Here is a 57392-nt window from a genome sequence, read left to right as displayed (position 1 = left end):
CCTCGAGCCCGTTCGATCTTCGCGGCAGCCGTCGAGAACTGGACCGGTTGGGACGACGTCGCGTTGACGTGGCTGCACGCGGACGGCCACAAGGTGGTCATGATCGGCAACGCCGTCCCCGTCCTGGGGACGCACGGCGGTGTTGCGGGCTTTCGGGGAGCACGCACGGTTGTGTCTTCCGAGCGGCTGACACCCGCGCTCGTAGATGCCGCCCGCCACATCCAGCGGATCATCGAAGGCGAAGCGGTCACGGTGGCACTCCAACCCGTCATCGACCTGACGACGCACGAGTGGATCGCGGCGGAGGCGCTCGCGCGATTCACCGACGGCAGCTCCCCCTCAACGGTGTTCCCAATGGCCGAAGAAGTAGGACGAGCGGCCGACCTGGAGCTCCTCACGCTGAGCCGGGCGCTGGACGCGCTGTCCGTTCTCCCAGAAGGGGTGGCGCTGTCGGTCAACGCCTCACCCGTGTGCGTCCTCGACCAGCGCTTCGCCGATGCGCTCGCCGAGCACCGGGACATCCTGTCGCGTGTGATCCTCGAGATCACCGAGCACAGCGCCGTGGCTTCCTACCCGGAGATCCAAGCGGTGCTCGATCCGCTCCGACGTCTGGGGCTGCGGCTCGCCGTCGACGACACCGGGGCGGGTTACGCGTCGTTCCACCACATACTGAATCTGCGGCCAGACATCATCAAGATCGACAGGTCCCTCATCATCGACATAGACCGCGACCTGGCCCGCCGGTCGTTTATCACCGCGATCATGCTCTTGGCCTTGGACCTCGGCGCGTCCGTCACGGCCGAGGGCATCGAGCGACCAGAGGAGCTGGACGCTCTCACGACCCTCGGCGTGGACCACGCGCAGGGGTACCTGATCTGCAGGCCATCCACCGACGCGGACGAGTGGGAGCGCTGGCGGCACACCCACTGGATCGAGCGTCCGTACGCCGCCTTGACCTAGTCCAGCGGCCCAATCGCCGCTCAGATGATGGAGCCGTCCTTGAGCCGTACGCGGGTCTCGGCGATGCGGCCGATCTCGTCGTCGTGGGTGGCGAGGATGAGGGTGACGCCGGCGGTCTGGCGCAGGCCGGCGAGGACGGAGATCACCTCGGCGGCGGTTTCGGAGTCGAGGTTGCCGGTGGGCTCGTCGGCGATGACGACGCGAGGCGAGTTGGCGAGTGCTCGCGCGATCGCGACCCGCTGCTGCTCGCCACCCGACAGGCGCGACGGGAGGTGATCGACCCGATGGCCGAGACCGACCTGCTCCAGAAGCTCGGTGGCCCGCTCCGCGCGCTTGGCGTGCGGGATTCCGGCGGGAACCATCGCGACGGAGACGTTCTCCTGCGCGGTGAGCGTGGGGATCAGGTTGAAGTGTTGGAACACGAAGCCGATCTCTTTGCTCCTCAGCCCGGTGAGGCTTTTGTCGGACTCGCGCGCCAGCTCGCGGCCGTCGAAGCGCAAGGAGCCGCGCGTCGGCGTGTCCAGCGCGCCGAGCAACTGCAGCAGCGTCGACTTGCCCGAACCGCTCGGACCTTCGATCGACACCATCTCTCCTTGGGCGATGTCGAGGTCGATGGACCGCACTGCGTCGACCGTGACGCCGCCCTTCGAGAACGAACGCCCGACACCCTCGAGCGAGTACAGCGGCTCGGTCATCCCAGGTCCCTCAGAGCGGTAGCAGGTGAGAGCCGCGCCGCTCGCCAACCTCCGATGATCCCGGCGAGCAGACCACCGAGGAGAGCGCCGGCGAACCCGAGCAGGAGCGAGCTCATGGAGATCGGCGCCGTGAGATGGACGATCGTCGAAATCGATCCGGTGGTGGATTGGTGGATGAGGGAGCTGACCGAGGAGGCACCGACGGTGAGGCCGCTGCTCGTGACGGTCAGGCCCGGCCCGACCGCACCGATGATTGCCGAGATCACCAGGCCGACACCGATCCCGAGGACGCCGCCGAGCACGCCGATGCCGAGCGTCTCTGCAATGAGCTGCCGCACGACGAGACCGCGCGACCAGCCGATCGCACGCAGCGAGCCGATCTCACGGACGCGCTTGGCGACGTTCGACAGGGTGAGCAGGGCGGCGATGGCGAATGCCGCGAGTAGGACCACGATCGCCAGCGCGCCTCCGAGGTCACTGGCCAGGCGGTGGGCGTTGGCGAGGCTGCCCGTTACCTGGTCGGCGAGGTCTTTCGAGGTGAGCACCTGCGCGCCGGGGAGGGCTTTCTTGATCGCCGCCCCCACCGCGCTCACCTGGCTGGAGTCGTGGACGGAGACGAGCACCTCGTTGACGCGCTGGGAGCTGGAGGACAGGTTCTGCATGGTCGGCAGCTCGAAGTAGATGTCCGACACGTTGCCGGTGAGCGTCGGGGAGACCAGACCGACGATGTTGTAGTTGGTCCCGTTGATAGTGAGGGTCCCGCCGACGGTCAGCTTCTTGGTGCTGGCGTAGGCATTGTTCACGAGCACCTCGTTCGCCGCCTTGGCAGCGTTGGCGTCGAACCAGTGACCCGACACGAGCTGCGCCTTGGTGATGACGCCGGTGTTGGGGTGGGTGGGATCGACCCCGGCGACGGTGTAGGTGGACGTGGAGGTATCGGTCGAGGGCGGGTTGAGCACCTGGCGGATGGTCTGCGCAGGGACGACGACCTTGGTGATGTAGGACTGCTGCGCGGCGGGCAGGCAGGCGATGAACGCCGGATTGTCGGAGTTGAAGCCGACCCGCCTGAATCCGGTGCCGCCGGTGCCGCCGCTGCCCCCCGTGGCGCCGGTGCCGCCCGAGCCCGAGGTGCCACCGCCGGTCGAGGTCGAGTCACTCCCGATCAGGCCGGCCTTCTGCAGGCAGTCGAAGGTGGCCTGGCGTTGGGCTGCGGTCAGCGGTGGGGGCGTCGTCGTGGCGTTGATCGTCTGTCCACCGGTCTGGAACGTGGCCACCACCGACGGGACAGTCCCGCTCTCGTGAACCGCCTGCAGGGTCAGCGCCCCGACGGCCGACGTGACATGCGGTATCGCCGACACCACGGAGACCGCCTGGCTGGGGAACGTTATGAGGGTGCCCGGGACGAAGAAGTCGTGCACGAACTTGGTGCCTGCGGGCCCGAGCTTGGACAGGTCCGTGAGGACTGAGGAGTTGGCGTTGAGGAGCGCGTTTGTGTCAGCCGAGTTGAGCTGGCTCAAACGTCCGTTTGGACCGCCGGGACCGGTGGCGAAGAACCCGCCGCTGCCTCGGTCGGGGCCCGCTCCCCCGCCCTGCGAGCCACTCCCTTGCGAACCCTGGTTTCCGTTGGAGGTCGAGCTGCTCGCGGTTGACGTGGTCGGCGCCACCGTCCTGGTGACGATGATGTCGGTGCCCACGGAACCGAGCGGGGACAGGACCCGGTTCTGCGCCTGGGACAAACCGTCGGACACGCCGCTGATCGCCATCACGAGACCCACGCCGGCGGCGAGGCCGAGCGCCGTCACGATGGTGCGCCCGGATCTGCGATGTAGCTCGTTCCAGACGTAGCCCAGGCTCAGCATGGATTGGCGCCCGCGGATGTCATTGTTGGCCCCACGGCGGCCAACAATGACCGGCCATCCTGAATGCAGGCTTAACGAACAGGCTCGTAAAGCCTGAGAAAACCAGGGGCCATACACTCCGACCTACGCTGCGAAGCCGTGGCAATGATCTCCTACTCGAGAAGGCTGACCGATCTCGCGACAGCCGCCCCGGACCGACCCGCCATCACCTGCGGCACCGAGAGCGTGACCCGGGCCGAGTTCGAGTCGCTCTCCAACCGCATGGCCCGCAGCCTCCAGGCCAAGGGTGTGGAGACGGGCGACATGGTCACCATCGCGTTGGCGAACTCGGTCGGGTGGTTCGTCGCTACCGCCGCCTGCTGGAAGCTCGGCGCCATCCCCCAACCGGTGTCGTCGCGGCTGCCGGCGCGGGAGTTCGAGGCGATCATCGAGCTCGCCCGCCCGAAGGCGGTGCTCGGCCCGGAACCTCTCGACGTGCCGCCGTATCTCGACGACTGGCCGCTGCCAGACGCGGTGTCGCCGGCGTGGAAGGCCCCCACGTCGGGAGGGTCGACCGGACGGCCGAAGCTGATCGTGTCGGGGGACCCGTCGGTGATCGACCCCGAGCAGCCTTCGCCGCTGCTGTTCAGCGACGACGGGTCGTTTGTGATGCCGGGACCGATGTACCACAACGGACCGATCGTGTGGTCGTGCGGCGCCTTGTTGAAAGGCAACCACGTCGCGGTGCTGCCGCGCTTCGATGCGGAAGCGACGCTCGCTGCGGTGGACGAGCACAGGGCCGATGTGATCTATCTCGTGCCGACGATGATGAAGCGGATCCTCAGGCTCAGCGACGACGTGCGCACCAAGTACGACCTGTCGTCGCTACGCTGGGTCTGGCACCTGGCCGAGCCGTGCCCCGCGTGGCTGAAGCAGGCATGGATCGACTGGCTCGGCCCCGATCGCATCATCGAGCTCTACGGCGGCACGGAGGGTCAGGCGGCTACGGTCATCACCGGCGGGGAGTGGCTGGAACACCGCGGTTCGGTCGGCCGGCCGAGCCACGGGCAGATCGTCATCCTCGACGCCGACGGCCACGAGCTGCCCCCCGGCTCGGAAGGCGAGATCTGGATGCGCTCGGGCCGCGAGAAACCCACCTATCGCTACATCGGCGCCGAAGCGAGGTCGCGTGAAGGCGGCTGGGAGTCGCTCGGCGACGTGGGTTGGGTCGATGAGGACGGCTACCTGTATCTGGGCGACCGCATGCAGGACATGGTCCTCTGCGGCGGCGCAAACATCTACCCGGCGGAGGTCGAGTCGGCCTTGCAGGAGCACCCGGCCGTTCGCTCCGTTGCGGTGATCGGACTGCCCGACGACGACCTGGGCAACCGGCTCCACGCCATCGTAGAAACCGAAGGAGAGGCGCTCGACGAGCAAGAACTCCGGTCTTTTCTCCAGGACAGGCTGGTGAATTACAAGATCCCCAGATCGTTCGAGTTCGTCGACGAGGCCCTGCGTGACGACGCCGGGAAGGTCCGCCGCGCGCAGCTGCGGGCGGAGCGGGTAAGCGGGGGCGGCGAATTGTCTGGATGCTGATTGGGTAGGAAGTGAGTGTGGAAAGAATCCTGCCGACCGAGCGCGGGGTGGCAGGACCACTCGAGAAGCTGCAGGTCCTGACCGACAACACGCTTTCGGTCCTCGGGATGGAAGAGTTCCTCGAGCAGCTCCTCTCCCGGGTCTGCGACATCCTGCGGGCCGATACTTCGGCTGTGCTGCTCCTCGACGAGGGCACCGGCCAGCTCGTCGCGACGGCCGCCCACGGTATAGAGGAAGAGGTCCGGCAGGGTGTTCGCATTCCTGTCGGAAGAGGATTCGCCGGCAGCATCGCCGCTCAGCGCGAGCCGGTCCTGCTGGACAGGGTTGACTCCACGACGGTCGCCAACCCGATCCTCTGGGAGAAGGGCATCCGGGTGATGCTCGGCGTTCCGCTCCTCGCCGGGCCGCGCCTGCTCGGTGTGTTGCACGTCGGCCGGCTGCAAGACCTGCCGTTCACTCCCTCCGAGGCCCAGCTGCTCCAGGTCGTCGCCGACCGGGTGTCCGGCGCGACTCAGGCCCTCCAGTTGGCCGCCGAGAAGTCCGCCGCGTCCTTGCTCGAGAAGAGCTTGTTGCCGGGGCGGATGCCGCCGTTGCCAGGGTTGGAGTTCGCCACCCGCTACATGACGCCCGAGGACCGAACGGTGGGCGGTGACTGGTTCGACGGCTTCGTGTCCCCGTCCGGCCAGCTGTGGATCGTGGTGGGCGACATCGCCGGCCGGGGCCTGCCGGCCGCTGTCATCATGGGCCGGACGCGCAGTGCTCTGCGAGCGTACGCGCTCCTGGATCTCGAGCCGGGAGAGGTCCTCGCGCTGACTTCCAGGAAGATCTCCTATTTCGAGCCGGAGATCCTGGCCACCGCGGTGTGCGCGGTCAGCGACCCGCCGTATCGCGAGTTCCGCATCGCGAGCTCCGGGCATCCGCCTCCCGTTCTGGCGTCGCCGTCGACCGGAACGCAGCTCCTCGACCTACCGGTCGGTGTGCCGCTCGGCAGCCCCAGCGAAGCCGAAGCGCAGTGCGCGACCTTCACTTTGGAAGACGGCGCGCTGCTCCTCTTCTACACCGACGGCCTCATCGAGAGACGCGGGGAGCATCTCTCGGAGGGCCTGCGGCGACTGCAGGAACTGGTCGAGCCGGTTCACCCCGAGGTGCTCTGCCTGCGCGTCATCCACGGCATGTTCGGCCTCGACAGCCCTCCCGACGATGTGGCCATGGTGGCTCTCCGCCGCGTCACGGCGTGACGACCGCCTTGCCGGGCAACCGCCGACCGTCGAAGTAGCCACCCGCTGCCTATCATGCCGGCAGTGGACGATGCCATCGCTGAGCCGAGCGATCAGGAGTCCCTGGTTGCCGAGGTGCTGTCCCACAGCAGCGATCTGGTGGTGGTGGCGGATGCCTCGCTGGCAGTCCGCTTCGCCAGCCGCGGTGTTACGGAGATCCTCGGGTACGAGGCCGAGGAGGTCGTCGGCCGCTACGGGCTCGAATTCCTGCACCCCGACGACGCCGGCCTGTTCGCCGCGGTCGCTGCGCAATCGGCGGTCGGCTACGTGCCGCGCGGTTCGATCTTCTACCGCCTGCGCCACAAGAACGGCTCGTACGTGACACTCGAGCTTTCGGGTGGCCCTGCTCCTGATGGTACGGGCGGGCTGGCCAAGGGTTTCTGGCTGCTGGGCCGGCGTCCGGTTCGAGCAGAGATATACGCCGAAGTCCTCCACCGCTTGCTGGACGAGAAGCCGCTCGCCATGGCCTTGGAAGGCGTTGGAGAAGCCATGCTGCCGGATGTCGGGACCCGGTTCTGCATCACGCTGTGGCTTCCCGACGAGTCCCTCGCTGCGATCGGCGACCGCCTGCCGGCGCAACTGTCCGGCAGGTCTACTCCCGTGGGCTCACCGTGGAAGGCTGCGATCGAGAACGGTGTCGCGGTCACGGCGCAGTCGTTGTCGGAACTCGACGAGGACACCGCCGAAGCAGCCCGGAGAGAGGGGCTGTCGAGTGTCAGCGTGATTCCAGTCGCGGGTCTCGACGGGCGGATCGTGGCTACCCTCACCCTCTGGACACCACCGGGAGTCCCGCACGCCACCGGCTCGGCGCAGGTGCTGGACCGGATCAAGGACCTCGTCGCTACGGCCATCCGCCTGCACCAGCAGATCGAGGGCCTGAAGCGAAGCTCCGAATCGGACCCTCTCACCGGGCTGGCCAACCGCCGCGTGCTGAACGAGACGTTCTCGGCTCAGGTGAGTGATGTGGAGTCGTCAGTTCTGTGCCTGGACCTGGACGGGTTCAAGGAGGTCAACGACACCTACGGACACGCAACCGGCGACGAGCTGCTGAAGATAGTCGCCAAGCGGATCCAATCAGTCATCCGGGGGAACGATCTGGCTGTGCGCTTGGGCGGCGACGAGTTCGCCGTCATCAGCCGCGGATGTGGTCCAGACGAGGCGCGCCGGCTTTCCGAGCGGATACTCGAAACATTGCGCAACCCGATCGTCGTGCAAGGGTCCAGCATCTCGATCCGGGCCAGCATCGGGGTGGCGAGCGCGCGACGCATAGACGAGGAAATACTTCAAAGGGCGGACAACGCCCTCTACCAAGCGAAGCGGGAAGGGAGCAACACCGTCCGGGTGGTGTGACGCTCCCCGACGGCTAATGGGGTCGACGTCAGCTTGCCACCCCCTGCCTCCCGGATGGATAGTGCACCCAGCCAATTCGAGTACCAAGGGGGACTTAGCGTGGCGTGGGACTTTTCAACCGAGCCGGAGTTCCAGGCGAAGCTCGACTGGGTCGAAGACTTCTGCAAGCTCGAGATCGAACCACTCGACCTCGTCTTCCCCTATGCCGTGCGGTCACGCGACCCCAAGATCCGCGCGCTCGTCGATCCGCTGCAGCAGCAGGTCAAGGATCAGGGTCTCTGGGCGGTGTTCCTCGACAAGGAACTCGGCGGCCCCGGTTTCGGGCAGCTGAAGCTCGCCCTTCTCAACGAGATCCTCGGCCGCTACGGATCGGCGCCGGCGATCTTCGGCTGCCAGGCGCCCGACACCGGCAACATGGAGATCCTCGCTGCGTACGGCACCGAGGAGCAGAAGGAGCGGTGGCTCAAACCGCTGATGAACCAGGAGATCTGGTCCGCCTACTCCATGACCGAGCCGCAGGGGGGGTCCGATCCCAACCTGTTCAAGACCACCGCGGTGCGCGACGGCGAGGAGTGGGTCATCAACGGCGAGAAGTGGTTCACCTCGGCCGGGCGTGCTGCGGACATCCTCTTCGTGATGTGCACCAACGGCATGTTCATCGTGCCGCGCGACACCCCGGGCGTGGAAATCCAGCCGTACCCCTCGACGCACAACTGGGTGAAGTACAAGGACGTGCGCGTCCCGCGCGACCATCTCCTCGGCCCCGAGGACGGCGCGAAGGTCCTCGCGCAGCGCAGGCTCGGGGGCGGTCGCATCCACCACGCCATGCGCACGATCGCGCAGTGCAGGCTGGCACTCGACATGATGTGCGAACGTGCACTGTCGCGCGAATCGCACGGCAAGATCATCGGTGAGCACCAAATGGTCCAGGAGGCGATCGCGGAGTCGTACACCGAGATCAACATGCTCCGCCTGATGGTGCTGTGGACCGCATGGAAGATCGACAACACGTCGACACAGGAGACGCGCACCGACATCGCCGCGGTGAAGTTCACGATGGCGAAGGTGTTGAGGGATGTGTCGTTCCGGTCGCTGCACATCCTCGGGTCGCTGGGGATGACGAACCTCACGCCGATCCGCGACATGTACGCCAACGCCCCGTCGATGGGCATCGCCGACGGTGTCGACGAGGTCCACAAGGTCACCGTCGCACGCAACGTCCTCAAGAGCTACCGGCCCCACGAGGGTCTGTTCCCGAGCGAGTTCATCCCGGCCAAGCGCGAGCAGGCCCGCAAGAAGTATGCCGACCTCTTCGCCCAGGACCCTGAACTGGAGCAGTACGCGGACCGGATGCAGCGCTACATGGAGTCCCGCCGCTGACTCTCCCGACGAGATTGCTCTAGATCGGATTTTCTAGATCAATGGGGTATTTAGTATAAATCACCCTATGAAGCGCTGGGGGAGACAGCTCGCGGTGCCGGTCGGTGCAGCCCTGGTGGCGGCCCTGCTCGTGCCGGCTATCACCTACTCGGCGAGGGCGACCTCGAGCGGAGCTTTGGACGCACACGGCAGCGTGGAGCAGGTGTACGCCACCGGGCTGGCCGCAGCGTCCCAGGTATCTCTGCTCGACTCACAGGGCACCGCTGTCTACACGCAACCGGCCGACTCGCTCGGCGGTGTGCTGTTCCGCAACGTCGCGCCCGGCACCGGCTACGTCGTGCGGGACGACTCGACCGGCGCCACGTCCAACCCCCTCGTGGTCCACGACGCCACGCCGGCGCCGTGGGACCCGTCGATCTACGACCAGTCGATCCCCGACAACGGCTACACCTACCTGACGACGCGTGACGGCACCCAGCTCGCGATCTACGTCCACCCGCCGACGAGCCCCGCGGGCGAACCCGGGCTGCCTAGCAGCGTCAAGGTTCCCAACGGTCCCGACTACACGCCGCCCTACCCCACCCTCATCGAGTACTCCGGTTACGGCTATGCCAACCCGGCGGGACCCGACAGCGGGATCGCGGTGCTGGCCAACTTGATGGGCTTCGCCGTGGTCGACGTCAACATGCGCGGCACGGGATGCTCCGGCGGCGCGTACGACTTCTTCGAGCCTCTGCAGAACCTCGACGGCTACGACGTGATCGAGACGATCGCCAACCAGCCGTGGGTCCTCGGCCACAAGGTCGGCATGTTCGGCATCTCCTACGGGGGCATCAGCCAGCTGTTCACCGCGCAGCTGCAGCCACCGCACCTGGAGGCCATCGCCCCGCTGTCGGTGATCGACGCCACCGCGACCACCCTGTACCCGGGTGGCATCCTCAACACCGGCTTCGCCGTCGCGTGGGCGCAGCAACGCCAGCAGGAGGCCGAGCCGGCCGGCCCCAACAGCGGGCAATCATGGGCGTTCAAGCAGATCCAGAGCGGCGATCACACCTGCGCCGCTAACCAGGCGCTCCACGGTGAAGCCGCGGACCTGATGTCGAAGATCGAGGCCAACTCCACTTACAACCCGCCGGTCGCCGACCCGCTCGACCCGGTCACCTTCGTCGACAAGATCAACGTCCCGACCTTCATGGTGTGCCAGTGGGAGGACGAACAAACCGGCGGTCACTGCGCCGACCTGGTGCAGCACTTCGCCGGCACCGACCAGAAGTGGTTCACCTTCACCAACGGAGCGCACATCGACTCGCTCGACCCGACCACGTACGACCGGTTGTACGACTTCCTCGAGCTCTTCGTCGCGCACAAGCCGCCGATACTCAATCAGGCGGCGGTGCGGGCCGCAGCGCCGGTCGTGTACAACGCGGCCATGGGGATCAACCAGCAGGACCCCATCACCTTGCCATCCGACCCGATCCAGCTTCTGCCGACCTACCAGCTCGCGTTGAACGCGTTCGAGGCGACACGAGGGATCCGGGTGCTGTTCGACAACGGCGCCGGCACTTCGCCGACGGGCACCCAGCAGCCGGGCGACCCCTACCCCGCCTTCGAGCAGACGTTCCCGACGTTCCCTGTGCCCGGCACGGCCGCCGAGTCCTGGTACTTCAACTCCGACGGGACGCTCAGCGACCAGCTGCCAGCCCATCGCGGCGTCAACTGGTACACCTCGGACGCGTCCGGTCTCCCGCTCACCGACTGGTCCGGCAACAACACCGGCGGCGGGGGGCTCTGGGGCAACGCGTCGCAGTGGACGTGGAACTGGAAGCAGAACCCCGCCAGCACCGCGGTCTCCTACGTCTCGGCGCCGCTCACCACCGACACGACCGTGATCGGCGGCGGGGCCGTCTACCTGTGGGTGGAGTCGTCGACCCCCGACGTGGACCTGCAGGCAACGATCAGCGAGGTGCGCCCCGACGGCAAGGAAACGTTCGTCCAGGACGGCTGGATCCGCGCCAGCGAACGCACGCTCGCCTGCGACACTTGCACCGACGACCCGATCGATCAGCCCAGCACCCTCCTCGAGCCCGAGCCGACCATGCTGGCCTCCGACGTCGCGCCGATGCCCTCCGACCAGTTCGTCCAGGTCGCCATACCGCTCTACTTCGAGGGCCACGCCTACAGGGCCGGGTCCCGCATCCGGGTGACGATCGCAGCACCGAACGGGACGCAACCGGTCTGGTCCTTTGGCCAGACCGAGCCGGCCGCCGGTACTTCGACGGTGTCGATCCTCTCGTCTCCGTCCGTGCCCTCGAGCCTTGTGCTGCCGGTGGTGCCGGACGTGAACGTGCCGACGGCTCTCCCGCCCTGCCCGAGCCTGCGCAACGAGCCGTGCCGGACCTACCAGCCGTTGGCGGACCAGACCGGCACTTCCGGCTAGCCGGTCTCACCGCTGGCTATCCCGAGACCTCCTCTGGCTCACGCCCTCTCGTCTCCGGCAGCAACCAGAACAACACCGCGGCGACCGCGGCCGGCAGGAACGTGACGGCTGCCGCGAGGGTGAACTGGTTACGGATGTCGGCAACCGTACCGAACACGATCAGGCCGGTGGCCGCACCTGCGACTCCCGCCGCGACCCACCACCCGGCCACCGACGCCCGAACCGAGGTGGGGAACAGCTCGTTGATCATGGCGCCGGCAGCCGGTGCGAGCAGCGAGCCGAACAGAACGCCGATGATGTAGCCCAACGCCAGCGCGCTCCCCGACCCGGTGTAGGCGAGCACGCCGAACACAGAGATACCGACCATGCCGATGGTCGCCGTCACCCGCCTGCCGATCCGGTCAGCGAGCCATTGGCCGAGGACGAGCCCCAACAGCCCCGACGCGCCGGCGCCCACGACCATCGCGGCGGTCACGTAGCCGCTCTGGTGCACGATGTCCTGCGCGTACAGGAACACGAAACTGTTCGCCGGACCGGTGATGACGGACAGCGCAAACGACAGCCCCGCCACCACGGCAAGCCGGCGCCGGAAGCGGGGCGCCACCGCGCCCAGCACAGGCAATGGCCGATCGGTCGCGGCAGCGACATTGAAACGATCCGGCTCGCTCAACCAGTGGCGGAGCGGCGCCAGCACGATCACCGGCAGCAGCGCGAGCGCGAACAGACCACGGAACCCGATGGCGCCCAAGCCGATGCTGTGCAGAACGGCCGCGATCCCGGCGCCCACGCCGTACCCGGCGGCGACCAGCGCCACGGCCTTGGTGCGGTCGGCTTGCCCCGTCTGCTCCGCCGCGGTCACCTGTGCCACCGCGTCGGCACCGCTCAGGAGCGGCCGCCCCACAGCGAAGATCGCGACGAACCACCAGTAGCTGGGGCTGGCGGCGGCGAGAGCGGTAACGACGAGCCCGGCGACCAAGGTCGCGATGAGGGTCCGCCGGCGCCCGAAGTGGTCGGCGAGCCCGGCGACAGGGAGCCCGCCCAGGGAGGCGAGACGGATGATCGCCAGCCCCACGCCGAGCACCGTGCCCGATAGGCCGGCCTGGTCGGCGATGGTCGCGCCGTTGCTGACCTGGCCGAAGCCCTTCGCCACATCGCCCAGGGCGGCCACCACCCCGAACTGCCCGAAGCCGATGGCGAGGGCGGCGAGCGCCACCGCCACGATCTCCCGGTCGCTCCAACGGTGTAGGCGTAGCTGGCTCAGGTCTTGCCCTTCCATTGGGCTGCCGCCCGGCAACGAAACTCGGCTGGGTCGGTCGACTAAGGCGTGACGACTACCTTGCCCAGGACGCGGCGCCCGTCAACGTCGCGCAACGCTTCCGCTGCGCGCTCGAGGGGGTAGGTCGCCGACACGTACGGCGTGAAGCGACCCTCGCGCCACCAGTCCATGAGCTCGGTGACGTTGCGGCGGTGGTCCTCGGGCTGGCGTCCCACGAACGAACCCCAGAAGACGCCGACGATGCTGCACCCTCGCAGCAGCGTCAGGTTCAGAGGGATGCGCGGGATGTCGCCGGCGGCGAACCCGATAACGAGGTACCTGCCCTCCCATGCAGTCGACCGCAGGGCAGGCTCGGCGTACTTGCCCCCGACCGGGTCGTAGACGACATCGGCACCGAGCCCTTGTGTGAGCTCGCGGACCGTCGTCTTCAGGTCCTCTGTCTCGTAATTGATGGTCTCGTCGGCACCGTGCTTGCGGCACAGCTCCAGCTTCTCGTCGCTGGACGCCGCAGCGATGACTCTGGCTCCGAGCGCGTGGCCGATGTCTATTGCAGAAAGACCGACCGCTCCGGCTGCACCAAGCACCAGAAGGGTTTCCCCGGGTTGCAGGCCGGCCCGGTTACGCAGCGCGTAGTGCGAGGTTCCGTATGCATACAGCAGCCCGGCGGCCTCGGGGAAGCCGGCGTTATCCGGCAGCTTGTGAATGGTGCCGGCGCGCAGGACCGCCCGCTCTGCCAACCCCCCGGTCAGCATCGACGAGCCGAGCACCCTGTCCCCCGCCGCTATCCCCACGACGTCCGATCCGACTTCGCGCACCACGCCGGCCAGTTCGCTGCCCACCACGTAGGGCAGGTCGGTCTTGAACTGGTACTGGTTGCGGGTCATCAGCAGGTCGGGAAATGTGATCGCGCAGGCCTTGACATCGACCAGGACGTCGTCCGGGCCAACCGTGGGCTCGTCGATCTCCGTCAGCTGGAGTGCGTCGGGGCCGGTGAAGTCGGTGCATACAACCGCTCTCATGGGGAGGACGCTACTGGCCGGTTCGGCAACGTCAGCACCACGATGACCGCAGCGACAGCCACCACCGCGGCGCCGACCCCGAGCGCCAGGCCCATCCCGCTCACGAACGATTCGCGTGCCAGGGCCGTCAGCGCAGAGCCGAGAGAGCCGGGGAGCTGCTGCGCAACCGCGAGTGCCCCTCCCAAAGAACCGGTGATGTAGTGCATGACGGGTGCCGGGATCGCTCTGTGCGCCAGGAGTGGCGCCACCCGGCCCTGGTAGCGAGTGTTCAGCATGCTGCCGAGCACGCCGACCCCCAAAGCACCGCCAACCTGGATTGCGGTGCTGTTCGTGGCCGCGCCGATTCCGGATTGCGCCGGCGGGAGGGATCCCATCACCGAGTCAGTGGACGGCGCGAAGGCCAGGCCGGCCCCGATGCCGAGCAGGAACAGTGCGGGCAGCGAGTCGGCGTACGTGGAGCTGACGCCGACCCGCGAGAGGATCGCGAGACCGGCCACCACCAGCGCCATCCCGCTGAACACCACCGGCTTGGTGCCCACGAGTCGTACCACCACGCTGGACAGCGGCGCGACCACGAGCAGCACGGCGGCGACGGGCGCGACCCGAACCCCCGTCTGGAGTGCGCTGTAGCCGAGGGAGAACTGGAAGTACTGCGTGAGCAGGAACAGCGAGCCCATCAAGGCGAAGATCACCGATGCCATCGCCCCCATCGCCACCGAGAACCTGGGCGACCGGAAGAAGCCCAGCTCCAACATGGGGTGGCTGCAACGCCGTTCCCAACCCACGAACATGCCGAGTACCAGCACAGCCCCGGCGAGCACGCCGATGGTGACCGGGGATTCCCAACCACGGGTTGGTGCCTCGATGATCCCCCACAGGAGCAGCCCCATGCCGACGATGGAGAGTACGGCACCGGCTGGGTCGGCAGGTTTGGCATCCGGGTTCTTGGAGTTGGGGATGTACCGCGCGGTGGCCGCCAGGCCGGCGAGCGCGATGGGCACGTTGACCAGGAACACCGAGCCCCACCAGAAGTGTGAGAGCAAAAGACCGCCCGCCAGGGGTCCCAGCGCCACTCCGATCCCGGAAGTCCCCGACCAGATTCCGATGGCCCGGGCGCGCTCGTCATCGTCGCTGAAGATGCTCGTGAGGATCGAGAGGGTGGACGGCATGATCGCAGCACCGCCCACGCCCATCAGGCCCCGGGCGGCGATGAGGCGGTCCGGAGTCCCCGAGAAGGCCGACGCCGCGGAGCCCGCCCCGAAGACGGTGAGGCCGACCATGAAGACCCATTTGCGACCCAGCCGGTCTCCAATGCTGCCTGCCACCAGCAGCAGCCCCGCGAATACCACCACGTACGCGTCGACGAACCACTGCAGCTGGGTCGAGGAGGCGTGCATCGCCCGCACGATCACCGGTAGGGCGACGTTCAGGATCATGTTGTCCAGGCTGACCAGCAGGAGACTGACACACAGGACAGCAAGGATGACCCCGCGCCGCCGGCCGCGCCCGACATCCGCCGGCAGGACGGCGGTCACCCTGTCAGCCCGACGACCTAGAAGGCGGCGCGCCGGAAGACATCGTGGCCGACCATCGTCGCCTTCCATTCGTCGGCAGAACCCGTCTCACTCGTCATCAGCCAGGTCGCGTCGATGGTGCCCGCTTCTGCGTCGTATAGACCCGACCAGACGGTGATGGATTGGTTGTCGCTCCAGTTGACGACGAACCCGAGAACCATGAACATGCCGATCCGGTCGGCATCACAGAAGCCCACGACCGGGTAGGTCTTGTCGGGTGTCGAGCCGGTACCGGTGTGGAAGGTCCCTCGGATCACTCCGTCATCGTCGACCTCGACGGTCAGGAACGATCCCAGCTGGTTGCGCCATGCACCGGCGATGGAAGGCCTCGTTGCGCCGGAATCTGTCGACTTGACCTGGGTCACCGAAACCACCTCCCATCCGACCGTACGCACGGAAGTCGACCCCCGTGCAGGGCCGAACGACCCGAAGTCGGCGGTGACCATCGCCTCTGTTTCTACCGACGGCCCGAGCCCGATGATCGAGGCGTGCCTTCATCGGAAGATCCGGCCAAGCGAACGGTGCACCGAAGCGTCGAGCTCCCGCTATCCAGGGTCCTGACGATCCGGGCCATCCGGCCCAGCGACCGACCCGGTCTCGTCTCGCTCTACAGATCTCTGAGCGAAAACGACCGCTACCTGCGGTTCTTCACGGGTCACGGCCCGCCCAAGTCGTTCGTGGAGCAGATGACGCGAATAGAACAGCGGGGAGGGTTCGGGCTGGTGGCGGTCATCGAAGGTCCGGAGGCGGCGCCCCAGCTGGTGGGAGAGGCCAGTTACGGGATGTTGCCGAACGGCAACGGTGAGCTGGGAATCACCGTCGCCCATGATGCCCGGGGCTGGCTGGGGCCGTACCTGCTCGATGCCCTGACCGAGGAAGCGGCCGCTCGCGGGATCCCGAACCTCGAGGCCCAGGTGATGGTGACGAACCACCAGATGCTGTCAGTGCTGCGCCACCGTGGTCTGGTTCACGTCGACTACGCCGATCCGGCGATAGCTCATGTTGCGATCGCGACACGCGGAAAGATGCCCAGCTGGCCCCCGGTTCACCAGCAGCCGAGGGTGCTCGTGGAGGTCCCGGGGGGTCACTGGCGCGCTGAGAATGCAGTGCGGGAAGCGGGATTCGAGGTTCTGACCTGCCCCGGACCGCAGGGCGGCTGGGATTGCTGCCCGGCCCTGCGGGGAGAGACCTGCCCGCTGTTCGAAGGCGCCGACCTGGTGGTCGACGCTGTGCCGGGCGAGCAGGGCGCGGCTCTCCTCGAGGCCCACCGGTCAGCGCGCCCCTCGGTCCCCGTCTGCATCGTGGTGCCCGACGCGGTGGACGAGGGTGACTCCACCGTCGAGCGGATCCCCCGCAGTTCCGGCGAACCGATCGTCGTGGAGATCCTTCAGCGGCTCGCCCGCGAGCACGGGCTGACCCCTCAACCCGCCAAGAGGTGACTTTCGCCCCTGGGAGGACCGAACGACCCACCCTTAGCGTTCGGACGGGTGGGCCACGACCAGTTTCTGAGTCGGGGCTTCGAGAAAGGACGTTGCCGGTGCCTTGGATGACGGTCCACAAGACGATCCCGCCCGGCGGGGTGGCACCGAACATGACCGACTACGACGTGGAGCGCCGCGACTTCACCTGGGAGTCGGCGCGCCGATCGCTCGACGGCCTGCCCGGTGGGCGCGGGCTCAACATTGCCTACGAAGCAGTCGACCGTCACGCATCGGGACCCATCGGGGACAAGGTGGCGCTGCGTTGCCGCGGCCGGCACGGCGGTGCACGGGACGTGACCTTCGGGCAATTGGCGGACCTGTCGAACCGGTTCGCCAACTCCTTGGACGCGATCGAAGTCGAGCCAGGAGCGCGCGTTTTCGCCCTGCTGCCGAGAGGACTCGACCTGTATCTCACGATCCTCGGCACCCTCAAGCACCGCTCGGTGGCCTGCGCGCTCTTCCCCGCCTTCGGCCCCGAACCGATCCGTCAACGCCTGGTGCTCGGTGGCGCAGCGATCCTCGTGACCACACCGGCGCTGTATCACCGGAAGGTGGCCCCGATAAGAGATCAAATTCCCGGGCTGCGCGTCGTGCTCGCCGGCGGTGACGGATCTCCGATCGATGAGCCGCCACCGGAGACATTGCGACTCGACGATCTGCTCGCCGCAGCAAGCGACAAGTACGAGATCGGCGCTACCAGCCCTGAGGACATGGCGTTGCTTCACTTCACCAGCGGCACCACCGGAACCCCGAAGGCCGCGATCCATGTGCACGATGCGGTTGTATCCCACTACGCCACCGGGCGGATCGCTCTGGACCTCCATGCCGAAGACGTGTTCTGGTGCACGGCGGATCCGGGGTGGGTGACCGGCATGTCCTACGGGATCATCGCTCCGCTGGTGCACGGCGTGACGAGCATCGTCGACGAGGGTGACTTCGATGCCGACCGCTGGTACCAGGTGCTCGCATCCGAGCAGGTCTCCGTTTGGTACACGGCCCCCACGGCTCTGCGGTGGTTGATGCAAGCCGGGCCGGAGTCGGCGAAGGCACACGACCTGAGCCGCTTGCGATTCGTGGCGAGCGTCGGTGAGCCGCTCAACCCAGAGGTCGTCGTCTGGGGTCAGGAGGCGCTCGGGCTTCCCATCCATGACAACTGGTGGCAGACCGAGACGGGCGGGATCATGGTCGCCAACTACCCCTGCATGGACATCCGGCCCGGTTCTATGGGCCGCCCTCTGCCGGGGATAGAAGCCACGGTGCTCATGCGCGACGAGCGAGGCGACGTCGTGCTCGATGCGGCCGGCGCTGCCGTTGAGGCCATGACCGGCCAGGACGGCGAACTGGCTTTGCGCCCCGGCTGGCCCTCCATGTTCCGGGGATACCTGGGCGACGAGGATCGCTACCGCTCCTGCTTCGCCGGCGGCTGGTACCTGAGCGGCGACCTGGCCCGCCGCGACGGGGACGGCTACTTCTGGTTCGTAGGCCGTGGCGACGACGTGATCAAGTCGGCCGGTCACCTCATCGGTCCTTTCGAGGTGGAGTCAGCGCTGATGGAGCATCCCGCGGTGGCCGAAGCGGGTGTGATCGGCAAACCGGACCCCCTCGTCGGCGAAGTCGTCAAGGCGTTCGTGTCCCTGGGAACCGGTTACCAGCCGACCGAGGAGCTGAGGTTGGAGATACTCGGGTTCGGCCGGCGACGCCTGGGCGCCGCCGTGGCCCCCCGCGAGATCACGTTCGACCAGAACCTTCCGCACACCAAGAGCGGGAAGATCATGCGCCGCCTCCTCAAGGCCCGGGAGCTCGGGCTACCCGAGGGAGACATCTCGACTCTGGAGCCGCAGCGATGAGCCAGACCAACGACAGAAGTGCAACGCGACTGGATCCGGCCATGCCCGGCGAAGCTCCCATCGCCGCGGTGGCCGCGACCGCGACCATCCCAGATGGCGATCGCCGAGTGCATCTGCTCCGGGAGATGCTGCGCATCCGGCGCTTCGAGGAGCGATGCGTGGAGCTGTACAGCCACACGAAGATCCGCGGGTTCCTGCACCTGGGCATCGGCGAAGAGGCGTGTGCCGTCGGTGTCATGGAGGCTCTTCTGCCGTCGGACTCGATCGTGTCCACCTACCGGGAGCACGGTCATGCTCTCGCGCGGGGGATTTCGATGCGTGCGACGATGGCCGAGCTCGAAGGCAAACTCGAAGGCACGTGCAGGGGGCGCGGCGGTTCGATGCACATCTTCGACGCCTCGACGCGCTTCTACGGTGGCAACGCGATCGTCGCTGGCGGCCTTCCGGTAGCGGTGGGACTGGCGCTGGCCGATCACCTACGCGGCGACCAGCGGGTGACGGCGTGCTTCTTCGGCGACGGCGCGGTCGCCGAAGGCGAGTTCCACGAGTCCATGAATCTGGCCGCTCTGTGGCACCTACCCGTGCTTTTCTGCTGCGAGAACAACCTCTACGCGATGGGGACGGCGTTGGATCGTTCGGAGTCGGAGACCGACCTTTCGCTCAAGGCAGCCAGCTACCGGATCCCGGCGTGGGAGGTCGACGGGATGGACGTGCTGGCCGTGGAGTCCGCTGCGCGCAGCGCCGCCGAGACCGTCCGGAGCGGAGGTGGCCCGCACTTCCTGGAGCTGCGGACCTACCGGTTCAGGGCCCACTCCATGTACGACCCCGACCGCTACCGGGAAAAGACGGAGATCAAGCGCTGGGAGGAACGCGACCCGATCACCACCCTGTCCGCGCGGCTGTCCGAAGAAGGGCTCCTGAGCAGCGACGCCCTCGAACTGATCGAGGCCGACGTGGCCGCCGAGGTAGACGACGCGGTCGCGTTCGCTGATAGCGGGACGCTGGAGGACGTCGCGGATCTGCGGCGATGGGTGACGTCGGAGCCAGATCGAGGGGCGGGAGTGCCATGAGGACGATCAGCTACCGCGAGGCGGCGCGCGAAGGGCTGCGCGATGCACTCGAGCGCGACGAGCGGGTCTTCCTGATGGGTGAGGACGTCGGGCGTTACGGCGGCAGCTTCGCCGTGAGCCTCGGGCTGCTCGAGGACTTCGGGCCGGATCGCATCCGTGACACCCCTCTGTCGGAATCCGCGTTCGTCGGCGCAGGTATCGGGGCCGCGCTCGGCGGGATGCGACCGATCGTGGAGATCATGACGGTCAACTTCAGCCTCCTTGCCCTGGACCAGATCGTCAACAACGCCGCCACCCTCCTGTACATGTCGGGCGGACAGTTCAACGTCCCGCTCGTGATCCGGATGACCACAGGCGCCGGACGGCAGCTCGCCGCACAGCACTCCCACAGCCTCGAAGGTTGGTACACGCACATCCCGGGCCTGCGCATCCTCGCCCCCGCCACCGTCGAGGACGCGAGAGGGATGCTCTGGCCCGCACTTTGCGACCCGGACCCGGTGATCATCTTCGAGCACGGCAACCTCTATAACGCGCACGGCGACCTCGCCGAAGATCCGCAGCCGGTCGACATCTCGTCTGCGAAGGTGCGCCGGCAAGGCGACGACGTCACGCTGATCGCGTACGGCGGCACCCTCGACACCGCCCTGGTAGCAGCCCAGTCGCTGGCCGGCGACGGTGTGGGTGCGGAGGTGATCGACCTGCGTTGCCTGCGGCCTTTGGACGACGCGACGGTCCTCGGTTCGGTGTCGCGCACGCACAGGGCCGTCGTGGTGGACGAAGGATGGCGCAGCGGCAGCCTCTCGGCAGAGCTGTCCGCTCGCATAACGGAAGAGGTGTTCTACGACCTGGATGCCCCGGTGGCACGGGTGTGCTCGGCGGAAGTACCGATGCCCTACTCGAAGCACATGGAGGATGCAGCGCTCCCCCAGGCCGAGCAGGTCGTGGCGGCGGTACGGCGGATGGGAGGATGAGTGGGCGACTTCACGATGCCCTCCCTGGGGGCCGACATGGAGAGCGGCACCCTGACGCAGTGGCTGGTGAAGCCCGGGGACCCGGTCCATCGGGGTGACATCGTCGCGGTCGTCGACACCGAGAAGTCGACGATCGAGATCGAGATATTCGAGAACGGAGTCGTCGGAGAACTGGTCGTCAAGGAAGGCGAGAACGTCCCTGTAGGGAGCGTCCTCGCCCGGGTGAGCGCGCCCGGCACCGCCGCGGTTCCTGCCGCGGGCTTGGCGCCTGTACCCGCCGCCCCGATAGAAGCCGCTCCGAGCCCCGTCCCCGAGCATCCCGAGATCACACTGCCCGGACCCGAGATCACACTGGCCGGACCCGAGCCTCGGAGGGCACCGATGTCGCACTCGCCGGTGATCCGCCACCTCGCCGAGCAACTCGGCGTGGACCTGGCTGGGGTCGCCGCGAGCGGTCCCGGAGGAGAGGTGACGAGAGCCGACGTGGAACGGGCGGCGCAGGCGCCGCCGCACGCGCCCACGCGCGCTTCTCCCCTGGCGCGGCGCGTCGCCGGTGAGCTCGGAATCGATCTGAACGGCTTGACAGGAACGGGGCCCGGTGGAGCGGTCGTCGAGCGCGACCTGCGCGAGGCGCGAGTCCCGACATCCAAAGTCGTGGCGCCTTCCCGCTCGTCGGGCTCCGCGCGGCAGGAGAGTCTCCGCAGGGCGATCGGCGCGCTGATGGCGCGCTCCAAGCGGGAAATACCCCACTACTACCTGAGCACGACGGTCGACGCGGGCGCAGCCACCGCGTGGCTGGAGAAGGCGAACCTGTCCCGCAGTGTGCGAGACCGGCTCGTGCTGCCGGTCCTGCTCATCAAAGCAACCGCTTTGGCCGTGGCGAAGGCCCCAGAAGTGAACGGGTTCTTCACCGATGGCGAGTTCCTGGCGAGCGAGGCGGTCCACGTAGGCGTCGCGATCTCCCTGCGCGCCGGCGGAGTGATAGCACCCGCAATCCACGACGCGAACCGGCTCAGCCTCGACGAGCTGATGTTGAAGCTCAACGACCTCGTCCGCCGCGCCCGCGCCGGGGTGCTCCGAAGCTCGGAGATGAGCGACCCGACGATCACCGTCAGCAACCTCGGCGACCTGGGAGTGGAATCCGTCTTCGGCGTGATCTACCCACCCCAGGTCGCCGTTGTCGGATTCGGAGCGGTCACCGAACGTCCCGTCGCCAAGGACGGGCTCCTCGGCGTCCGTCCCTGCCTCACCGCGACCCTGTCCGCCGACCACCGCGTGAGCGACGGGCACCGTGGGGGTCGCTTCCTCGCCCAAATAGATCGCCTGCTGCAGGAGCCAGAGAAACTATGAACACCGACGAAGCCCGCACCTTGATCAGCGAGACGTTACGGCAGGTCGCCCCAGAAGCCGATCTGGCACAGGTGATGTCAGGCGAGACGCTCCAGGAGGCGCTCGATCTGGACTCGATCGACTTCCTCAACTTCGTCACCGGTCTCAACGAGGCGACCAGCATCGAGATCCCCGAACGCGACTACCCGCAGCTTTCGACCCTCGAAGGGTGCGTCTCCTATCTCGTGGCACGAAGCCCCGTCGCATGAGGGAATCGACCGTTGGCCTCGCTCGGCCACCAGCCACTCGTATAAGGACTTTCGACCCTACCGGTCCAACCTGGGGCATGACTAACGTCACCTCATGCTGCAGACATCTCGTGATAGCAGGCACGATCGGTTGAACATGAGTTCGATCGTCGACTCGTTGGAGCAGGCAGGCATGGAACTGGACGAGCTGTGGACAGACGCCGTCAGCCATGGCAGCGAGGATTCTGTGGTCCTGGGCGAGGCGTCGCAGGACGTCCACCGGGCGCTGATCGCCCTGACATCGGGCTGAAAGGTTCGAACCTGATCCTCTCGGACCGGGCCCCTCCCCGGTTCAGATAGCTGAGTGCTGGTCGACCCGCCCATCCCGGAGGCGGACCGTCCGGTCGGCGGAGGCAGCGACGCGGGGATCGTGGGTGACGATGATCATCGTCATGGCAGGCCTCTCGGAACGCAGCCGGCGGAACATGTCGAGAACGCGGTCGACGGAACGCTCGTCGAGGTTTCCGGTCGGTTCGTCGGCTAGCAACAGGTCGGGTTCGTTGGACAGCGCCCTCGCTATCGCGACCCGCTGGCGCTCCCCGCCCGAAAGTCTCGTAGGGGGTCTCGACTCCATCCCCTCCAGATCCACGTCCGCCAGCAAGAGCCGGGCACGAGCGGAGCGCTGATGCCGGTTCATGCCGGTTCCGAACATCGCGACCTCTACGTTCTGCCGCGCGCTGAGCTGAGGGAGAAGGTTGTGCAGCTGGAACACCAGACCCAGGTGCCCTCGGCGGTATCCGGCCAGGTCGCGCTCCTCCGACAGGTCGATGCCGCTGACCCGGATCGTTCCGGAGGTCGGGCTGTCGAGCGCGGCAATCAGATGGAGCATGGTCGATTTCCCGCAGCCGGAAGGTCCTGTGACCGCAACGCACTCGCCGCGTTCGACCCGCAGCGTCAGCCCGTCGAGCGCCTTCACCAGCCCACCGTCGAAGTACTTGCACACCTGCGACATCTCCACCGCTGGGGTCCCGAGTGAGCCATCGCCGAGCGCGGCACCTTCGGCTGATCGCTGGGACGCCTGCGTACGCAGATCACTCATGGCGAAGCGCCTCCAATGGCCTCGACAAAGCGGCACGGAAAGCCGGGGCGAGCCCACCGAGGACGACCATGGCAGCGGCGGTGTACAGAGCCCGGCCGAACACCCCGACCGTGTAGTCCGGGTGCAGCACGCCCCTCAAGCTCGGCAGATGCTGGATTCCCAGGACGGCCAGCACCGCAAGCGCGAGCCCACCGGCCACGCCGATCAGCCCGATCAACAGCGCCTCCGACATGATCATGCTGCCGACCCTGCGGCGGGTCCATCCCAGAGCGCTGAGCACCCCGAATTCGCGGGTTCGTTCGATGAAGCTCATCGTCATGGCGCTCATCACCACGATCGCCCCGATGATTACTGCGAGCACCGTGGCTCCCCGATCAGCAGCCAGGATCAGCGAGAGGCTGCGATCCGCCCTGCCGAACTGCTGGAGGGTCCGTATCGACACGAGCTGCGGGAATTCACGGTCAACCCGGCTCTGCACAGCCGTCACCGAGCTTCCCGGCGCGATCTGCACGAAAAGCAGGGTGTACTGGTCTGGTTGGCGCTGGTAGGTCTGGAACCACGCCAACGGGAGCATCGCGCCCGTGTCCCCGAGGGACTGCCCCGTCGAGTAGATGCCGACCACTTTGAAGACGTTCTTGTCAAGGGTGATGGTGTCACCCACGTGCAGCCCGAGACTCTGCGCGGCCTTCCATCCCAACATCAGCTGGTTCGCCGCCTGCGCCTGGAACGGACTTCCCGCCACGACCGTGACGCCGAAGGCGCTGAGCTGCGACGGGTTGATCCCGATCTCCAGGAACTGCGGGTTGTCGGAGTTGAGCTTTGCCGTGCCTATCAACACGCCCGTCACGCCGGCCACACCGGGCACCAACTTCACACGCGCGACAGACGCGCCGTCGATGCTGCTGGAGAGCAGGTCCGCGACACCCTTCTGGGCGATCGTGAAATCCGCTTGCCCGGTCTTGAGCAACGCGAGGTCGCTGGACTCCAGGCTGTGGGTGACGACACCAAGCGACACCACCGTGAGAACACCGATGGCGACGGCCAGGGCCGTGAGCGCCAGGCGCAGTTTCCTCACCGTGATGTTGTGCAATATCAACCCGGCAAACGACACCTCGCCGACCTTCCTCGGACCGTTACGCGACAATTCGTACGGATTCCAGGATGTGCGGCGAGGGCCCCGAGGATCCAGGGCCAAAAGACCCCTCTGGATGGCGTACCGCCGGTTCGGAGGGCTGCCCGTGCAAATTCCCTGACTTTTGCCTCTGGCAATCGCCGGGAAGGAGGCGGAAGATCAGGAGGGTGAGGAAGGAGGCTTGCCGTGGCTTTTCGCAACCGGGTCGATGCCGGACGGCGACTTGCCGATCAGCTGATGTTCCTTCAAGGCCAGGACGTCGTCGTACTGGGCCTCCCCCGCGGCGGGGTGCCGGTCGCCTTCCAGGTAGCCTCGGCCTTGCACGCCCCACTGGACGTGATCGTGGTTCGCAAGCTGGGCGTGCCGTTCCAGCCCGAGCTCGGAATGGGGGCCGTAGCCGAGGGGGGCGTGCGGGTCATCAACGACCAGGTGGTCCGCATGGCTGACATCAGCACGACCGAGCTGTCCGCCGTCGCGGAGAGAGAAAGCGGAGCGGTGGTTCAGCGGGCCGATGTCCTGCGTCGCGGCCGGCCTGCCGTCCCACTCCAAGGCCGCATCGCGGTGGTCGTCGACGACGGGATGGCCACCGGTTCCACCGCCCGCGCCGCGTGCCGAGCGGCCAAAGCCCGAGGTGCCGAGCGGGTCATCCTGGCGGTCCCGGTCGCCAGTCCCGAGGCCGTGGCCGACCTGAGTCACGAGGCAGAAGTGGTATGTCTGCAAACCCCGCACGACCTCTGGGCAGTGGGCCAGTGGTACAGAGACTTCAGTCAAACGTCCGACCACGAAGTCGTCGAGTTGCTGGAGAAGGCAGCGCAAGCCGGACCCGGCGATCGCAGCAGCCACCAGGCCGGCGCCCCCCTCGTCGAGACAACGTCCAGCGTCGACATCGACACCGGGAACGTGACCCTACAAGGCGATCTCACCATGCCGGACGACCCTGCCGGCATCGTGGTCTTCGCTCACGGCAGCGGCAGCAGCCGCCACAGCCCTCGCAACCGGTTCGTCGCAGCCCGGCTCAACCAAGCGCGGCTGGCTACGTTGCTCTTCGACCTGCTCACGGTGTCGGAGGAGGCCGACCGGCGCAACGTGTTCGACATCGAACTGTTGGCCGGGCGTCTCGTCGAAGCAACCGCCTGGGTGCGAGATCATCCAGATACCGATCGGCTTCCGATCGGGTACTTCGGAGCGAGCACCGGTGCCGCCGCCGCTTTGTGGGCCGCGGCCCAGCCCGGTACGGAGATCGCCGCCGTGGTGTCGCGCGGAGGCCGGCCAGACCTGGCCGGCTCGCGTTTGGGCCTGGTTCGTGCTCCCACGCTTCTCATCGTGGGAGGCAGCGACACTGAGGTTCTCCGCCTCAACCGGGATGCCCAGTCCCGGCTGGCATGCGAGAACCGTCTCGCAGTCGTGCCGGGCGCCACCCACCTGTTCGAGGAGCCCGGAACACTCGGCGAAGCCTCCGATCTGGCGAGGAGCTGGTTCCTGGATCACCTCCACGGGACGCAAAGGCCCGCCGCATGACTCCGACGCCACCTAACCCACCGCCGGAGCCGACCCCACCGCCCGAACCGCTACCCCCGCCCGAACCGCTACCGCCGCCCGAACCGCTACCGCCGCCCGAGCCGACGCCGCCCCCGTTCCCCGTGCCGCCGCCGCAGCCTCCTCTGGCAGCGATAGCAAGACTGCAGCGGCCGGCTTCAACGGCTGGCTGCCTTCAGCGAAGATCAAAGACGATCCGGCCCTCGATCTCACCCCTTTCGACCTGGCCGATCGATTCGTTGACGTCCTCGAGCTTGCGTGATTCCCGGACGATGTGGGTGCGGCCGTCGGCGTGAAGCTCGAAGGTCTCTGCCAGATCGACGCGGCACGCCTCACACGCCTCACACGCCCCACACGCCCCACACGCCCCACACGCCCTGCCTAGCCACGGGATCGCTACACGATCACCTTCGTGCAAGCGGGTCACTCCGGGACCCACGCGAGAGACCAGGCCTGACGACCCAGGGCGAGCGGCCGTATTGGGCGACGCGAAGCATTCCCGTGTCGAGTTCAGGTCACGTCGCGGCGCATCGTGAAGACTGCACCGAGTACAACCATCAGCACACCCCAGGCGAGAAGGGTTAGCGCCCCGCCCCACCAGGGCAGGATGTTGGCAGCCTTGACGTTCGAGGCTTGGACCATCGCACTCGATGCCGCCGAGGGCAGAACCTTGGCGGCCCATCCCAGGTGCGCCCATCGCAGGAAGAGTTCCAGGAGTCCTTCGACGATGGTCACGATGGCCAGTGCGGCGAGGACGGCCGCGGTCTGGTTCTTGAGCAGCGCCCCGAACCCCAACCCGAAGACTGCCCAAACGGCGAGGCCGAGGACCATCAGCACCAGCATGCGGGGTATGCCGTAGGAACCGATGTGCACCGGATACCCGCGGGCCGCGATCAGCACAGCGCCGAGTGCAGCAGCGATGGCTGTGTACACGAGCCCCATGGCCAACCCGGTGCCGGCGGCGACTACTGCTTTTGCTGTGAGCACGCGCGAGCGTCGCGGGGCTACCAGAAGCGTCGGGGTGATGGTCTTGTGACGAAACTCCCCGCTGATCAGGATCACGCCCATTATCAGTGGCATCAGGTAGCCGATCTCGAAGGGAACGCCGTACACGGCCCGGAGCGAGCCCGGATCCGAGAGACTCCTCAACGCGTTGGTGCCCGCTTGGTTGTTGCCAGCGGTGAACACGATCACCACCACGTAGAACGCAACCAATACGATCCCGCCGAGGGTGAGACCCAGAAGCATTCGGGTGGTGAGCAGCTTTCGTACCTCGGCGCGGATCAGCCTGGTCATGGACGCCCGCTCGTGACTGCTGCCGGTCGTTCGGAAGCCGGCTCCTGATGATGGTCCGAGTTGGTGAGCTGGAGGAAGACAGCTTCGAGGTCGGCGGGTCGTTCCGCTAGCCCGGACAGTTCGATGCCGTTGACATAGGCCAGGTGCCCAACGCGTTCGGCAGTGGTGCTCGGGACGAACAGCTCTTCTCCGCGCAGTTCACCGGACAGGCCCGCGTCGCGAAGCACCTCGCTCATTCGCGTCGCTGAGGGGGTCCGCACCCGGACTCCCGCCCCTGCAGCGTTGATGATGTCCTCCAGCTGCCCCTGCTTCACCAGCCGGCCGCCGGTGATGATCACGACCCTGTCGGCGGTGTGTTCCATCTCGGCCAGCAGATGGCTGGATACAAGGACCGTCTTGCCGAGGTCGTGCGCCATGTACTCGAGGAGCTCGCGCAGCCAGCTGATACCGGCCGGATCGAGACCGGTTGCCGGTTCGTCCAGTACCAGGTAGCCGGGGTCACCGAGCAGAGCAGCGGACAGCGCCAGCCGTTGCCGCATCCCCGTCGAGTAGCCCCCGACCCGCCGGTCAGCGTCACTGGTCAGACCCGTCAGGTCGAGGACTTCTTCAGCCCTTCGATCCGGGAGCCCCGCCGCTGCGCACAGTACCCGCAGATGATTCCGGGCCGTACGCCCGGGGTGGAAGCTCGATGCCTCCAACGCGGCGCCCACCGTTCGGGCCGGTTCGGCCAGATCGCTGTAACGGGCGCCGGCGATGAGGGCCTTGCCGGACGTGGGCGCAATCAGCCCGAGCAAGCATCGCAGCGTGGTGGTCTTGCCGGCTCCGTTCGGTCCGAGAAAGCCCGTGACCTCCCCGGACGGCACCGCGAATGTCAGGTCGTCGACGGCCCGCACCGGCCCAAAGTCCTTGGACAGGTGGTCCACCACTATCTCGGTCATGCACGACCATTGAGCATCTGGTCGGGCGCGACCGGACAGGGCCCAAATACCCTTTACGCATGACCGATGAGGGCGTGCACCAGCGCGCTCACGGCTGTGATCCCGGCGAAGACGAGCACCCCCGGGCGCAACCACCCGCGGTCGAGGAACCCGTGCAACCGGCGACCGGCGACCGAACCAGCCACGACCACCGGAGCGAGACCCACACCGAGCAGCACCTGGCCCAGGTCGACCTGTCGTGCAGCACCGAGCGTGACAAGCGAGAGCACGGTGCCGAAGGTGAACGCGGCAGCCAACGTCGACCGCATGGTCGGTCCGGGATGATGCTGGTAGAGCAGGGCCAGCGGGGGGCCGCCGATGCCGGCCGATGTCCCTGTCACGCCCGATACCAGCCCGGCCGCGAACTGAGTGCTGCGCCGCATCCGCAACGGTGGTATCGCCACACTCGCCACCACGAGAGCCAGCACGATGGCGCCGGCGAGCGCCTGCAGGATCGTCGTCGACACTGTGGCGACGACCCACGCGCCGATGACGGTGCCGGGGACGCGACCGGAGATGATCCACCCGACGCCGGCCCGGTCGACGGCGTGGCGTTCGTAGCGGAGCATTCCGATCGAGACCGGAATGCCGAGCACGATCACCGTCACCGGCAGTGCCTTCGGCAGCACCAGAGCAAGTACCGGGACGCTCACGAGGTTCATGCCAAACCCGAGGGACCCCTGCACGGTCGCACCGACGGCCGTCGCCACCACCGCCGCTGCGACCGCCCCAATCGTGACATCCACGGGAGACACTTCTTAGCCCACTTCTTGACCCACTTCGCCTGGGCCGCAAGCCCGCCGACAACGTCCGAGTCGGCGCACCACGCTCAGTGATGCCGGAAGACCCGCAGGATTCGGGCCGTTGGGCTCTGCTCACGGCCCCTCGCAGCGCGGTTCAGTAGCGAGCAACGGTTTTCAGCAGCTGGCAAACAATGAAGGAAGGTGCGCAGTGATCGAACCGAGCGTAGAAGGCCTCCAAGCCGCCCTGGCCCGCCACGCCTCTTCGAGCGGCCAGGTCTACCCAAGCAGCCTGGGACTGATCGACGCCGAAGAGCACTGGTCCGGTCGGCTGTGGGAAGTCGCCGGCCTGGTGATGGCCGACCAGGAGACCATGCGCTACCTGGCCGGGGGTAACCGAGCGGATGAGATCGCCGCCTGTGCAGCCCGCTGGAGCGAGTCAACCTTGGCGTTGGACGAGATCAAGGCGGTCTTCGCCGCCAAAGGCTACGACCCCGAACCATTCGAGGCCTTGGCCCGAGCCGGGCTCCTCGACACTGCGCTGCAACTCGACGACGGAAACCCCCGCTTCATCCACGATGAACACGCAGGCGCGTGGATCAGCGACACCTTCGCCATGTCCTCGGACCAGGAGACCCTCCAAGGAGTCGCGCAGGCAATCGACGCACCCGCCCCGGCCTGAAAGCACTTCCCGCTGCCACAACCAGCTCAGACCCGCGCCTGCGGCTCTGCCGGTCGGCGCGCCGGCCGGGTGAGCGCGAAGTAGGCGGAAAAGATGGGCTCGAGCGTCCCGCGCAGGCTGAGCCAGTAGATCCGCGCGAAGGCCATCTTCATGAAGTGCTTGAGCCGGCTGGGCGCCGCCTTGACCACGGGGGCGTCGAATGATCCGACCACGAACGTTCCGCGTCCGTCACCGAGGTCGAAGGGGCAGTTCGTACGCCCGTCGAAGGTCGCCGCGTGTCCGGCAAGGGTCCGGGCGACCACCTTCGCCTCCAGGTGCGCTCCCACGCCGGCTTTGGAGGTGGGCACGTTGGAGCCATCGCCGATGGCGAACGCGCTGTCGGTGCCCTTGACCCGGAGCGTCTGTTTGTCGACGATGACGAAACGGTCCGCGTCGACGACCTCGGGCGGCTCGAAGGTGACCTTGGCACCGCCGAAGGGCGGGATGACTATCGGCAGGTCGTAGTGGATCTGGTCTCCCTCGATGGAGTGGATCGTCTGGGTGGCCGGGTCAATCCGGTCCACGTCGAAGAAGGTGAACACCTCGATCCCCCGGTCTTTCAGGATCGGTTCGATCAGTTCGCTCATTGGCGCCGCCGGGTAGGGCCGCGGGTATGGGGTGAAATACACCAGGTGGCTCTTTTCCCTCAGGCCACGCCGGCGCAGCAGCCGGTCCGCCAGCAGGATCCCTTCCAGCGGAGACGGTGGGCACTTGATGATCGGGAAGCTCTGGCCCAAGGCGATGGTGCCACCCTCGAAGTTGTCGAGGTTGCGCCACAGTTTCTGGGCTTGGGCGACGGAGGAGTGGTAGTCGCCGTAGCGGTCGTCGACCTCGCTCAGGCCTGGGATCGACGACAGGTCCGGGCTCATCCCTGTCGCCAGCACGACGTAGTCGTATTCGAGGTGAGCTCCGCCTGCCGTGGTGGCGACCTGGCGGTTCAGGTCTACGTGCGTCACAGCGTCGTGGACGAAGCGAACATGGCGCGCAAGCAGTGACCGCTCGTCACGGGTCACCTTGGCGCTGGCGTTCGAGAAGGCGATGTAGAGAAGCGCCGGCTGGAACAGGTGCTGCGCCGACGCGCTCACCACCGTCGTCTCGAAGTCCCGCTTGTTCAAGCTGTTGGCGAGGATGGTGGCGCCGGCGCCGCCGCCGATGATCAGGACCTGTTTTGTCATGTCAGCGCTTGGTGATCTGCACCACGACGACGATTTTGCCGTCGTGGTCCTCGATCGACATGACCTGGTTGCCGGTCTTGGCCGCCCAGGCCCGCACGTCCGGCTTGACACCGGGGTCGGTCGCCCACAGCTCGATCACGTCCCCGACCTTTGAGCGCCTGTAGGCGAGGGCCAGGTCGGTGATGGGCCCCGGGCACGCGGAACCCCGCGAGTCAACCAGGGTCGTCGTTGCCGTCTGTTCCATCGCGATCCTCCGATCGGTTCGCCCGTGCCCACGCACGGGATCAGATGAAGCCCGGGATCAGATGAAGAAGGTCTCGCTTCCCTCGGCCGACTGCACGAACGTGGCAGCACCCACCATGTCGTCGACCAGCTCGGCGTCGAAGTCGTCGAGGGTGAGCCCCATCACCCCGCACATCATCGAGCAAACATGCACCTTGGCACCCAGGTGCTTGGCCTGGCGCATCATGGCGTCCCAGCTCGCGACATGGCTTGCCTCCATGCCCTGTGCGAGCGCGGGTGCCATCTCCGCGAACTCGGCCGGGAACGGCAGCTGCGGGTGCTCCTTGGTGAAAGCCCGCAAGGCGAAACCGGTCACGAAGATCTCCACCTCCATGCCCATGGCTGCGCCGGCCTGCGCGAGGACACCGAGCGGAATGAACTTGTCGGCCGTGCCGCTGAACATCACGATCGACATCTTGTTGGTCGTCCGCCCTACGGCAGACGGCGCCGCGACTTCGATCACGCTCGTCATAGCGCTTCCTCTCATCTTTGCACCTGGGCCAACCCCGACGGGGCGTGGTTCTCGGTCACGCCAACCACCGTAGGAACGCTCACCTAGAGCGGCGTAGGGTAGTTCGGCCCTTAGCTATGGCAACCGCGGTGAACCGCCGCACCGTGTGCTGTGCTCAGGCTTCGAGGGCGCCTTTCAAGGTGGCCAACCGGTCGCGGTCGAGGGAGTACCACACCCACCTACCTCGCCGGTCGCCGTGCACGAGGCCCGCCTCGGCAAGGATCCTGAGGTGGTGTGACACAGTCCCCTGGGTCTTGCCGAGCGGTCCGACGAAGTCGCAGACGCAGATCTCGCCCTGCGGGGCGGCTGCCAGCATCGACAGGACCCGCAGGCGCACCGGGTCTCCCAGAGCGCCGAACCCGCGGGACAGTTCCTGGGCGTCGTCGAGGTCCAAGGGGGCGGCCAGTACCGAAGGGCAGCACACGGCGCTGGTCGCGTCTGCCACGGCGGCTCTGGCTGCTACGGCCGTCTTTGCCATGTGTCTCCCATTGACAACTGTGATTGCATCGATCATTATCGAAGCATCGATGTTTGTCAATGTTACCTCGGAGGTCAGCGTGTCTCGTGTCCAACTCGCCTTGAACGTCGCCGATATCGACGAGGCCGTGGCCTTCTACTCGAAGCTCTTCGCCACCGAGCCGGCCAAGGTCAGGGACGGCTACGCCAACTTCGCAATCGCTGACCCGCCCCTCAAGCTGGTCCTCATCGAAGACCCCAACCAGACCCCCGGTTCCCTGAACCACCTGGGCGTCGAGGTGGAGACCACCGAGCTGGTGGCCGCCGCCGAGGCCCGCCTGGCCGGAGAGGGCCTGGCAACTGCGGTGGAGGAGCAAACAGCATGCTGCTACGCCGTGCAGGACAAGGTGTGGGTGGACGGCCCTAGCGGAGAGCCGTGGGAGATCTACACCGTGCTGGCCGACACCGAGATGCCGGCGGGACAGCTGCGCTCCGCCGCGCCCGGCGAATCCGCATGCTGCACCACCCGACCCGAACCGGTCGGTCTGTCGACCAGCCAGCGCGGCTCGTGCTGCTGAACGCTTCTGCCGGCTCGTGAGAGAACCGGCGGAGATGAGCCTTGGGTGACGTTCTGACAGCCGGGCCGGTGCCCGACGACGACCGGCCCGTCATCGCCCGGCTGTCGTTCGTGGACCGCTTCCTGCCGGTGTGGATCATCCTTGCCATGGCCGCCGGCATCGGCCTGGGCCGGGCGATACCGAGCCTGAACACGCATCTCAACGCCATCCAGGTCACCTCCGGTACGTCGCTGCCCATCTTCATCGGACTGCTCGTGATGATGTACCCGGTGCTGGCCAAGGTCCGCTACGGCCAGATCGGCTCGGTCACCCAAGACCGGCCGATGCTGATCTCGTCCCTGGTGCTCAACTGGCTTGTCGGCCCGGCAGTGATGTTCGCCTTTGCCTGGCTGATGCTCCCCGACCAACCCGCTTACCGCACCGGTCTGATCATCGTCGGCCTGGCTCGCTGCATCGCGATGGTCCTCATCTGGAACGACCTCTCCTGCGGCGACCGCGAAGCCGCCGCCGTGCTCGTCGCGCTGAACTCGCTGTTCCAGATCGTGATGTTCTCGGTTCTCGGCTACTTCTACCTGAAAGTCCTCCCCGGGTGGCTGGGCCTGTCGACGGTCGGGCTTCATCTGTCGATCGGCCGTATCGCCGAGACGGTGGCCATTTTCTTGGGAGTGCCTCTCGTCGCGGGCTTCCTCACGCGCACCATCGGAGAGCGCACCAGAGGACGGGAATGGTACGAGAGCGTGCTGCTGCCCCGGCTCGGCCCCTTCGCCCTCTACGGCCTGCTCTACACCATCGTCATCCTCTTCGCCCTCCAGGGCCACACCATCACCTCCCGCCCCGAGGACGTCGCCCGCATCGCACTGCCACTGCTGGCCTACTTCGCCGTCATGTGGTTCGGATCGTTCATGCTCGGCCGGCGCATCGGCCTCGGCTACGAACGCACCGCCACCCTGGCGTTCACCGCGGCCGGAAACAACTTCGAGCTGGCCATCGCAGTCGCCATCGGTGTGTTCGGCGTGACCAGCGGCGAAGCCCTGGCCGGCGTCGTCGGTCCGCTCATCGAAGTCCCAGTCCTGGTGGGGCTGGTATACGTCGCATTGTGGGCCCGCAGGCGCTTGTACCCAGAGCTCTCCACCCCCCGAGCAAAGGAAGTCAGGTGACCCGCAAGCCCGTGGTGCTGTTCCTGTGCATCCACAACTCTGGCCGCAGCCTGGCAGCGAAGGTGCTGCTCGACCACTACGCCCGAGGCCGCGTCGAGGTCCGCTCCGCCGGCTCCGAACCTGGCGCACAGCTCAACCCGTCCGTCGTCGCCGTGCTGCAAGAACGCGGGCTCGACACTTCGAAAGAGTTCCCGAAACCCCTCACCGACGGCGACGCCGAAGCTGCCGATGTCGTGGTCACCATGGGATGCGGCGACACCTGCCCCATCTTCCCCGGCAAGCGCTACCTCGACTGGGAACTCCAAGACCCCGCCGGCCTGCCGATCGAACTGGTGCGGCCCATCGTCGCCGACATCGACCGACGGGTCCGGTCCTTACTGGCCGAGTTGGCAGGCTCAGTGGGAAAAGTGCACATGGGGTAGTACTGCGTTCAGCCACGCGGGGCGGTGCCAGATGCGGTGGCCGCCGAATCGGAGCAGGACGGGCAGCAGGACCAGCCGGGCCACGAATGCGTCCAGGGCCACGGCTACAGCCAGGATCACCCCCATCTCCTTGGGCGCGAGTGGGCCGGAGAGGGCGAAGGTCAAGAACACCGCGATCATGACCGCCGCCGCGGAGAGCACCACACGCCCGGACGTGCCGACCGAGCCGGTCATTGCGTGCTCCGCGTCGGGATGGGTCTCGTAGCGTTCCTTGGCCGCGGACAGAAGGAACAGGGTGTAGTCCATGGCGACCCCGAAGACCATGGCCCCGAAGAACAACGGGCCCCATGCGTCGACGAATCCCTGGGGGGTGAAGCTGAGCAGCCCGGAGAGGTGTCCGTCTTGGAAGATGAGCCTGGCGACGCCGAAGGCGCCGGCGACCGACAGCCCGGTGACGGCCACCCCGGCCGCGGCGACCAGCGGCGCGCCCAGGGCAACGAGCAGCAGGAGGAATCCCATCCCGGCGAGCACGCCGAACACGAGCGGGGTGCGGCTCGCCAGCGCGTGTTGCAGGTCGTGGTTCTCGGCGGCGGCACCCCCGACCAGGCTGCCGGCCGGAAGCAGGTGCCGCACGCGGTCGATGGTCGCGCCGGTCTCTGCGGTCGACGGTCCGCTTACCGGCACCACCTGGTCGAGGGTCCAGCCCGCGGCGCTGGGTCCGGGGACAACGGCGGCGACGCCGGGTGCGCCTTGCAGGCTGTGCAAGGCGGCGCTCTGTTGGGCGGCGGGGACCAGTACCTGAAGCGTGCCGGGCGCTCCGGGCCCAAACGCCTGGGTGACCTGGTCGTAGCCGATGCGGGCATTGGCCGACGCGGGGATGATGGTTATCGATGGCATCGAGGTGCGAAGGCCGATGACGGGGGCCGCGGCCAGCGCCAGCACGACGAGGGCGCCGAGCGCGGCGGGGATGGGGTGGCGCCAGACGGCCCGGCCCCAGGCGTGGAGGCGCTGTTCGAGTTGGTGGCCGTGGACATGGCCGGCGGCCGCGGAACCGCGGCGAAGCCGGATCCGCCCGGCGTCGATTCTGGTGCCCAGCCGGCCCAGGACCGCCGGTAGGAGGGTCAAGGTCGCGGCCAGCACGGCCACCACGGCCACCATGATGCCCAGGGCCATGGAACGGAAGGCGGGGCTGGGTACCAGCAGTATCGCCGCCAGTGAGGCCAGTACCGTCAGAGCGGAGAAGGCAACGGCCTTGCCGGCGGTGGCCATCGTCTCGGCGATCGATTCGACCGTGGCCGAGCGGTCCCCTGGGACGGCGCCGCGTCGATGCAGGGCGGATCGGAAGCGGACCACCACGAACAGGGCGTAGTCGATGCCCAAGGCGAGGGCGAACATCAAGGCGAAGTTCAACGCCCAGATGGAGACCGGTGCCACCTTGTCGGCGAGGACCAGGGCCCCGGCGGCGACGAGCAGCCCGGCCATGGTGAGCATGAGGGGGAGGCCGGCGGCGACAAGGCTGCCGAATGCCACGGCCAGGATGGCCAAGGTGACCGGCCAGGACAGCAACTCCGAGCGCATCATGGCCGAGTGGTTGGCGGTGTTGAAGTTTGCCCACAGGGCGCTGTCGCCCGTCAACGTCGCGCTGACCGATGCGTTCCCCGCCCGGGTGACGGGCCCGGCGAGTTGCTCGGCCGCCTTGACCATCGCGTTGGTGTCGGCGGCAGCCCCGGCGGTGATGATCCCGGTGCGCCCGTCAGCCGACAGAGACAGTCCCGGCTGGGGGGCGACGACCGTGGAGATCCGTGAATCGCCGCGCAACAAGGCCGTCACATGGGCGACGACCGCCCGGGCGGCCGGGTCGGTGGCGATCGGTCTTTGGTGGTCGACGACGACGACCTGCAGCGCGCTGGCGCCCAGACCGGAGAAGTCACGCTGGATGACGTTGCGAGCAGCGACGGACTGGCTGGTCGAGTCCTGCCAGCCGGCGCCGGCGAGCGCGGACTGAACCTTCGGGGCGAAGAAACCGAACGCCACGATGACCACGGCCCAGATCAGCAGGACCGCCCTCAGGTGTGTTGCGGCCCAAGCTCCCAGCCGCGGCATCCAGCCGCTGTGGTGCGCGACATCCGCTTCGCCGCCGGCAGGGCGGGGTTCGGGGTCCAGGTTGTTCACGGCGCTTAGGTATGGCCGCCGGGCACCGGCGGAGCGTCGGGTGGCGGGCATGCCGTCAGGACCCGACCTTGGACGCGGGAGCCGCGGTGAAGGACCGGATCCACGCCAGGAGGTGGTTCTCGGGTACCGCTCCGACCTGGCGGGCGACCTCCTCACCCCCCTCGAGCACGAGAAGGGTCGGGATGCCTTGCACTCCCAGCCGCGTGGAGATACCCGGGGCTCGGTCCACGTCGACCTTGACCACCTTCAGCTGCCCGGCGAGTTCCAGCGCGGCACGCTCGACGGCCGGGGAGACCATGTGGCAGGGTCCGCACCACGGCGCCCACAGGTCCACCAGGACGGGCACAGGGGCGTGACTGGCGGCGTCGAAGTCAGAATCGGTGGCCTCCACCAGCCAAGGAAGCGGGCTGTGGCAGGACGCGCACCGGGGGACACCGGACGCCGCACCGGGGACCCGATTGCGGACGTCGCAGGACGGGCAGGCCACGATTTTGTTGGTCATCGCGTTTCCTCCAATGTGGCGAGCGCTGCGTCGATGCGACGGGCGGCTTCCGCGGCGATGGGTTCGAGCTCGGCGATGCCTGGGACCGTTGCGATGATCGAGGGGTCGAGCGCCTGGACCACAACGCCGCCGTCCTCCTCGCGGACCACGACGTTGCAGGGCAGCAGGAGACCGATGTCGCGTGTCACGTCCAGGGCCCGCTGGGCGAGTTGAGGGTTGCACGCGCCGAGGATCACGTACGGCTCGATCTCCGCACCCAGCTTCGCCTGCAGGGTTGCGCGCACGTCGATCTCGGTGAGTGTCCCGAAGCCCTGGGCGGCGAATGCCTCCTTGACCCTGGGCACCGCCTCTGTGAAGGCGACCTTCAACCTGACGCTCTTGCCGTACTGCATCGGGTGTTCCTCTCTCTCGGTCACGGGTGGGAACTCGGACATGTGTAGGGAACAAGCCCCTGGACTAGGTTGTTCCCTATATTCGTAGATACGAATATACTTGGATTTCGGTTTTTGGGGATGAGGTTTCTTGGATGTGGTTGACGAAGGAGGGCCGGTGACCGTACGGTTCGATACCCGGTTACGGGAGGAGCTGGAGGAGCTGACTGCGGGGGTATGCCGCGCGTTGTCGGACCCGAAGCGGCTGATGATCCTCTACGCGCTGGCCGAGCAACCCCGTGCGGTGGGTGAGCTCGCGGAGCTCCTGGAGGTGTCGCCGTCGAACGTCTCGCAGCATCTGGGCCTTCTGCGCGACCGGGGCCTCGTCGAGCCTCAGCGCGAGGCCAACAGGGTGATCTACGCGCTGCGCGACCCCAGGGTCGTCGAGGCCATCGACGTCCTGCGGGCGATCATGAGCGACGAGTTGGACCGCCGCCGAGCCATCCGCGCCGGCTGACCTCATCGAGGAGAGGAACGTGTTCTTCCGCCAGTACGAGCTTGGATGCCTGTCGCTCTACAGCTACATGATCGGCGACACGACCACCGGGCGGGCCGTGGTGATCGACCCGCAGCGAGACATCGGCATCTACCTCGAAGAAGCCGCCGCGAGCGGCCTGAAGATCGAGCGGGTGATCGAAACCCACTTCCACGCCGATTTCGTCTCCGGCCATTTGGAGTTGGCCCGCGCGACGGGGGCCGTCATCTCGTACGGCCCCGGAGCCGAGACGGAATTCCCGATCGAGCCCCTTGCCGACGGGCAGCGGCTGCTGCTGGGAGATGTCGTACTGGAGGTACGCGCCACCCCCGGCCATACTCCTGAATCGATCTCGCTCGTCGTCTGGGAGAACGGAGGCGCCGGCGACCCGTGGGCCGTGCTGACCGGGGACACCCTGTTCATCGGTGACGTCGGCCGGCCGGACCTGCTGGCATCCGCGGGGATCTCCCCGGAAGCTCTGGCACGGCAGCTGTACCGCTCGCTGCACGAGAAGCTACTGACGCTCCCCGAGGCGACCCGGGTCTTCCCCGCCCACGGCGCGGGATCGTCGTGCGGGCGGGCCATGTCGTCGGATCCCAGCTCCACCATCGGCGAGCAACGCAGGACCAACTACGCGCTGGCCCCGATCGGCGAGGAAGCGTTCGTAGCCGCGGTTGCCGGCGACCAGCCGACCGTCCCCGCGTACTTCGCTTTCGCCGCTTCCACCAACCGCCGCCACCACGTTCTGCACGACGACAGCGAGCTTCCCCCGTCGCTGTCAATCGAGGAGGTCAGCGAACACCAGCGGCTCGGCGCGGTGGTGGTCGACGCCCGATCGCCACAGGCCTTCAGTTCGGGGCACCTCGAAGGGTCGGTCAACGTCGACCTCGACGGGCGCTTCGCCGAGTACGCCGGCGCCCTGGTGGAGCCGGGACGGCCGGTCGTCGTGGTGACCGACGCCGGCAGGGAGGCCGAGGCCAGGACGAGGCTCGCGCGGGTCGGCTGCGACAACGTCGTCGGGCACCTCCCCGCAATCGAAGTGGTGCTGGCGGACCATCCCGGCATGTCCAGCCGCGCCAGGCGCCTCCCCAACGCGGACCTCGCCGAGTGGATGTCCGCGGATCCAGACCTGCAGGTGCTCGACGTGCGCAACTCCTCCGAGCTACAGGGCGGGATGATCCCCGGATCGAAGGCGGTGCCGCTCGCAGTGCTACGCGACCGGCTGGGCGAGCTCGACCCTGGGCGCGACGTCGTGGTCGTGTGCGCGTCAGGTAGCCGCTCCTCCATGGCCGCGTCGTTGCTCCGATCGGAGGGTTTCGCCACCGTCGCCGACCTGCTCGGCGGCTTCGACGCGTGGGCGTCGGCGGGGCTTCCGGTCGCCGGCCCCAGGGTTTGAGCGGTGCGAGCGCTTATAGCCTCCCCACTCGGTTTCCTGATCGGCCTGTCGCTGGGGGCCCTCGGAGCAGGCGGCTCGGTACTCGCGGTGCCCGTCCTCGTGTACGCCGCCGGCGAAGGCGCTCGCGCTGCGACCGCCACCAGCCTCCTGGTGGTCGGCGCCGCCGCGGTCGTGGGGATGGTCGCTCACCACCGGGTAGGACGGGTTCGGGTCGGCATGGGGGTGGCCTTCGGTCTCGCCGGGGTCGGCGGGTCTGTCGCGGGCAGCGTCCTGAACCGCCACCTCGACCCCAACGCCCTTCTCCTCGCTTTCAGCGTGATGGTGCTGGTGGCGGCGTGGCGGATGCTCGTGGGCTGCCCGACCTGCACGCGTGCCGGGGAGAGCCGGGCACTGACCCGCCCGGTGCCGCCGGGCCAGGAGGGCGGGGGCCTGCGAGTTGCACTTCGCCACCGTGTCGACGCCAAGGTCGCCGCCGCCGTGCTGGCCGCCGGCACTGGCATCGGGGTCGTCACGGGGCTGTTCGGTGTCGGCGGAGGCTTCGTGATAGTACCCGCCCTCACCCTCCTGCTCGGCCTGAACATGCCCGACGCGATCGGGACATCCCTGCTCGTCATCGCCATCAACTCGGCCAGCGCTCTGGTGACCCGGGTGGCCACCACCGGCATCGACTGGCGGGTCGCCCTGCCCTTCACGGTCGCCGCTGTCGCGGGAGTCGTGTCCGGCAAGCGGTTGGGAAGCGGGCTCGACCCCGAACGCAGCCTGCGGTACTTCGCAGCCGTGTTGGTCGCCGTCGCCATATACATAGCCGTGCGCGCCGGGACCGGCCTGGTGAACTGAGCTGTCGAGAAGGGCCGCCCCCGGCGCCCAGAGGAGGAGGTAACAGACGATGGACCGAAACGACTGGGACGCCCGCTACGCCGGCGACGAGTTGCTCTGGTCGGCCGAGCCGAACCGCTTCTTGGTGGAGGAGGTCTCCGACCTGCCGCCTGGGCGGGTCCTGGACGTCGCTTGCGGGGAGGGTCGCAACGCGATCTGGCTCGCCAGCCGCGGTTGGCGAGCAACGGGAGTCGACTTCTCCGAGGTGGGCCTAGCCAAGGCGGACCGTCTCGGCCGGCGCAGCGGTGTGGACGTCGACTGGGTCGTTGCGGACCTCATGGAATGGGCACCCGATTCAGAGGCCTTCGACCTGGTCATCATCTTCTACCTGCAGTTGCCCGCAGACCGGCGCAGGAAGGTGTACCGGAACATGGCGGCCGGCCTGGCCCCGGGCGGCACGATCCTGGTGGTGGGCCATGACTCCGACAACCTCGCCCGGGGCTACGGCGGCCCGCAGGATCCGTCGGTGCTCTTCAGCACCAACGACGTCGCCGGCGACCTGGCCGGCCTCGAGATCGTCAAGGCGCAGCAGGTGCTCAGGACCGTCAAGACAGATGAAGGCGAGAAGACCGCGATCGACGCCCTGGTGCGCGCCGTACGGCGATGACCGAGAGCGAACCCGGCGTGCGCTAGCCGGTGAGCAGTTCGTGGGCCCGGCGGTCGAGCATGGGGTGGCGAAGCTTGGACATTGCTCGTGCTTCGATCTGGCGTATCCGCTCGCGGGTCAGGTTGAAATGGGCTCCGACTTCGTCGAGGGTGCAGGGCTCTCCCTTGTCGAGGCCGAAACGCAGCCGCAGGATTTCGCGCTCGCGCTGGTCGAGAACCTCGAGCATCTTGGCGACCTCGCCAACCAGGAGGGCGGACGCGGCGGCGTCGAAGGGCGATACCGCGGTCGGGTCTTCGACGATGTCGCCCAGCTCGGCGTCGCTGTCGCTCCGCAGCGGCTCGGAAAGCGATGCGGGCTCGCCGACGTAACGGAGGATCTCGGTCACTTTGGTCTCGTCCAAGTCGAGGTCGGCAGCCAGCTCCGCGATGCTCGGGCGCCTGCCCAGCTGTCCTTCGAGGCGGCCGCGGGCTTTGGTCACCCTGACGAGTAGGTCGCCGGCGTGGACAGGGAGGCGCACGGTGCGCCCGTTGTTGGCGATCCCACGGGTGATGCCCTGGCGGATCCACCAAGTGGCGTAGGTGGAGAACTTGAACCCCTTGCGCCAATCGAATTTCTCCACCGCGTGCATCAGTCCGAGGTTGCCCTCTTGGACCAGGTCCAGAAGCGGAAGGTCGGCCGCGTGGTACTTCTTGGCGATGGAGACCACCAATCGCAGATTGGCGGTGACGAAAGTGTCGGCTGCCTTGTCGCCGTCGCGAATGAGCCTGCGCAACTCCCGCTGGCGGGACGGGGCAATGCCTTCCGCACCAGCCAGCTCGCCTCGGGCCTTCAGGCCGGCTTCGACGCTCTGAGCCAGCCGGACCTCGTCCTCCCTCGTGAGCAGAGCATGTTTGCCGACGTCGTTGAGGTAGAGACGAACCAAGTCCTCTTCGGGTTGTGCCGCTCGCTTGGTGGGCACTCGTCCTCGTCTCTCGATTCACCCGGGACAACTTGGGCGACTGCTGCTCCGGGTCACAGACCTGCCCAGGAGTCACAGCGTATCCGATGGCCACCCTGCCGATGACGACCGCAAGCGGTACGCTTGATTAGCGGTCGGGAAATTGTCCCCTCCGGTAGGGCCGAGCCTCGAGGCTCAGGAGGTGACGCCATGTCGGAGCCGTCCGAATCGGTTGATAGCGAAGTACTACGGCTCCGAAGCATGGGGCGCGCCTTCGCTCGCATCAGCAGAGACTTGGGTCTCGAACGCGGCGTCGACGCGCAGCGCGCCTTCCACCGGGCGGTTCGGGGTCTTCCAGACCCGGAACGCCAACGGGTCCGCGGCGAGGAGGTATCGCGCCTGGATCGCCTCGCCGAGCGAGTTCGCGCCGATTCCACCAAGAGCGACCTCGACCGAGCGCGACAGCTCAAGACGATCGACCGCATGCGAAGCCAGATACTCGAGGACGCTTGACTGACGCAAGACTCGGCGGGATCATCGTTGAGTTGAGCTAGGGTGGAGTCACCCCACCTTGCGGCGATCCCGTGTCCCCTCTTGAGGTCGCACCGGCTGGTCGCCTAACTCAGGAGTGTTCAGTTGTCTTCATCTTTCGCCGATCTCGGCGTGCCCGCCGAAGTCGCCTGTTCTCTACGCGTGCGCGGCATAACCTCGGCGTTCCCCATTCAAGCCTTGGCCATCCCCCCCGCCCTGGCAGGCAAGGACATCTGCGGCCGTGCCCCAACCGGGTCCGGGAAGACCATCGCCTTCGGCATCCCCGTCGCCGCCAGGGTCGGGCGTGCCCGCCCCGGAAGCCCCCGCGCGCTGATACTGGCGCCCACCCGGGAACTGGCCGCACAGATCGAAGCCGAGATGTCCCAGCTGATGGGTGCAGACCGTCGCCGCCGCGTCGCTGCCTTCTATGGCGGTGCCGGCTTCGCCGCCCAGCTCAACTCCTTGCGCCGCGGGGTCGATGTCGCCGTCGCCTGCCCCGGCCGGCTCAAGGACCTGATCGGACGTGGAGCTGTAACCCTCGCCGACGTCTCCATCGTCGTGATCGACGAGGCCGACCGTATGGCCGACATGGGCTTCCTGCCAGATGTGAAGGCGATCCTCGACCAGGTCCGCCCCGACCGCCAGACCCTGCTCTTCTCGGCCACCCTCGACGGCGAGGTCGACACGTTGGTGAGGCGGTATCAGCGCTCACCAGTGCGCGTGTCGGTCGACGACGACGAGCAGACATCTCCCTCCACGATCCACCACTGGGTCGACACCATGCGAGAGGACCGGGTGGCCGTAGCGGCCGGCTTGGTCGCCTCCCACGGGTCGACAGTCGTGTTCTGCCGCACCAAACACGGCGCCGACCGGGTCGCCAAACAACTGGTCGCGGCCGGCGTCAAAGCCGTAGCCCTCCACGGGGGCCGAACGCAATCCCAGCGGGAGCGGGCCCTGAAGGCCTTCTCGTCCGGACGGGCCCAGGCGCTGGTCGCCACAGACGTGGCGGCCCGCGGGATCCACGTCGACGGAGTGGGGTGCGTCGTGCATTTCGACCCGCCCGCCACCCCAAAGGACTACCTGCACCGGTCCGGACGAACCGGCCGAGCCGGGGCCGAGGGCGTGGTCATCTCCTTGGTGACACCAGCCGACGTGGCACCCGTGAGGGCCCTGCAGCGAGCGATCGGTCATCCTCTCTCGCCGAAGCCGGGCTCCAAGGGCGCACCCGAGCCACAACCGTCGTCCGATCGAGCATCCCGCCGCCCTCGATCATCGCGTCGACGCAGCCGCGCCGCTTGAGCTGACCAACTCCGCCTCGCACCGACGAGACGAAGGCTCGGGCGCCGCGGCTATGAGATCGTCGCGGCCGTTTCTGCAGCGAGCTGGCCGTCATCGGCGACATCTGCCTCCGGGCGGTCGACGGCCTCGTCAGCGGTTCCGTCTTCGACCCCATCGGCGGCGACGGTGTCCATCTCCGACCCGCCCTCTTGGGACGCTTCGGTCTCGGCCGACGGCGCTGGCCGGCCAGGGCCGCGCCGGCCGCCGCCGCGCCGATCGGAAGGATCGGCGGACATGGTGCGCACCGCGTAGGGCAGCAGGACCAGCTCCCGCGCCGTCTTGATCGCCACGGCCACGTCACGCTGGTGCTGGGCGCACGTGCCCGTCGCCGCGCGAGCCTTGATGCGGCCACGGTCGTTCAGGAACCGCGCGAGCACGTTCACGTCTTTGTAATCCACCCAGACCGTGTGCTCCGAGCAGAATCGGCACACCTTAGGGCGGCCACGCCGCAGCCGACCCTTTCCTTCTGTCGGCCGAGGCTTACGGCTCGATGTCTTCTTGGCCACCTTGGAATTCCGTGCCATTCCCGCTCCTCTGCGTCACCCCCGGCGGGGTCTTGGCCTGAGCGAATGGGAAGCAGGCAACGTCTCCCGACACACGCTAGAAAGCAAACCCTACCTCCCTGGCGAACAGCGGCGCACGGCAGGATCCAGAAACTGTAAAGTGGTGGCGAGGGTTTAAGCATCGAATGATCTCCCTCCGGCTGACCATAGCCACGCCGCGATTCCTGTGATCCCAGGGTCGATTCAGGCGAAGAAAGGAGGGGATCGCATGCCAACCGGCACCGTGAAATGGTTCAACGGTGAAAAAGGTTTCGGTTTCATCACCCAAGACGACGGCGGCCCTGACGTGTTCGTACACTTCAGCGCCATCGCCGGCAACGGATACCGCAATCTCGACGAAGGCCAAAAGGTCGAGTACGAGACCACCCAGGGACCCAAAGGCCTCCAGGCCGCCAACGTGAACCGCCTCTGAGACGCCGGGGCGACGGTGAGCGAGACCCGCAAACCGTCGCCCTTGGTCTCGGAGCCTCTGACTTCTCCTGACAGGTCGGCGTTGCCGAAGGTGTAGGCTGCTTGTTGCGCTCAAACTTGAGTTGCTAGCAGCCCTGGCGTACTCAGGGCAGATCGGTGGTTTCCCGATGGAAACCCCAGCCACAGTCACCACATCCATCTCGGGCTCGCAGCCCGTCCCACATCCGTCGTGTGCCGAACGAGCCTCCGACACGGGCACCTTCGTTCGCTCGACGCCCGGCATCGACCTGCGACGACGTTTCCCGCCGATCACTTGCACGGCCTGCAGGATCACCTATCTCTCCCCTATCGGGTGGCGAGCATCTGCCCCAGCGGCGGATTGGGTCTGCCCGCGGTGTCTAGGCGAATCGCAGGGCGAAGCTCGATCGTCCTGACGCTCGAGAGGAACCACAGAAATGCGCATCATGCTGATCGCCCCTCCATGGGTGGCGGTCCCCCCCGCCGCCTACGGCGGTACCGAGGCGGTCCTTGACACTCTCGCCCGGGGCCTGCATCGCGCCGGCCACGACGTCGTGCTGTTCGCTACCGGAGACAGCACGTGCGACGTGCCGCGAGACTGGGTGCTGCCCGCCGCAATCGGAGTCGGCAAGGGCGGCTCGGCCACCGAACTGCGTCACGTAATCCACGCGTATGAGGCCGCCATCGACACCAAGACCGACATCGTCCACGACCACACATTGGCTGGCCCGGTATACGCGAATCGTTTCGCCGGGCTACCCGTCGTCACCACCAACCACGGACCGTTCCAAAGCGAGCTGGGCGACTACTACCGGGCCATCGCGGCCGACACCCCGATCATCGCCATCTCCCACCATCAAGCATCGGAGGCGACAGACATCCCGATCGCCGCGGTCATCCACCACGGAGTCGACCCTGAGCGTTTCGCGGCCGGCAGCGGCGACGGTGGCTACGCGCTGTTCTTGGGTCGGATGTGCCCGGAAAAGGGAGTCCCCACGGCCATTCGAGCCGCCCGTCGGGCCGGCATCCCGCTGCGAATCGCGGCGAAGATGTCCGAACCTGCTGAACTGCTTTACTTCGAGCGGCACGTCAAGCCGCTCCTCGGCGGCGAGATCGACTACGTCGGCGAGGTCGGAGGTGCCGACAAGGCAGGTCTGCTGGGCGGCGCTGTCTGCCTGCTCAACCCGATCGACTGGCCCGAGCCTTTCGGCATGGTGATGATAGAAGCCCTCGCATATGGGACCCCGGTGGTCGCCACCCCAATGGGAGCGGCCCCCGAAATCGTCAAGCACGGCAAGACCGGTTTCATCTGCTCCGGAGAGGTCGCTCTCGCCAAGGCCGTAGCGGCTTCGGCCAATCTCGACAGGAACGAATGCCGCAAAGACGTGGCCGGCCGGTTCTCAGCTGATCGTATGGTCGCCGATCACCTCAACTTCTACGAGAATGTCATCCGCGGCTATACCCTGCCTCTGGTCGCCTGACAAGTAGTGGATCATGTGGAGGGCGCGCGAACGGACCGGCGGAGGACGGCAAGGGCCTCTTTCGTGACCAGCGCTGGAGTGATCTCCGAGATTCGCCATTCCCCGACCCTGCCGCTGCGGTTGCCTCCATGTCCTTGCCACATATCGCCTTCCGATACCGAGACGGATCGCTTGTCCACATCCGCGTCGAGTTGCAGGTAGGGATGGCGGTCCTGGCGGGGTGTTCCGATGATCTCGCCGTCGAGGGACATCCAGAGGATCAGCCGGTGACCGCGGCGAAGGCTTTCATCCTCGGGGAGCTCCTCGATGGCACCATCGCCACCGTTGCGGCGGAGACGCTCGATGATCTCTTCCATCCGAGGCCGCACCTGCTGGTCGCACAGGGCCGAGAACTGCGCGGAGAACTCCACTCGGTCGGCGAGGAGCTCGGCGCTCCGCGCAGTCGATCGGCGTTCCTCGTCGACTCGCTTTTGCATTAGATGGTCGATCTCAGCGAGCGGATCATCCGACGCTTCGTCGACCGTGAACTCGACGCTGGGGGTTGAATGGTTCTGCATGGTTGCTCCTCCTCGGAGTGAGTGTCAGATGACCAATCCGCCAGGCCCTCCCGAAGGGGGCATCACCGATCGTTCGGGAGAAGAATCGCTTCGCATGCGGGGCACAGCACCCAATCCGTCTGAAAGAACAAGGTCGGGTCGCCAAGGAAGGGGCGCTGGCAACGCCCGCAATGACGTTGCGGGAGAGGCACGGCGATCCGTCCGTCGTCCCGGATCAGCTCGTCCGCCTCGAGGCTCATATCCGGCCACCGCCGGCCGTGGTGCTGAACGTGCGGGTTCCCATCGGAACCCCCGATCCTCCCCCGTCTAGCAGGGGCGCTATCGCTCACATTGAGCTACTCTCACCCTACCACCAGAACCTCCCGCCGCTTCGGGTCGCTGGGGCGTTAACTTGAACCCAGAGAGAGGCGCGCGATCGGTCTTGGGCGGTAGGACGGCACGTCTCGCCTCCGACCCTCTCATTTGGAGGCCAAGCTCGTGTCTGGTAACCGCTTTGGTGGCTCCTTAGGCCGGGACCTGGCCGTGGACCTTGGCACTGCCAACACCGTCGTGTACGTGCGCGGCAAGGGGATCGTGCTCAACGAAGCGTCGGTGGTCGCCGTCAGCACCAAAGACAAGCGTCTTCTGGCCGTAGGGATGCGGGCCAAGCGCATGATCGGCCGCACCCCCGGCCACATACATGTCATCCGACCCCTCCGCGACGGGGTGATCACCGACCTCGAGATCTGCGAGAAGATGCTCGCCTATTTCATCCGCCGGGTGCACGGCGCCCGGCGGGTGGCCAAACCCCGCATGGTCATCTGCGTTCCGTCGGGGATCACCGCGGTAGAGCAGCGGGCAGTTCAGGAAGTCGCCGAGCTGGCCGGGGCGCGCAAGCCCGCGTTCATCATCGAAGAGCCGATGGCCGCCGCGATCGGCGCCGGCCTGCCGGTCCATGAGCCGACCGGGAACCTCATCGTCGATATCGGAGGTGGCACGACTGAGGTGGCGGTCATCTCCTTGGGGGGGATCGTGACCAGCACATCGGTACGCGTCGGCGGCGACCGGATGGACGAAGCGATCGTCCAGTTCATCAAGAAGGAGTACAGCCTGGCCGTCGGTGACTCCACGGCGGAAGAGATCAAGATCGCCTTCGGTTCCGCCTGCCCACTCGAAGAGGAGATCTACGGCGAGGTTCGTGGTCGCGATCTCCTCACGGGGCTGCCCAGGACCGTCTCCATCAACAGCGACGAGATCCGCCGGGCCCTCGAGGAGCCGGTGGCGGCCATAGTCGACGCCCTGAAGGAGACTCTGGACAACACACCGCCCGAGCTGGCCGCTGACATCATGGCGCAGGGCTTGGCTCTCACCGGTGGCGGCGCTTTGCTGCACGGGCTCGACGCCCACCTGAGCGCCGAGACGGGCATGGTGGTTCGGATCGCCGAGAACCCTCTGCAGTCGGTGGCCATCGGGGCCGGCCAGTGTCTCGAGGACTTCAAAGTCCTCAGCGGCGTGCTGATCTCATCGGGAGGCCCCCGGTTCGACCCCTGGTCGATGCGGTGAACGGCGCACCCCGGGTGCGTCGCCCGAGAGTAGGATCGGGCAACGAAAGGGGGTAGACATGGCTGACAAGTCGCCCCGGAAGGTCGCGTCGAAGAAATCCGGCAAGACGCTCAAGGAGAAACGCCGGGACAAGAAGGACAAGCAGCAGGTCCGCAAGGGTCTCATCACTTGAACCAGATCCGTCCGGCCGCGTAGGCCGCGGCGCTGATCGTGCCGACGAAGAAGCCGATTGGCCAGTTGGTCGTGTAGGACGCAGCAATCGCCACCCATACTGTGAGCAGGGCGATCACGACCGAGAAGATGATCGCCACCGGAGGTCGGTTGGTCAACGACCGCGCCGCTGCCGGCGCGCCGACCATCAGCGAGAAGATCAGCAACGCTCCGACGACCGGTACGGTCATGGCGGTCGCGGCCGCGACGACCAGGAGGAAGGCCAACTCGATCCGGAACGGGTTCACCCCTCGCGCTTCGCCGATCTGTGGGACGGCGGAGGAGAGCAGGAGAGGCCGGTAGAGCACGAGTATGCCTGCGATGCAGGCTAGGGCGAGGCCTGCGACCGGCAAGAGGTCGGTTGTGGAGACACCCAGCACCTCCCCGAAGAGAAGTGCGAACAGTCGCGGCTCGTACTCCTGCGACCTGCTCAAGAACACCGCTCCAATGGCAAGTCCCATGACGAGAGCCAGCGCGGTGGCCACGTCGTGGCGGCCGCGCCGTCCCAGCGTTGCGACCCCGACCGCCGCCGCGGCGGCGAAACCGGCCAACCCCAAGAGGGCATTGAACCCGAACACGTTCGCAGCCGCGGCACCGGCGAAGGCACTGTTGGGAATGGCGTGCGCGGGGAACGCCGAACCGCGAAGCACCACGAAGAACCCGACGACGCCCGCGATCACCGCCACGATGGTGGCCACGATCCAGGCGTTGGTCATGAATCCCGAGAACATGCTCACCCTTCTCTCGCCCCGGCCCGTACTCGGGTCACCCCTGAGATCAAGTACGCGAGGAAGGTCACAGCCACGATGAAGAAACTCACAGGGAACCCCTTGTGGCTCGACCCCCACGAGTAACTGTCGTAGGCGAGAAGCACGCCGATCCACGTCGCTGCGACGCCGATTGCCGCGGCGGCAGCGACCGCGGCACCGACCCGTCGGGTCAGGCGCAGGGCAGTCGCCGCAGGCCCGATAAGCAAAGCGGTGGACAGGATGGTCCCGATGGCGAGCGACGACAGGCCGACGGCGACCGCCAACGCTGCCATGAAGCAGAGCCCAATGGCCCGCACCGGAACCCCTCTGGCGGCGGCCATATCAGGGTTCGTGGAAGCCAGGAGCAGAGGGCGGTAGAGGACGGCCATGATCGCGACGGTCGCGAGGCTGAAGGCGACCACGACCGGTGTCGTTCCCGGCGCTACCGAGAAGATGGATCCGAACAGGATCGTCTGGGTCGCGCCCGTCGTGGCATGCGACGTGGTGTCGAAGTAGAGGAGCAGCGCGGCGAGCCCGGTGGCCGCACCGAGGACGACGCCGGTGACCAGATCCCGGCCGCGGACGCGCTGCACGCCGATGGCGTCCATCGACCCGGCTCCGATCACCCCGAGTCCGATGAAACCCAGAAGAGGGCTGATCCCGAGGAGGAAGGCCGCCGAGCCGCCGGCAGTGGACACGTCGGTGAGAGCGTGACCCGCGAAGGACTGCCCCCGCATGACAGTGAACACCCCGACCACGCCCGACACCACCGCGACCACGCCACCGATGGCCAGCGCGGTGTGGACGGGCTGGCTGGAGAAGAATCCCGGCTCGATCACCCAGTGCACGGCTCGATGACCTAGATGACCGCGTCGGCGGCGAGATCGGGCCCGGTGATGGTGACGTCAGGATCTCCGGCGACCACCACGACCCTGCCGTGCACCCGCAGGACGTCGACGTGATGGCCGTACAGCTTGGTCAGCACATCCGATCGGATCACTTCCTCCGCCGGACCGGTAGCCGCCCGCCCACCGGCCAGGTAGACCACCCGGTCCATTACCGGCAGTAACGGGTTCATCTCGTGCGCCGACAGCAACACCGCGATTCGCTGCTCGACGGCGATGCGGTGCAACAGGCCCACGACCTCCTGCGCCGAGCGGAGGTCAAGGTTGGCCAATGGCTCGTCGAGCAGCAGCAGCCCGGGCCGGCCGATCAGAGCGTGCGCGATCAGGATCCTTTGCTGCTCACCGCCTGACAGGGTGCCGATCCGGGCGTCGGCGAAGGACTCGGCGTCAACCGCGGCGAGCATCTCGTCGATTGCCGCCCTCCGCCTCTCCGTCGGGATCGGGATCCCGAAGCGGTGCCCGTCGAGACCGAGGCCGATCAGGTCCCGGGCCCGCATCGGCATATCGGGGTCGAGGGGGACCTTCTGGGGCACGTAGCCGATCGCGGTATTCCTACGCCGCCGGGGTCGTCCCGCGATGCGGACCAGGCCGGCAGTGGGGGTTTGCAGGCCGAGGATCACCCGCAACAAGGTGGTCTTGCCGGCGCCGTTCGAGCCGATCAACCCCGTGAACTCCCCCGCCGCCACCCCGAACGTCACGTCGTCGAGGATCTGGCGGCCGCCCAGGGAGACGCTGATGCCCTCCACGCTGAGCACGGCTCCCTCCCCGGTCGTCATAGGTGCTCCGTCGAGGTACCGGCGCTAACCGCCTTCTCGATGGCGTTGACCTCGGCGAGCATCCAGCTCTGGAAGTGATAGCCCGGGGTGGGCATGGTCTCGTACACCCCCACCACCGGTATGCCCGCACGGATGGCGGCCTGGCGGATCGAGGTCGTGAGGCTGTCGACCACCTGCTGGTTGTAACAGAACACCTTGACCTGATGCTTGGTGAAGAGAGCTTCCTCGAGGCTGATGTCCTGTGGAGTCGGGTCCACGCCGTTCATGATGTCGGCCTGGAAACCGAACGGGGTCAGGTTGTCCAAGCCCATCGCGGTCAGCAGATAGTCGGCGACCGGCTCGGTGGTCGCTACCGGGGTGCCGGCATACTTGGACTTGAAGGTCGCTATCGCGTCGTGGAGCGGTGTGAGCGACGAGTCGAAGGCTGCCAGGTTGGACTGGAAGTAGGCGGCGTGCGACGGCTGCAGGACCGACAGGTCGTCGGCCACCGCCCGGGCCACGGCCGGCATCGTGTTCGGGTCGTACCAGAGATGTGGGTCGGGTGTGTTGTCCGGCAGGTTCATGACGTGCTGGACCACGATCACCTTGCGTGCCGAGTTCGACGAGGCCGACTCGATCTTGGACATGAAGTCGTCGTAGCCGAGCCCGTTCTGGACGATCAGCTCGGCGGCGCTTACCTCACGGGCGATGCTCGGCGACGATTCGAAGGTGTGGGGGTCGGTGTTGGGGTTGTTCAGGATCGACGAGACGTGCACGTACTTCCCGCCGATCTGAGACAACACGTCCGCGTATTGGCTTTGCGCTCCGATGGCATTGATGACCCCAGGTGTGCTCGGTGAAGTACTGCTGCTGCAGGCGGCGGTGAGAGGCGCCAGGGCCATCAGCGCGACGGCGGTCGAAGCAGCCGGCACGATCCGGCACCGGCCGCTGAAGGCTCGCCACCCGGAGTCCATGCCACCAACCTAGGCTGAGACTGAGTCTCAACACAAGTCCATCGGCCGATGGCAATAGTGTGTGGAGGTGGTAGGTGGCCAGGTGATCGACACGCTTCACGAGGAAATTGCCGACCGTCTCCGGCGTGCGGACCAGCGCTATACGAGTGGGCGGCGCGCCATCGTCGAGCTGCTGATCGAGACCGGGCATCCGGTGAGCATCAGCGACATCGCCGACAGCCTGCCCGTTCTGCCCCGCAGCTCTGCCTATAGGCACTTGGTGGATCTGCAGGCCGCTGGAGTGGTCCGACGGGTCGCCGCCAATGACGAGTTCGGCCGGTTCGAGCTCGCCGAGGACCTCACCGAACACCACCATCACTTGCTGTGCACCCACTGCGGCAAAGTCATCGACGTCACTCCCCCCGCCTCTTTCGAACGCAGCGTGAGCAAGACGGTGGAGCAGCTCGCCGCCGACCGGGGATTCCAACCCCACGGACACCGTCTGGACATCCTCGGATACTGCGCCGACTGCGTCTGACGTCCTTGAAGCTGCGATGGCCTTGCGCCGGCGGCTGTCGGGTCTTTCTTGCACCTCCTTCGAACGGCTCTGTCCGGATGTATTGTTTCGTCACAATTGTCCGAAGGATGGAAAAGACTGGGGGATGGCGATGGACAGGCGATTCAGCCGGCGCAAGCGGGTGCTGGCCGGCGGCGGTGCAGCGGTGGCGCTGGTTGCGCTGGCCATCAGCCCGGCAGTTCGCGCCACGCCGGCGCCCACGGTCGCGCAGCTCCAAGCGCGCGCCCGGGCCATCCTCGCCGGCGCACCATATGACCTGCCCGGACCGGTCGACTGCACCGGTCCGGCCGGCAACCCGGCGCCAGGAACGCAGGCGTGGACGATCCGCGACGAGGAGAACCAGTACTGCGCCAACCAGCGAATCGCTGACGAGCTCGACAACCCCGCGTTCGCGGCCGTCTTCGGCGAGGAGACCCCGACCATGTACGCCAACCAGAACGTGGCGATGTTCGAGGAGCCCGGCCACCCGCACATCACGCTGGCGCAGGTCATTCCTGGCGGCACGACGGCGGACCCGTTCCGCACCCTGGATCGCTGGACGGCCGCGGGCCGAGGACGGGTGCGCCCTGTCAGCTTCGCTGCGAGCGACGGGGCCCAGCTCAACGGATTCCTGTTCGAGCCTCCGTCGAGCGTCGCAGGCCCCTACCCCGGCGTCGTCATAACCACCGGGTCCATTCAGGGTTACCAGCAGCTGTACTTCTGGGCCGCGGAGGGTCTGGCGGAAGCGGGCTACATGGTCCTCACCTACGACGTGCAGGGCCAAGGCAGCTCCGACACCCTGCCGGCGTCTTGCACACCGGATCCTTCGCAACTCCAATCCGGATCGATCTGCACCGGCGTGCCGTTTCAGCAGTCGTACAACTTCTACCAAGGCACGACCGACGCGCTGAACTTCTTCTTCTCCACGCCCTCCGCGCCGTACCCGAACACGAAGTACATCGCGGGTCAGCCGGCGACCTCGTCGGTCGGCCAGAACCTCGATCCGTTCAACCCGGAGTGGGCTGACCTCGACACCAGCGAGGTGGGCATCGCCGGCCATTCCCTCGGGGCGTCAGCTGTCAGCCAGGTCGGACAATGCGACCCGCGGGTGAAGGCGATCGTCGCGTGGGACAACCTCGCTCCGGCCACAACGTGCGACGGCAGCTCCTCGCCGGCGTCGGTGCACACGCCCGCGCTCGGTCTCAACTCCGAGTACTTCTTCAACACGACCCCGATGAGCTCCCCACCCGACCCGCACGCAAAAGACCAGGCCTTCAAGCAACTGTCCTCCGCCGGCGTCGACACGATGCAGGTCGCGCTGCGGGCGTCGATGCACCTCGAGTACTCGTACGTGCCGTACATCCTGCCGGCGAGCTCCCTCGGAGAGCGGGTCGCGTTCTACTACACGCTTGCCTGGTTCGACTACTACCTGCGCCACGACGCCTCCGGCTTCCAGCGACTGGTGGCGACCACGTTCGACTCGAGCGCGGACGCGCATGCGATCGGCGCTGGCGCCTACTCGCCGACCGCGGCTGCCGCCGATCCGACGGATCCCGCTGCCGGCAACCAGCCGTACCTGATAGCGGGTCTGCCGGTGGCGAACCGGGTGTCGTTCTACTACGAGTCGGAATACTCGCTGGCCTCGCCGGCCGGATCGCTCGTAACCTGCTCGGACATACGGGCCGGCTGCCCCGCGGTGGCACCTTCGACGCCGTAGGGAGGTCGCCCTGCCAACATGGGCACCAGCCCATGCCCATCGACATCGAACACGCCGACGACCCCCGCGTAGCCCCCTACCGCAACCTACGCGACAGGCAACTGCGCGAAGCCATCGACCGCGACGAAGGCGTATTCGTGATCGAAGGCGCACGATCGCTCGAGACACTCCTCGACTCACCCTGGCCGCTCGTGTCCGTGCTCCTGACACCATCACGGGCCGCCGCACTCCGCGACATGGTGGACGCAGCCGAGTCGCGCGGCGCGCCCGTCTACGTAGCCGGCTCAGAGATCTTCGACGGCATAGCTGGCTACCCTGTGCACCGCGGCGTCCTCGCCCTCGCAGCGAGACAACCGCTCCCCGACCCCGAGACGGTCCTCGCCGGGGTGACCACAGCCGTGGTGGTCGAAGGCATCAACGACCACGAGAATCTCGGCGCCATCTTCCGCAACGCAGCGGCCCTAGGCGGCGGCGCAGTCCTCCTGGACCCGACCTCGTGCGACCCGCTCTACCGGCGCTCTGTCCGGGTGTCGCTCGGGAACGTGCTGCGCGTCCCGTTCACCAGGCTCGAACCCTGGCCTGGCAGCCTCGGATTGCTCACCTCGGTGGGGTTCTCGGTAGTGGCTCTCGACCCTCACGCTCAGGTGACGATCGATGCAGTCAACATCGAGCCACCAACGGCTCTGCTCGTCGGGAGCGAAGGAAGCGGCCTCACAGACGAAGCGCGCAAGCTCGCTACCCACACCGCACGAATCCCCATGGCCGCCGGAGTCGACTCGCTCAACGTCGCCACCGCCCTGGCGATCGCTCTACACCACTTTGCCAATTAGCCGCAGGTCGCCGATGCCCCCTACACCATCCGGGAGCCCGGAACGGTGAGCAGCGGCAACACATGCGGCGCGGCGAGCACCATGACCCCCAAACTCGACAGAACCACAGCTGTGGCATAGGTCGCTGCTCGCCGCCACGGCAGGGTCTTCTCGATCGCAACCAGACCGGCGACCAGGGCCATCCAGGAAACACTCATTACTCCGAGCGCGAACAGGGACGCCATCAACGCCCAGCAGCAGCCGACGCACCACCCTCCGTTCTTCGCCCCCATCCGCAGGGCGCCGGCCAAGCCATCGCGCCACGAGCCGAGCAGCATTCCGAGCGGGCTCCGGCACTTGCCGAGGCAAACGTCCTTGTACGGGGTGAGCTGGTACGCGGCCGCCACGATCAGGACGGTTCCGGCGAGCGGGCGGCCAGCCTGGCCCCAGGCGAGGCTGCCGCCGAACACGGCACTCGATCCCCTGCCGATCGCAAAGGCGAGCAGACCTGCTCCCGCCCACGTCGCCAGGTAGCCGCTGCAGAAGAACAGGGCCGAGAGCGGCGACGCGGACCGTGTCATTTTCGAGTACAACGCGACCGTGGGCGCCACGGAGGGCAGCATCATCGCGGCCATCATCACGACCCATACACCTAGGAACCATCCGAGCCGGCCCAATCCGGTCCACGGCCCGGCGTCCATGCCGCTCATCTCGTGGACTGTCCACCACCAGCAGGCGCCCGCGAGAAGGAAGAGGAGAAGGACCAGAGCCAGCCTGGCCCTTGCTGCGTTGAAAGCCGGCGCCAGTCCTTGACTCGCTAGCACTACGCGCTCCAGGCGAACTCAGCAGTCGAGAGGGCGGTCTTGCCCTCGTATTGGATCCCGAAGGCGTTGATGCGCGAACGTTTCGCCTCGGCCATCGTGAGGTTGGATCCGACAGGGTGGAACATACCATCGAAACGGATCGGCTTGCCGTCCTCGACGCCGAACGGGACGATGTCCTGGATCTCGAAGTCGATCGAGTCGCCGACGCGGACGCTGTGCACGAGACCGTTGTCGCGCACCTCGATCGCAGCGCGCTCAGCGCCGAGGATCTCGCCGACAAGCGGAGCGAGACCCGCCATCGGCCCCCCGAGCTGACCGGAGAAGACCTGGATCAGCTTGTCGAACTGCTCGTCGCTCGCGGCGTCGTCGATGTAGACACCGAGCCGCCAGTTGCCCTCGGTCATCACCTTTGGCGTATCGGCGATCAGGACAACCCGCCGTCCGCCGATACCGGTCCCGTCGATGTCACCCTCCCGGATGTTGAACACCAGGCACACCCGGCAGAAGTCGTAGGTCGCACCGTGGTCGAAGGACAGGTTGCACGGGCACATCAGCTCGCACGAGCAGGTCTCGACGTAGCTTCCCTTGAGGTTCCAGGACACAGCCCACCTCCTCTTTGAAAGACCCTTAGCTACCGCCCCTCCAACTCGAGCGCAACGATGTTCAGCCGAACGTCCAACCTCGACCTCGGACTGCGCGCCGCCCACGACGTTGCCCAGCTAATGGGCAAGCCCTGCGGCCACATTGATCGTCGCAGCGATGATGACGGTGCCGAGAAGATAAGACATCAAGGCATGGCGCAAGGCGGTGTGGCGCATCGCCTTGGTCGTCAAGTTGGTGTCTGACACCTGGTAGGTCATCCCAACGGTGAACGCCAAATAAGCGAAGTCCAGATAGCACGGCTTATCGTCCTCGTTGAAGTTCACCCCCTCGTCGGGACCTCTGTAGTAGAGCGCGGCGTATCGCAACGTGAACACGGTGTGTACCACAGCCCAGGAGCCAATGATGGTGGTGACGCCAGCGGTCAACAGCAACACCTTCTCAGAACCATGTGCGTGCGCAGCCTTGAGAACGCCGAGTACCACTGCACCGAGACTGGCCACACTGGCCGATAACAACAGGGCATCCGCAGGCGGTCCGTGCGGATCCTCCCGGGTAGCGTTCAGGCTCGTGGACACAGCGTCCATCGGTGTAATGCTTATCCACACCGACGCCACCCATGTCAGCGATGCCGCTACCCAAACCAACAGGGGCACGGCCTGCCATGGGGCCCAAAAAGCTGCGATCAGACCCGTGACAGCACCGACCGCCAAGCCCCCGATCAAGCGCGCCGCCGTCGAGAAGGGCCGCCTGGCCACCGGGTCACCCGCTGCTTGGGAGTGGGTCATCGGGATCTCTTGTTAGTCGACAGCTGCCCGTGTGCGTGGGTGGCGAATGACGCAAGGGAGGTGTATCGTCTGGAGTTGACACGGGATGCATTCCCGTACCGTGTTGGACCTTGCCATCGGCTTCGGCACTCTCCCGGGGGCGTTGCTCCGGACCCTGGTAGCGCATCAAGCGAATGCGTTCACTAACCAGGGAGGTTCCCCAATGGCCCTCACGATACCTCCGCCGTCAACGCTGGCCGGCCTTAGCGTCGGATTCGTT

General features: G+C 67.1%; 59 protein-coding genes (1 of these 59 running past the window's edge). 30 read left to right on the top strand and 29 right to left on the bottom strand.

What is annotated here, in order from left to right; genetic code table 11:
- Positions 1-960 carry the 3' portion of an EAL domain-containing protein gene (locus VNF71_16375; protein ID HVA76132.1) on the top strand. It extends 426 nt beyond the left edge of the window, so the window shows 960 of its 1386 coding nt (coding positions 427-1386); the start codon falls outside the window, past its left edge; it ends in the stop codon at positions 958-960.
- Positions 961-980: 20 nt separating this feature from the next.
- Here VNF71_16375 and VNF71_16370 read toward each other — a convergent pair whose 3' ends face one another.
- Complete coding sequence (locus VNF71_16370; GenBank protein ID HVA76131.1) at positions 981-1655, bottom strand: ABC transporter ATP-binding protein; 675 nt, start codon at positions 1653-1655, stop codon at positions 981-983.
- Positions 1652-3514: an ABC transporter permease gene (locus VNF71_16365; protein HVA76130.1), complete on the bottom strand. Its 1863-nt coding sequence runs from the start codon at positions 3512-3514 to the stop codon at positions 1652-1654. Before VNF71_16365 ends, VNF71_16370 begins: the two co-directional genes overlap by 4 nt.
- 144 nt (positions 3515-3658) lie before the next feature.
- On the opposite strand from VNF71_16365, the gene VNF71_16360 reads away from it, so the two are divergent.
- The 5 genes from VNF71_16360 (at position 3659) to VNF71_16340 (ending at position 11533) form a co-directional block, all read left to right on the top strand.
- On the top strand, positions 3659-5089 hold the full coding sequence (locus VNF71_16360; protein ID HVA76129.1) for an AMP-binding protein: 1431 nt from the start codon (positions 3659-3661) through the stop codon (positions 5087-5089).
- A 17-nt stretch (positions 5090-5106) separates the two neighbouring features.
- A complete protein-coding gene (locus VNF71_16355) occupies positions 5107-6327 on the top strand; it encodes a GAF domain-containing SpoIIE family protein phosphatase (protein ID HVA76128.1) in 1221 nt (406 codons plus the stop codon).
- Between the two features lie 63 nt (positions 6328-6390).
- Positions 6391-7716 carry a sensor domain-containing diguanylate cyclase gene (locus VNF71_16350; protein ID HVA76127.1) on the top strand — a complete coding sequence of 442 codons (1326 nt, stop codon included), beginning with the start codon at positions 6391-6393 and terminating at the stop codon, positions 7714-7716.
- 99 nt (positions 7717-7815) lie between these two features.
- Entirely contained in the window at positions 7816-9096 is a 1281-nt protein-coding gene (locus tag VNF71_16345) for an acyl-CoA dehydrogenase family protein (protein ID HVA76126.1), read from the top strand.
- A gap of 67 nt (positions 9097-9163) precedes the next feature.
- Positions 9164-11533: a CocE/NonD family hydrolase gene (locus VNF71_16340; GenBank protein ID HVA76125.1), complete on the top strand. Its 2370-nt coding sequence runs from the start codon at positions 9164-9166 to the stop codon at positions 11531-11533.
- 16 nt (positions 11534-11549) lie between these two features.
- Here VNF71_16340 and VNF71_16335 read toward each other — a convergent pair whose 3' ends face one another.
- From VNF71_16335 to VNF71_16320, 4 genes are read right to left on the bottom strand one after another with little or no spacing between them, the layout of a single operon-like run.
- Positions 11550-12809 (bottom strand): MFS transporter, encoded by a 1260-nt coding sequence (locus VNF71_16335; GenBank protein ID HVA76124.1) that lies wholly within the window; start codon positions 12807-12809, stop codon positions 11550-11552.
- A 41-nt stretch (positions 12810-12850) separates the two neighbouring features.
- Entirely contained in the window at positions 12851-13828 is a 978-nt protein-coding gene (locus VNF71_16330; GenBank protein ID HVA76123.1) for an NADPH:quinone oxidoreductase family protein, read from the bottom strand.
- On the bottom strand, positions 13825-15363 hold the full coding sequence (locus VNF71_16325; GenBank protein HVA76122.1) for an MFS transporter: 1539 nt from the start codon (positions 15361-15363) through the stop codon (positions 13825-13827). The genes VNF71_16330 and VNF71_16325 overlap by 4 nt, the downstream gene beginning before the upstream one ends.
- Before the next feature lie 17 nt (positions 15364-15380).
- On the bottom strand, positions 15381-15848 hold the full coding sequence (locus VNF71_16320) for an avidin/streptavidin family protein (GenBank protein HVA76121.1): 468 nt from the start codon (positions 15846-15848) through the stop codon (positions 15381-15383).
- 42 nt (positions 15849-15890) lie between these two features.
- Between VNF71_16320 and VNF71_16315 the strand changes: the two genes are divergently transcribed.
- From VNF71_16315 to VNF71_16285, 7 genes are all read left to right on the top strand, one after another.
- On the top strand, positions 15891-16841 hold the full coding sequence (locus VNF71_16315; GenBank protein ID HVA76120.1) for a GNAT family N-acetyltransferase: 951 nt from the start codon (positions 15891-15893) through the stop codon (positions 16839-16841).
- A 107-nt stretch (positions 16842-16948) separates the two neighbouring features.
- Positions 16949-18730 carry an acetate--CoA ligase gene (gene acsA, locus VNF71_16310; GenBank protein ID HVA76119.1) on the top strand — a complete coding sequence of 594 codons (1782 nt, stop codon included), beginning with the start codon at positions 16949-16951 and terminating at the stop codon, positions 18728-18730.
- A 41-nt stretch (positions 18731-18771) separates the two neighbouring features.
- Positions 18772-19800 (top strand): pyruvate dehydrogenase (acetyl-transferring) E1 component subunit alpha, encoded by a 1029-nt coding sequence (pdhA, locus tag VNF71_16305; protein HVA76118.1) that lies wholly within the window; start codon positions 18772-18774, stop codon positions 19798-19800.
- Positions 19797-20771, top strand: coding sequence for an alpha-ketoacid dehydrogenase subunit beta (locus VNF71_16300; protein HVA76117.1), 975 nt, complete (start codon positions 19797-19799; stop codon positions 20769-20771). Before pdhA ends, VNF71_16300 begins: the two co-directional genes overlap by 4 nt.
- Positions 20772-22121, top strand: a complete 1350-nt coding sequence (locus VNF71_16295) for a dihydrolipoamide acetyltransferase family protein (protein HVA76116.1) — start codon at positions 20772-20774, stop codon at positions 22119-22121.
- On the top strand, positions 22118-22369 hold the full coding sequence (locus VNF71_16290; GenBank protein HVA76115.1) for a phosphopantetheine-binding protein: 252 nt from the start codon (positions 22118-22120) through the stop codon (positions 22367-22369). The genes VNF71_16295 and VNF71_16290 overlap by 4 nt, the downstream gene beginning before the upstream one ends.
- A gap of 136 nt (positions 22370-22505) precedes the next feature.
- Positions 22506-22658 carry a hypothetical protein gene (locus VNF71_16285; protein HVA76114.1) on the top strand — a complete coding sequence of 51 codons (153 nt, stop codon included), beginning with the start codon at positions 22506-22508 and terminating at the stop codon, positions 22656-22658.
- Between the two features lie 42 nt (positions 22659-22700).
- Here VNF71_16285 and VNF71_16280 read toward each other — a convergent pair whose 3' ends face one another.
- Entirely contained in the window at positions 22701-23447 is a 747-nt protein-coding gene (locus VNF71_16280; GenBank protein ID HVA76113.1) for an ABC transporter ATP-binding protein, read from the bottom strand.
- Entirely contained in the window at positions 23440-24591 is a 1152-nt protein-coding gene (locus tag VNF71_16275; protein HVA76112.1) for an ABC transporter permease, read from the bottom strand. The genes VNF71_16280 and VNF71_16275 overlap by 8 nt, the downstream gene beginning before the upstream one ends.
- Before the next feature lie 174 nt (positions 24592-24765).
- Here VNF71_16275 and VNF71_16270 point away from each other — a divergent pair, with 174 nt between their 5' ends.
- A complete protein-coding gene (locus VNF71_16270) occupies positions 24766-26097 on the top strand; it encodes a phosphoribosyltransferase family protein (GenBank protein HVA76111.1) in 1332 nt (443 codons plus the stop codon).
- A 193-nt stretch (positions 26098-26290) separates the two neighbouring features.
- Here the strand turns inward: VNF71_16270 and VNF71_16265 are convergent, their stop codons facing one another.
- The 4 genes from VNF71_16265 to VNF71_16250 are packed head-to-tail and all read right to left on the bottom strand — an operon-like array spanning position 26291 to position 29134.
- The gene (locus VNF71_16265; GenBank protein HVA76110.1) at positions 26291-26713 is read right to left on the bottom strand and encodes an alcohol dehydrogenase catalytic domain-containing protein; all 423 of its coding nucleotides are present in this window, start codon (positions 26711-26713) and stop codon (positions 26291-26293) included.
- Positions 26626-27411 carry an ABC transporter permease subunit gene (locus VNF71_16260; protein ID HVA76109.1) on the bottom strand — a complete coding sequence of 262 codons (786 nt, stop codon included), beginning with the start codon at positions 27409-27411 and terminating at the stop codon, positions 26626-26628. The genes VNF71_16265 and VNF71_16260 overlap by 88 nt, the downstream gene beginning before the upstream one ends.
- On the bottom strand, positions 27408-28349 hold the full coding sequence (locus VNF71_16255) for an ATP-binding cassette domain-containing protein (GenBank protein HVA76108.1): 942 nt from the start codon (positions 28347-28349) through the stop codon (positions 27408-27410). The genes VNF71_16260 and VNF71_16255 overlap by 4 nt, the downstream gene beginning before the upstream one ends.
- 53 nt (positions 28350-28402) lie before the next feature.
- The gene (locus VNF71_16250) at positions 28403-29134 is read right to left on the bottom strand and encodes a sulfite exporter TauE/SafE family protein (protein HVA76107.1); all 732 of its coding nucleotides are present in this window, start codon (positions 29132-29134) and stop codon (positions 28403-28405) included.
- Between the two features lie 205 nt (positions 29135-29339).
- Between VNF71_16250 and VNF71_16245 the strand changes: the two genes are divergently transcribed.
- On the top strand, positions 29340-29810 hold the full coding sequence (locus VNF71_16245; GenBank protein ID HVA76106.1) for a hypothetical protein: 471 nt from the start codon (positions 29340-29342) through the stop codon (positions 29808-29810).
- Positions 29811-29836: 26 nt separating this feature from the next.
- On the opposite strand, the gene VNF71_16240 is transcribed toward VNF71_16245, so the two are convergent.
- The 4 genes from VNF71_16240 to VNF71_16225 form a co-directional block, all read right to left on the bottom strand.
- A complete protein-coding gene (locus VNF71_16240; GenBank protein HVA76105.1) occupies positions 29837-31024 on the bottom strand; it encodes an FAD-dependent oxidoreductase in 1188 nt (395 codons plus the stop codon).
- Between the two features lies 1 nt (position 31025).
- Entirely contained in the window at positions 31026-31268 is a 243-nt protein-coding gene (locus tag VNF71_16235; GenBank protein HVA76104.1) for a sulfurtransferase TusA family protein, read from the bottom strand.
- Between the two features lie 57 nt (positions 31269-31325).
- Positions 31326-31778 carry a DsrE/DsrF/DrsH-like family protein gene (locus tag VNF71_16230; protein HVA76103.1) on the bottom strand — a complete coding sequence of 151 codons (453 nt, stop codon included), beginning with the start codon at positions 31776-31778 and terminating at the stop codon, positions 31326-31328.
- Positions 31779-31932: 154 nt separating this feature from the next.
- A complete protein-coding gene (locus VNF71_16225) occupies positions 31933-32295 on the bottom strand; it encodes a metalloregulator ArsR/SmtB family transcription factor (protein HVA76102.1) in 363 nt (120 codons plus the stop codon).
- Positions 32296-32344: 49 nt separating this feature from the next.
- On the opposite strand from VNF71_16225, the gene VNF71_16220 reads away from it, so the two are divergent.
- Genes VNF71_16220 through VNF71_16210 form a run of 3 tightly spaced genes read left to right on the top strand, consistent with a single transcriptional unit; the run spans position 32345 to position 34430 of the window.
- The gene (locus VNF71_16220; protein HVA76101.1) at positions 32345-32851 is read left to right on the top strand and encodes an ArsI/CadI family heavy metal resistance metalloenzyme; all 507 of its coding nucleotides are present in this window, start codon (positions 32345-32347) and stop codon (positions 32849-32851) included.
- A gap of 41 nt (positions 32852-32892) precedes the next feature.
- Entirely contained in the window at positions 32893-34008 is a 1116-nt protein-coding gene (gene arsB, locus VNF71_16215; protein ID HVA76100.1) for an ACR3 family arsenite efflux transporter, read from the top strand.
- Positions 34005-34430 (top strand): arsenate reductase ArsC, encoded by a 426-nt coding sequence (locus VNF71_16210; GenBank protein ID HVA76099.1) that lies wholly within the window; start codon positions 34005-34007, stop codon positions 34428-34430. Before arsB ends, VNF71_16210 begins: the two co-directional genes overlap by 4 nt.
- Here the strand turns inward: VNF71_16210 and VNF71_16205 are convergent.
- From VNF71_16205 to VNF71_16195, 3 genes are read right to left on the bottom strand one after another with little or no spacing between them, the layout of a single operon-like run.
- On the bottom strand, positions 34404-36602 hold the full coding sequence (locus VNF71_16205) for an MMPL family transporter (GenBank protein HVA76098.1): 2199 nt from the start codon (positions 36600-36602) through the stop codon (positions 34404-34406). The two genes, VNF71_16210 and VNF71_16205, sit on opposite strands and share 27 nt — an antisense overlap.
- 55 nt (positions 36603-36657) lie before the next feature.
- Positions 36658-37104 carry a thioredoxin gene (trxA, locus tag VNF71_16200; GenBank protein HVA76097.1) on the bottom strand — a complete coding sequence of 149 codons (447 nt, stop codon included), beginning with the start codon at positions 37102-37104 and terminating at the stop codon, positions 36658-36660.
- A complete protein-coding gene (locus VNF71_16195) occupies positions 37101-37520 on the bottom strand; it encodes a DUF302 domain-containing protein (GenBank protein HVA76096.1) in 420 nt (139 codons plus the stop codon). The genes trxA and VNF71_16195 overlap by 4 nt, the downstream gene beginning before the upstream one ends.
- A 133-nt stretch (positions 37521-37653) precedes the next feature.
- Between VNF71_16195 and VNF71_16190 the strand changes: the two genes are divergently transcribed.
- The 4 genes from VNF71_16190 to VNF71_16175 are packed head-to-tail and all read left to right on the top strand — an operon-like array spanning position 37654 to position 40889.
- On the top strand, positions 37654-37992 hold the full coding sequence (locus VNF71_16190) for a metalloregulator ArsR/SmtB family transcription factor (protein ID HVA76095.1): 339 nt from the start codon (positions 37654-37656) through the stop codon (positions 37990-37992).
- 19 nt (positions 37993-38011) lie between these two features.
- The gene (locus VNF71_16185) at positions 38012-39406 is read left to right on the top strand and encodes an MBL fold metallo-hydrolase (protein ID HVA76094.1); all 1395 of its coding nucleotides are present in this window, start codon (positions 38012-38014) and stop codon (positions 39404-39406) included.
- 3 nt (positions 39407-39409) lie between these two features.
- Positions 39410-40243 (top strand): sulfite exporter TauE/SafE family protein, encoded by an 834-nt coding sequence (locus VNF71_16180; GenBank protein HVA76093.1) that lies wholly within the window; start codon positions 39410-39412, stop codon positions 40241-40243.
- Positions 40244-40292: 49 nt separating this feature from the next.
- The gene (locus VNF71_16175) at positions 40293-40889 is read left to right on the top strand and encodes a class I SAM-dependent methyltransferase (GenBank protein ID HVA76092.1); all 597 of its coding nucleotides are present in this window, start codon (positions 40293-40295) and stop codon (positions 40887-40889) included.
- 22 nt (positions 40890-40911) lie between these two features.
- Here the strand turns inward: VNF71_16175 and VNF71_16170 are convergent, their stop codons facing one another.
- Positions 40912-41847: a sigma-70 family RNA polymerase sigma factor gene (locus tag VNF71_16170; protein ID HVA76091.1), complete on the bottom strand. Its 936-nt coding sequence runs from the start codon at positions 41845-41847 to the stop codon at positions 40912-40914.
- 240 nt (positions 41848-42087) lie between these two features.
- Here VNF71_16170 and VNF71_16165 point away from each other — a divergent pair, with 240 nt between their 5' ends.
- Both VNF71_16165 and VNF71_16160 read left to right on the top strand, forming a co-directional pair.
- Positions 42088-42339, top strand: a complete 252-nt coding sequence (locus tag VNF71_16165) for a hypothetical protein (GenBank protein ID HVA76090.1) — start codon at positions 42088-42090, stop codon at positions 42337-42339.
- A gap of 180 nt (positions 42340-42519) precedes the next feature.
- Positions 42520-43656 carry a DEAD/DEAH box helicase gene (locus VNF71_16160; GenBank protein HVA76089.1) on the top strand — a complete coding sequence of 379 codons (1137 nt, stop codon included), beginning with the start codon at positions 42520-42522 and terminating at the stop codon, positions 43654-43656.
- Between the two features lie 50 nt (positions 43657-43706).
- Here VNF71_16160 and rpsR read toward each other — a convergent pair whose 3' ends face one another.
- Entirely contained in the window at positions 43707-44219 is a 513-nt protein-coding gene (gene rpsR, locus VNF71_16155) for a 30S ribosomal protein S18 (GenBank protein ID HVA76088.1), read from the bottom strand.
- Positions 44220-44466: 247 nt separating this feature from the next.
- Here rpsR and VNF71_16150 point away from each other — a divergent pair, with 247 nt between their 5' ends.
- Together VNF71_16150 and VNF71_16145 are read left to right on the top strand one after the other, a co-directional pair.
- Positions 44467-44670, top strand: coding sequence for a cold-shock protein (locus VNF71_16150; protein HVA76087.1), 204 nt, complete (start codon positions 44467-44469; stop codon positions 44668-44670).
- 454 nt (positions 44671-45124) lie between these two features.
- Entirely contained in the window at positions 45125-46168 is a 1044-nt protein-coding gene (locus VNF71_16145) for a glycosyltransferase family 4 protein (protein HVA76086.1), read from the top strand.
- A gap of 11 nt (positions 46169-46179) precedes the next feature.
- On the opposite strand, the gene VNF71_16140 is transcribed toward VNF71_16145, so the two are convergent.
- Positions 46180-46725, bottom strand: coding sequence for a hypothetical protein (locus VNF71_16140; protein ID HVA76085.1), 546 nt, complete (start codon positions 46723-46725; stop codon positions 46180-46182).
- Positions 46726-47202: 477 nt separating this feature from the next.
- On the opposite strand from VNF71_16140, the gene VNF71_16135 reads away from it, so the two are divergent.
- Positions 47203-48267, top strand: a complete 1065-nt coding sequence (locus tag VNF71_16135; protein ID HVA76084.1) for a rod shape-determining protein — start codon at positions 47203-47205, stop codon at positions 48265-48267.
- Positions 48268-48431: 164 nt separating this feature from the next.
- On the opposite strand, the gene VNF71_16130 is transcribed toward VNF71_16135, so the two are convergent.
- The 4 genes from VNF71_16130 to VNF71_16115 are packed head-to-tail and all read right to left on the bottom strand — an operon-like array spanning position 48432 to position 51860.
- On the bottom strand, positions 48432-49208 hold the full coding sequence (locus tag VNF71_16130) for a metal ABC transporter permease (GenBank protein ID HVA76083.1): 777 nt from the start codon (positions 49206-49208) through the stop codon (positions 48432-48434).
- A 2-nt stretch (positions 49209-49210) separates the two neighbouring features.
- Positions 49211-50074 (bottom strand): metal ABC transporter permease, encoded by an 864-nt coding sequence (locus VNF71_16125; protein ID HVA76082.1) that lies wholly within the window; start codon positions 50072-50074, stop codon positions 49211-49213.
- 11 nt (positions 50075-50085) lie between these two features.
- Positions 50086-50907, bottom strand: coding sequence for a metal ABC transporter ATP-binding protein (locus tag VNF71_16120; protein ID HVA76081.1), 822 nt, complete (start codon positions 50905-50907; stop codon positions 50086-50088).
- Positions 50904-51860 (bottom strand): zinc ABC transporter substrate-binding protein, encoded by a 957-nt coding sequence (locus VNF71_16115; protein HVA76080.1) that lies wholly within the window; start codon positions 51858-51860, stop codon positions 50904-50906. Before VNF71_16115 ends, VNF71_16120 begins: the two co-directional genes overlap by 4 nt.
- An 82-nt stretch (positions 51861-51942) precedes the next feature.
- Here VNF71_16115 and VNF71_16110 point away from each other — a divergent pair, with 82 nt between their 5' ends.
- The 3 genes from VNF71_16110 (at position 51943) to VNF71_16100 (ending at position 54942) form a co-directional block, all read left to right on the top strand.
- Entirely contained in the window at positions 51943-52377 is a 435-nt protein-coding gene (locus tag VNF71_16110) for a transcriptional repressor (GenBank protein ID HVA76079.1), read from the top strand.
- Positions 52378-52501: 124 nt separating this feature from the next.
- Complete coding sequence (locus VNF71_16105) at positions 52502-54112, top strand: hypothetical protein (GenBank protein HVA76078.1); 1611 nt, start codon at positions 52502-52504, stop codon at positions 54110-54112.
- 32 nt (positions 54113-54144) lie between these two features.
- Positions 54145-54942, top strand: coding sequence for an RNA methyltransferase (locus VNF71_16100; GenBank protein ID HVA76077.1), 798 nt, complete (start codon positions 54145-54147; stop codon positions 54940-54942).
- Between the two features lie 20 nt (positions 54943-54962).
- Here the strand turns inward: VNF71_16100 and VNF71_16095 are convergent, their stop codons facing one another.
- The 3 genes from VNF71_16095 to VNF71_16085 all read right to left on the bottom strand — a co-directional run bounded on the left by VNF71_16095 (position 54963) and on the right by VNF71_16085 (position 57001).
- Complete coding sequence (locus VNF71_16095; GenBank protein HVA76076.1) at positions 54963-55631, bottom strand: DUF2182 domain-containing protein; 669 nt, start codon at positions 55629-55631, stop codon at positions 54963-54965.
- A 113-nt stretch (positions 55632-55744) separates the two neighbouring features.
- Positions 55745-56347: a DUF1326 domain-containing protein gene (locus VNF71_16090; protein ID HVA76075.1), complete on the bottom strand. Its 603-nt coding sequence runs from the start codon at positions 56345-56347 to the stop codon at positions 55745-55747.
- Between the two features lie 117 nt (positions 56348-56464).
- Positions 56465-57001 (bottom strand): DUF1345 domain-containing protein, encoded by a 537-nt coding sequence (locus VNF71_16085; protein HVA76074.1) that lies wholly within the window; start codon positions 56999-57001, stop codon positions 56465-56467.
- Between the last annotated feature and the right edge of the window lie 391 nt (positions 57002-57392).

It is taken from the genome of Acidimicrobiales bacterium, from assembly GCA_035533095.1.
Classification (GTDB): domain Bacteria; phylum Actinomycetota; class Acidimicrobiia; order Acidimicrobiales; family Palsa-688; genus DATLUM01.
This window is presented reverse-complemented; position numbering and strand designations above follow the sequence as displayed.

Coding starts and splice junctions, on each gene's coding strand:
- VNF71_16370 (HVA76131.1), bottom strand. CDS start 1,655: ATGACCGAGCCGCTGTACTCGCTCGAGGGTGTCGGGCGTTCGTTCTCG.
- VNF71_16365 (HVA76130.1), bottom strand. CDS start 3,514: ATGCTGAGCCTGGGCTACGTCTGGAACGAGCTACATCGCAGATCCGGG.
- VNF71_16360 (HVA76129.1), top strand. CDS start 3,659: ATGATCTCCTACTCGAGAAGGCTGACCGATCTCGCGACAGCCGCCCCG.
- VNF71_16340 (HVA76125.1), top strand. CDS start 9,164: ATGAAGCGCTGGGGGAGACAGCTCGCGGTGCCGGTCGGTGCAGCCCTG.
- VNF71_16335 (HVA76124.1), bottom strand. CDS start 12,809: ATGGAAGGGCAAGACCTGAGCCAGCTACGCCTACACCGTTGGAGCGAC.
- VNF71_16330 (HVA76123.1), bottom strand. CDS start 13,828: ATGAGAGCGGTTGTATGCACCGACTTCACCGGCCCCGACGCACTCCAG.
- VNF71_16320 (HVA76121.1), bottom strand. CDS start 15,848: ATGGTCACCGCCGACTTCGGGTCGTTCGGCCCTGCACGGGGGTCGACT.
- acsA (HVA76119.1), top strand. CDS start 16,949: ATGACGGTCCACAAGACGATCCCGCCCGGCGGGGTGGCACCGAACATG.
- pdhA (HVA76118.1), top strand. CDS start 18,772: ATGCCCGGCGAAGCTCCCATCGCCGCGGTGGCCGCGACCGCGACCATC.
- VNF71_16300 (HVA76117.1), top strand. CDS start 19,797: ATGAGGACGATCAGCTACCGCGAGGCGGCGCGCGAAGGGCTGCGCGAT.
- VNF71_16290 (HVA76115.1), top strand. CDS start 22,118: ATGAACACCGACGAAGCCCGCACCTTGATCAGCGAGACGTTACGGCAG.
- VNF71_16285 (HVA76114.1), top strand. CDS start 22,506: ATGAGTTCGATCGTCGACTCGTTGGAGCAGGCAGGCATGGAACTGGAC.
- VNF71_16280 (HVA76113.1), bottom strand. CDS start 23,447: ATGAGTGATCTGCGTACGCAGGCGTCCCAGCGATCAGCCGAAGGTGCC.
- VNF71_16260 (HVA76109.1), bottom strand. CDS start 27,411: ATGACCAGGCTGATCCGCGCCGAGGTACGAAAGCTGCTCACCACCCGA.
- VNF71_16255 (HVA76108.1), bottom strand. CDS start 28,349: ATGACCGAGATAGTGGTGGACCACCTGTCCAAGGACTTTGGGCCGGTG.
- VNF71_16240 (HVA76105.1), bottom strand. CDS start 31,024: ATGACAAAACAGGTCCTGATCATCGGCGGCGGCGCCGGCGCCACCATC.
- VNF71_16235 (HVA76104.1), bottom strand. CDS start 31,268: ATGGAACAGACGGCAACGACGACCCTGGTTGACTCGCGGGGTTCCGCG.
- VNF71_16230 (HVA76103.1), bottom strand. CDS start 31,778: ATGACGAGCGTGATCGAAGTCGCGGCGCCGTCTGCCGTAGGGCGGACG.
- VNF71_16225 (HVA76102.1), bottom strand. CDS start 32,295: ATGGCAAAGACGGCCGTAGCAGCCAGAGCCGCCGTGGCAGACGCGACC.
- VNF71_16220 (HVA76101.1), top strand. CDS start 32,345: ATGTTTGTCAATGTTACCTCGGAGGTCAGCGTGTCTCGTGTCCAACTC.
- trxA (HVA76097.1), bottom strand. CDS start 37,104: ATGACCAACAAAATCGTGGCCTGCCCGTCCTGCGACGTCCGCAATCGG.
- VNF71_16175 (HVA76092.1), top strand. CDS start 40,293: ATGGACCGAAACGACTGGGACGCCCGCTACGCCGGCGACGAGTTGCTC.
- VNF71_16165 (HVA76090.1), top strand. CDS start 42,088: ATGGGGCGCGCCTTCGCTCGCATCAGCAGAGACTTGGGTCTCGAACGC.
- rpsR (HVA76088.1), bottom strand. CDS start 44,219: ATGGCACGGAATTCCAAGGTGGCCAAGAAGACATCGAGCCGTAAGCCT.
- VNF71_16150 (HVA76087.1), top strand. CDS start 44,467: ATGCCAACCGGCACCGTGAAATGGTTCAACGGTGAAAAAGGTTTCGGT.
- VNF71_16145 (HVA76086.1), top strand. CDS start 45,125: ATGCGCATCATGCTGATCGCCCCTCCATGGGTGGCGGTCCCCCCCGCC.
- VNF71_16140 (HVA76085.1), bottom strand. CDS start 46,725: ATGCAGAACCATTCAACCCCCAGCGTCGAGTTCACGGTCGACGAAGCG.
- VNF71_16130 (HVA76083.1), bottom strand. CDS start 49,208: ATGTTCTCGGGATTCATGACCAACGCCTGGATCGTGGCCACCATCGTG.
- VNF71_16120 (HVA76081.1), bottom strand. CDS start 50,907: ATGACGACCGGGGAGGGAGCCGTGCTCAGCGTGGAGGGCATCAGCGTC.
- VNF71_16115 (HVA76080.1), bottom strand. CDS start 51,860: ATGGACTCCGGGTGGCGAGCCTTCAGCGGCCGGTGCCGGATCGTGCCG.
- VNF71_16105 (HVA76078.1), top strand. CDS start 52,502: ATGGCGATGGACAGGCGATTCAGCCGGCGCAAGCGGGTGCTGGCCGGC.
- VNF71_16100 (HVA76077.1), top strand. CDS start 54,145: ATGCCCATCGACATCGAACACGCCGACGACCCCCGCGTAGCCCCCTAC.
- VNF71_16095 (HVA76076.1), bottom strand. CDS start 55,631: ATGAGCGGCATGGACGCCGGGCCGTGGACCGGATTGGGCCGGCTCGGA.